General features: G+C 32.6%; 48 protein-coding genes (2 of these 48 cut by a window edge). 22 read left to right on the top strand and 26 right to left on the bottom strand.

Features of this window, described 5'->3' with window-relative positions; genetic code table 11:
* The 11 genes from secDF to ACHRV0_RS15380 all read right to left on the bottom strand — a co-directional run.
* Positions 1–1,826, bottom strand: partial view of a protein translocase subunit SecDF gene (secDF, locus tag ACHRV0_RS15430; RefSeq protein WP_129024225.1) — the 5' portion only. It extends 1,150 nt beyond the left edge of the window; 1,826 of the gene's 2,976 nt are visible here — the first part of the coding sequence; it begins with the start codon at positions 1,824–1,826; its stop codon lies off the left edge, out of view.
* A gap of 228 nt (positions 1,827–2,054) precedes the next feature.
* Positions 2,055–2,990 (bottom strand): malate dehydrogenase, encoded by a 936-nt coding sequence (gene mdh / locus ACHRV0_RS15425; protein ID WP_089055237.1) that lies wholly within the window; start codon positions 2,988–2,990, stop codon positions 2,055–2,057.
* A gap of 109 nt (positions 2,991–3,099) precedes the next feature.
* Complete coding sequence (gene gyrB / locus ACHRV0_RS15420; RefSeq protein WP_129024226.1) at positions 3,100–5,040, bottom strand: DNA topoisomerase (ATP-hydrolyzing) subunit B; 1,941 nt, start codon at positions 5,038–5,040, stop codon at positions 3,100–3,102.
* 348 nt (positions 5,041–5,388) lie between these two features.
* The gene (locus ACHRV0_RS15415; RefSeq protein ID WP_395441480.1) at positions 5,389–8,121 is read right to left on the bottom strand and encodes a M16 family metallopeptidase; all 2,733 of its coding nucleotides are present in this window, start codon (positions 8,119–8,121) and stop codon (positions 5,389–5,391) included.
* Positions 8,122–8,361: 240 nt separating this feature from the next.
* Entirely contained in the window at positions 8,362–9,978 is a 1,617-nt protein-coding gene (gene asnB / locus ACHRV0_RS15410; protein ID WP_395441479.1) for an asparagine synthase B, read from the bottom strand.
* A gap of 313 nt (positions 9,979–10,291) precedes the next feature.
* Positions 10,292–11,968, bottom strand: a complete 1,677-nt coding sequence (gene asnB, locus ACHRV0_RS15405; RefSeq protein WP_129024229.1) for an asparagine synthase B — start codon at positions 11,966–11,968, stop codon at positions 10,292–10,294.
* Positions 11,969–12,597: 629 nt separating this feature from the next.
* Positions 12,598–13,047 carry a hypothetical protein gene (locus ACHRV0_RS15400; protein WP_395441478.1) on the bottom strand — a complete coding sequence of 150 codons (450 nt, stop codon included), beginning with the start codon at positions 13,045–13,047 and terminating at the stop codon, positions 12,598–12,600.
* A gap of 65 nt (positions 13,048–13,112) precedes the next feature.
* Entirely contained in the window at positions 13,113–13,643 is a 531-nt protein-coding gene (locus ACHRV0_RS15395; protein ID WP_395441477.1) for a GNAT family N-acetyltransferase, read from the bottom strand.
* 166 nt (positions 13,644–13,809) lie between these two features.
* Entirely contained in the window at positions 13,810–15,561 is a 1,752-nt protein-coding gene (locus ACHRV0_RS15390) for a TonB-dependent receptor (protein WP_395441476.1), read from the bottom strand.
* Positions 15,562–15,697: 136 nt separating this feature from the next.
* Positions 15,698–16,561 (bottom strand): PhzF family phenazine biosynthesis protein, encoded by an 864-nt coding sequence (locus ACHRV0_RS15385; RefSeq protein WP_395441475.1) that lies wholly within the window; start codon positions 16,559–16,561, stop codon positions 15,698–15,700.
* An 89-nt stretch (positions 16,562–16,650) separates the two neighbouring features.
* Positions 16,651–19,665: a tetratricopeptide repeat protein gene (locus ACHRV0_RS15380; protein ID WP_395441474.1), complete on the bottom strand. Its 3,015-nt coding sequence runs from the start codon at positions 19,663–19,665 to the stop codon at positions 16,651–16,653.
* Between the two features lie 342 nt (positions 19,666–20,007).
* On the opposite strand from ACHRV0_RS15380, the gene ACHRV0_RS15375 reads away from it, so the two are divergent.
* On the top strand, positions 20,008–20,691 hold the full coding sequence (locus ACHRV0_RS15375; protein WP_089059079.1) for a cell division ATP-binding protein FtsE: 684 nt from the start codon (positions 20,008–20,010) through the stop codon (positions 20,689–20,691).
* Positions 20,692–21,570, top strand: a complete 879-nt coding sequence (locus ACHRV0_RS15370; protein ID WP_395441473.1) for a glycosyltransferase family 2 protein — start codon at positions 20,692–20,694, stop codon at positions 21,568–21,570.
* Positions 21,571–21,578: 8 nt separating this feature from the next.
* Here ACHRV0_RS15370 and ACHRV0_RS15365 read toward each other — a convergent pair whose 3' ends face one another.
* Genes ACHRV0_RS15365 through ACHRV0_RS15355 form a run of 3 tightly spaced genes read right to left on the bottom strand, consistent with a single transcriptional unit; the run spans position 21,579 to position 24,167 of the window.
* Positions 21,579–22,664, bottom strand: a complete 1,086-nt coding sequence (locus ACHRV0_RS15365) for a glycosyltransferase family 4 protein (RefSeq protein ID WP_395441472.1) — start codon at positions 22,662–22,664, stop codon at positions 21,579–21,581.
* Positions 22,661–23,065: a sugar 3,4-ketoisomerase gene (locus ACHRV0_RS15360; RefSeq protein ID WP_395441471.1), complete on the bottom strand. Its 405-nt coding sequence runs from the start codon at positions 23,063–23,065 to the stop codon at positions 22,661–22,663. The genes ACHRV0_RS15365 and ACHRV0_RS15360 overlap by 4 nt, the downstream gene beginning before the upstream one ends.
* Before the next feature lie 4 nt (positions 23,066–23,069).
* Positions 23,070–24,167, bottom strand: a complete 1,098-nt coding sequence (locus ACHRV0_RS15355) for a glycosyltransferase (protein WP_395441470.1) — start codon at positions 24,165–24,167, stop codon at positions 23,070–23,072.
* A 45-nt stretch (positions 24,168–24,212) separates the two neighbouring features.
* Here ACHRV0_RS15355 and ACHRV0_RS15350 point away from each other — a divergent pair, with 45 nt between their 5' ends.
* On the top strand, positions 24,213–25,115 hold the full coding sequence (locus ACHRV0_RS15350; protein ID WP_395441469.1) for a glycosyltransferase family 2 protein: 903 nt from the start codon (positions 24,213–24,215) through the stop codon (positions 25,113–25,115).
* 125 nt (positions 25,116–25,240) lie between these two features.
* Here the strand turns inward: ACHRV0_RS15350 and ACHRV0_RS15345 are convergent, their stop codons facing one another.
* The 7 genes from ACHRV0_RS15345 to ACHRV0_RS15315 all read right to left on the bottom strand — a co-directional run bounded on the left by ACHRV0_RS15345 (position 25,241) and on the right by ACHRV0_RS15315 (position 32,377).
* A complete protein-coding gene (locus ACHRV0_RS15345; RefSeq protein ID WP_395441468.1) occupies positions 25,241–25,987 on the bottom strand; it encodes an acyltransferase in 747 nt (248 codons plus the stop codon).
* On the bottom strand, positions 25,968–27,476 hold the full coding sequence (locus tag ACHRV0_RS15340) for an O-antigen translocase (protein ID WP_395441467.1): 1,509 nt from the start codon (positions 27,474–27,476) through the stop codon (positions 25,968–25,970). Before ACHRV0_RS15340 ends, ACHRV0_RS15345 begins: the two co-directional genes overlap by 20 nt.
* Before the next feature lie 3 nt (positions 27,477–27,479).
* Positions 27,480–28,634, bottom strand: a complete 1,155-nt coding sequence (locus ACHRV0_RS15335; protein WP_395441466.1) for a DegT/DnrJ/EryC1/StrS family aminotransferase — start codon at positions 28,632–28,634, stop codon at positions 27,480–27,482.
* A gap of 123 nt (positions 28,635–28,757) precedes the next feature.
* Complete coding sequence (locus ACHRV0_RS15330) at positions 28,758–29,708, bottom strand: FemAB family protein (RefSeq protein ID WP_395441465.1); 951 nt, start codon at positions 29,706–29,708, stop codon at positions 28,758–28,760.
* A gap of 152 nt (positions 29,709–29,860) precedes the next feature.
* Entirely contained in the window at positions 29,861–30,463 is a 603-nt protein-coding gene (locus ACHRV0_RS15325; protein ID WP_089055448.1) for a trimeric intracellular cation channel family protein, read from the bottom strand.
* 72 nt (positions 30,464–30,535) lie between these two features.
* Positions 30,536–31,399, bottom strand: coding sequence for a hypothetical protein (locus ACHRV0_RS15320; RefSeq protein WP_395441464.1), 864 nt, complete (start codon positions 31,397–31,399; stop codon positions 30,536–30,538).
* A gap of 234 nt (positions 31,400–31,633) precedes the next feature.
* Positions 31,634–32,377 (bottom strand): RDD family protein, encoded by a 744-nt coding sequence (locus ACHRV0_RS15315; RefSeq protein ID WP_129024245.1) that lies wholly within the window; start codon positions 32,375–32,377, stop codon positions 31,634–31,636.
* Positions 32,378–32,397: 20 nt separating this feature from the next.
* Between ACHRV0_RS15315 and ACHRV0_RS15310 the strand changes: the two genes are divergently transcribed.
* From ACHRV0_RS15310 to ACHRV0_RS15235, 16 genes are all read left to right on the top strand, one after another.
* Positions 32,398–33,378 (top strand): stage II sporulation protein M, encoded by a 981-nt coding sequence (locus tag ACHRV0_RS15310; RefSeq protein WP_395441463.1) that lies wholly within the window; start codon positions 32,398–32,400, stop codon positions 33,376–33,378.
* A gap of 12 nt (positions 33,379–33,390) precedes the next feature.
* On the top strand, positions 33,391–34,158 hold the full coding sequence (locus ACHRV0_RS15305) for a DUF4129 domain-containing protein (protein WP_129024247.1): 768 nt from the start codon (positions 33,391–33,393) through the stop codon (positions 34,156–34,158).
* Complete coding sequence (locus tag ACHRV0_RS15300; protein WP_395441462.1) at positions 34,158–35,363, top strand: DUF4350 domain-containing protein; 1,206 nt, start codon at positions 34,158–34,160, stop codon at positions 35,361–35,363. The genes ACHRV0_RS15305 and ACHRV0_RS15300 overlap by 1 nt, the downstream gene beginning before the upstream one ends.
* A 36-nt stretch (positions 35,364–35,399) precedes the next feature.
* Positions 35,400–36,413 (top strand): AAA family ATPase, encoded by a 1,014-nt coding sequence (locus ACHRV0_RS15295; RefSeq protein ID WP_395441461.1) that lies wholly within the window; start codon positions 35,400–35,402, stop codon positions 36,411–36,413.
* Positions 36,414–36,510: 97 nt separating this feature from the next.
* Positions 36,511–37,842, top strand: coding sequence for a DUF58 domain-containing protein (locus tag ACHRV0_RS15290; RefSeq protein ID WP_395441460.1), 1,332 nt, complete (start codon positions 36,511–36,513; stop codon positions 37,840–37,842).
* A 36-nt stretch (positions 37,843–37,878) separates the two neighbouring features.
* Positions 37,879–38,292: a hypothetical protein gene (locus ACHRV0_RS15285; RefSeq protein WP_395441459.1), complete on the top strand. Its 414-nt coding sequence runs from the start codon at positions 37,879–37,881 to the stop codon at positions 38,290–38,292.
* A 62-nt stretch (positions 38,293–38,354) separates the two neighbouring features.
* Positions 38,355–39,440 carry a phosphoglyceromutase gene (locus ACHRV0_RS15280; protein WP_395441458.1) on the top strand — a complete coding sequence of 362 codons (1,086 nt, stop codon included), beginning with the start codon at positions 38,355–38,357 and terminating at the stop codon, positions 39,438–39,440.
* A 196-nt stretch (positions 39,441–39,636) separates the two neighbouring features.
* Entirely contained in the window at positions 39,637–40,428 is a 792-nt protein-coding gene (locus ACHRV0_RS15275; RefSeq protein WP_129024252.1) for an RNA methyltransferase, read from the top strand.
* A gap of 15 nt (positions 40,429–40,443) precedes the next feature.
* Positions 40,444–41,982 carry a serine hydrolase gene (locus tag ACHRV0_RS15270; protein ID WP_395441457.1) on the top strand — a complete coding sequence of 513 codons (1,539 nt, stop codon included), beginning with the start codon at positions 40,444–40,446 and terminating at the stop codon, positions 41,980–41,982.
* A gap of 169 nt (positions 41,983–42,151) precedes the next feature.
* The gene (locus ACHRV0_RS15265) at positions 42,152–44,374 is read left to right on the top strand and encodes a bifunctional (p)ppGpp synthetase/guanosine-3',5'-bis(diphosphate) 3'-pyrophosphohydrolase (protein ID WP_129024253.1); all 2,223 of its coding nucleotides are present in this window, start codon (positions 42,152–42,154) and stop codon (positions 44,372–44,374) included.
* Between the two features lie 88 nt (positions 44,375–44,462).
* Positions 44,463–44,921, top strand: a complete 459-nt coding sequence (locus ACHRV0_RS15260) for a Fur family transcriptional regulator (RefSeq protein ID WP_026981862.1) — start codon at positions 44,463–44,465, stop codon at positions 44,919–44,921.
* 96 nt (positions 44,922–45,017) lie between these two features.
* Positions 45,018–46,289: an adenylosuccinate synthase gene (locus ACHRV0_RS15255; protein ID WP_089055436.1), complete on the top strand. Its 1,272-nt coding sequence runs from the start codon at positions 45,018–45,020 to the stop codon at positions 46,287–46,289.
* Positions 46,290–46,344: 55 nt separating this feature from the next.
* Positions 46,345–46,926, top strand: coding sequence for an NUDIX domain-containing protein (locus tag ACHRV0_RS15250; RefSeq protein WP_395441456.1), 582 nt, complete (start codon positions 46,345–46,347; stop codon positions 46,924–46,926).
* Between the two features lie 164 nt (positions 46,927–47,090).
* Positions 47,091–47,648, top strand: a complete 558-nt coding sequence (locus ACHRV0_RS15245) for a hypothetical protein (RefSeq protein ID WP_395441455.1) — start codon at positions 47,091–47,093, stop codon at positions 47,646–47,648.
* Between the two features lie 51 nt (positions 47,649–47,699).
* Positions 47,700–48,197 (top strand): hypothetical protein, encoded by a 498-nt coding sequence (locus ACHRV0_RS15240; protein WP_129054331.1) that lies wholly within the window; start codon positions 47,700–47,702, stop codon positions 48,195–48,197.
* A gap of 111 nt (positions 48,198–48,308) precedes the next feature.
* Entirely contained in the window at positions 48,309–49,193 is an 885-nt protein-coding gene (locus ACHRV0_RS15235) for a L,D-transpeptidase (RefSeq protein WP_395441454.1), read from the top strand.
* Between the two features lie 64 nt (positions 49,194–49,257).
* Here the strand turns inward: ACHRV0_RS15235 and guaB are convergent, their stop codons facing one another.
* From guaB to ACHRV0_RS15215, 4 genes are all read right to left on the bottom strand, one after another.
* Entirely contained in the window at positions 49,258–50,730 is a 1,473-nt protein-coding gene (gene guaB / locus ACHRV0_RS15230) for an IMP dehydrogenase (RefSeq protein ID WP_089057606.1), read from the bottom strand.
* A 183-nt stretch (positions 50,731–50,913) separates the two neighbouring features.
* The gene (locus tag ACHRV0_RS15225) at positions 50,914–52,311 is read right to left on the bottom strand and encodes a DUF5723 family protein (RefSeq protein WP_395441453.1); all 1,398 of its coding nucleotides are present in this window, start codon (positions 52,309–52,311) and stop codon (positions 50,914–50,916) included.
* Positions 52,308–52,859, bottom strand: coding sequence for a hypothetical protein (locus ACHRV0_RS15220; RefSeq protein ID WP_129024828.1), 552 nt, complete (start codon positions 52,857–52,859; stop codon positions 52,308–52,310). The genes ACHRV0_RS15225 and ACHRV0_RS15220 overlap by 4 nt, the downstream gene beginning before the upstream one ends.
* Before the next feature lie 78 nt (positions 52,860–52,937).
* A complete protein-coding gene (locus ACHRV0_RS15215) occupies positions 52,938–53,804 on the bottom strand; it encodes a hydroxymethylglutaryl-CoA lyase (RefSeq protein WP_395441452.1) in 867 nt (288 codons plus the stop codon).
* A 264-nt stretch (positions 53,805–54,068) separates the two neighbouring features.
* Here ACHRV0_RS15215 and ACHRV0_RS15210 point away from each other — a divergent pair, with 264 nt between their 5' ends.
* A complete protein-coding gene (locus ACHRV0_RS15210; protein WP_395441451.1) occupies positions 54,069–54,683 on the top strand; it encodes a SatD family protein in 615 nt (204 codons plus the stop codon).
* Entirely contained in the window at positions 54,680–55,387 is a 708-nt protein-coding gene (locus ACHRV0_RS15205) for a DUF3307 domain-containing protein (RefSeq protein ID WP_395441450.1), read from the top strand. Before ACHRV0_RS15210 ends, ACHRV0_RS15205 begins: the two co-directional genes overlap by 4 nt.
* Here the strand turns inward: ACHRV0_RS15205 and ACHRV0_RS15200 are convergent.
* Positions 55,382–56,416, bottom strand: a complete 1,035-nt coding sequence (locus tag ACHRV0_RS15200) for a quinone-dependent dihydroorotate dehydrogenase (RefSeq protein WP_395441449.1) — start codon at positions 56,414–56,416, stop codon at positions 55,382–55,384. The genes ACHRV0_RS15205 and ACHRV0_RS15200 overlap by 6 nt on opposite strands.
* A 377-nt stretch (positions 56,417–56,793) precedes the next feature.
* Between ACHRV0_RS15200 and ACHRV0_RS15195 the strand changes: the two genes are divergently transcribed.
* A protein-coding gene (locus tag ACHRV0_RS15195; RefSeq protein ID WP_395441448.1) for an arylsulfatase crosses the window boundary here: on the top strand, positions 56,794–57,671 show its start. The gene runs 1,561 nt beyond the window's last position; only the first 878 of its 2,439 coding nucleotides appear in the window; it begins with the start codon at positions 56,794–56,796; the stop codon falls past the right edge of the window.

Genomic DNA, 57,671 nt, shown 5'->3' with positions numbered 1-57,671 from the left:
AAGATTGCTCCAGTTAAAACGTGTGTAACGTTTGCATCGATAATAGAACGCATTGCACCGTGCCATCCGTAAGAAGCAAGTACAGCTTCAGACAATGATTTACCATCACGTAATTCCTCTTTTGCTCTTTCGTATATAATAATGTTAGCATCTACCGCAGTACCCAATGTTAATACGATACCTGCAATACCTGGTAATGTAAGTACAAAACCAAAACTTGCCATAATTCCGAATAAGAATAATAAGTTTAATAATAAAGCAAGATTTGCATACCAACCAGCTTTACCATAATAGAATACCATCCAAACACAAACTAATAAAAATCCTAATACAGCCGAAATTGTTCCAGCATCAATTGCCGCTTGACCTAAAGATGGTCCAACTACAGTAGATTGTACAATGTCTGCAGATGCAGGTAATTTACCAGCATTTAATACGTTTGCTAAATCTTTAGTTTCAGCAACATCAAAAGAACCTGTAATTTCAGATCTTCCACCAGCAATTGGTCCACTTGTAACACCTGGCGCAGAATAAACGATGTTATCTAAAACAATAGCAATATAACCTTTTTGAGAAAAAGCTCTTCCTGTTAATTCTTCCCAAACTTTAGCCCCTTGGCTGTTCATTTGCATAGAAACAGCTGGTTTACCCATTTGGTCAAAAGTATCTTTTGCATCAGTTACAACACCACCGCTCATTGCAGGAACGTTATCTCTGTTTCCTTTTAAAGCGTATAATTCTACCGCCTCAACATCTTTTGCTTTCGCATCTTTTATAGTCGTTGGTTTGCTCCATACAAATTTTGCATTGTGTTGGTCAGCAGCCAATAAAATTCTAATTTCTGGTCTTTTAAAATAACCATTGATAGCAGCAGTATCTTTAGTAGCAAAATATCCTAAAACTGGACCGCCACCTTGAACAATCATTTTATCAAATAAAGGATTGTTTCCTTTTTTAGTATCAAGTGAATCTTTAGAATTATCTGTTAATAAAGCATTCAATGAATCTTTAGCTACAGCTTTAGTTTCTACTTTCTTAACTTCAGTCTTTTTTAAAGCTTCGTTTGCAGCAACTAAGAAGTTACCAACTTCTTCGATTTTGTAAGTTTCCCAAAACTCTAATTGAGCTTTTCCACCTAATAATTTTTTAATTCTATCAACATCTTTAGCACCTGGAAGCTCTACTAAGATTCTTCCTGTTTCTCCTAATTTTTGAATGTTTGGTTGTGTTACACCAAATTTGTCGATACGCTCTCTTAATACTTTGTAAGCACTTTCAACAGATTCATCAACTTTTCTTTTGATTACTTTTTGAACTTGAGCATCTGTCATTTGAAAATCAACACCACCATCACCTTGTAAACTTCTGTTTGCAAAAATATCAGGTGAAGCTAACTTTACAGTTCCGTTTGAATTTGCTTCAAAAGCTTCAAAAAATTTATTTAAATAGGTCTTATTTCCTTCTACATTTGCACTTGCATCTGCTAAAGATTTATTAAATACTGGATTTTTAGAGTTGTTTGCTAATCCTTTTAAAACATCTTTAATAGAAATTTGAAGAATTACGTTGATTCCTCCTTCTAAGTCAAGACCTTTGTTAAGTTGTTTGTTTTTTACTTCATTATAAGTAAAATCTGTAAACCCAAGATTGAAAACTTTTTCTTTACCAATAGAATCTAAATATTTTAGCTCTTTATCAGGATTATCTCCTGCAAAAGCTTTAGCTTCACTTTTGACATTATTTGCCACAAAAGTGAATGATAGTTGGTAAATACTTACCAATGCAAATAGAATTGCGAAAAATTTAATAAGTCCTTTATTCTGCATTATTACTAAAAATTAATTATGTTTTATTGTTTGTTTTTGGTTCTAAATTCCCTAAAAATAAGCCCTGACATGAGATTTTAAAACTAAAAAATCGAGATCACGAATTACAACATTTTTTTTAAACCGAGCAAATATATAATTCTCGAAATGATTAAGCAATTTATTTATTAATTAATCTCAAAAAAAAGACTGCAAAAGTGCAGCCTTTTCCTTTTTTTATCAAATTCTTTATACTAAAATCGACTTTAAAGCGTCATTCATGCTGCGAACCGCATCTGCACTTTTAGCAAACAAAGCTTTCTCTTGATCGTTTAATTTAATATCTACGATCTCTTCAACTCCATTTTTACCAATTATACACGGAACTCCGATACAAATGTCGTTTTGCCCATACTCGCCTTCTACAAAGACAGAACAAGCAATCATTTTTTTCTGGTCGTTTAAAATACTGTCTACTAAATACGCTACAGAAGCTCCTGGTGCATACCAAGCTGATGTTCCTAAAAGCCCTGTAAGAGTTGCTCCTCCAACCATTGTATCGGCAGCAACTTTTTGCAATACTTCTTCTGAAAGAAATTGCGAAACCGGAATTCCGTTATAAGATGCTAAACGCGTTAATGGAATCATAGTAGTATCACCGTGTCCGCCAATTACCATAGCAGAAACATCATTTGCAGGTTTATCTAAAGCAAGAGAAAGATAAGTTCTAAAACGAGAGCTGTCTAATGCTCCTCCCATACCTATAATTCTGTTTTTTGGTAAACCTGTTGCTTTTAAAGCTAAGTATGTCATAGTATCCATAGGATTTGAAACTACAACTATTATGGTATTTGGAGAATGTTTTAGTACATTTTCCGCAACTGTTTTTACAATTCCGGCATTTATACCTATTAACTCTTCTCTAGTCATTCCTGGTTTTCTTGGAATTCCTGACGTAATTACCACTACATCACTTCCTGCAGTTTTAGAATAGTCATTGGTTACACCTGATACTTTGGTATTAAAACCAGTATTAGTGGCGCATTGCATAATATCCAAAGCTTTACCCTCAGCAAAACCTTCTTTAATATCCAACAATACTACTTCACTTGCAATTCCTCTATACGAGATAACATCTGCACATGTAGCTCCAACATTTCCTGCTCCTACAATAGTAACTTTCATATTTTTTACTTTATCGGTTATTAATCTGTTTATTTATAAATCAACAATTCGTTTAATCGTTTAAGTAAATTTAAACAATTAAACGAATTGAAGGTTCTATTCTGTTTTATTATGCATCAATATTTGCGTAAACTGCATTTTTCTCGATAAATTCTCTACGCGGCGGTACTTCATCACCCATTAACATTGAGAAAACTCTATCAGCTTCAGCTAAGCTATCAATGGTTACTTGACGCAGTGTTCTAAAGTTTGGATCCATAGTTGTTTCCCATAACTGCTCTGCGTTCATCTCTCCAAGACCTTTATAACGTTGGATAGCTGCACTTCCTCCCATTCTTTCATTCGCCTGATCACGCTGAACATCATTCCAAGCATATTCTTTCTTTTGTCCTTTTTTAACTAAGTATAAAGGTGGTGCTGCAATATATACGTGTCCTTCTTCAATAAGCTCTTTCATGAAACGGAAGAAGAATGTTAATATTAAGGTAGAAATGTGACTACCATCGACATCGGCATCACACATGATGATTACTTTGTGGTATCTTAGTTTTTCAAGATTTAATGCTTTACTGTCTTCTGCAGTACCAACTGTAACTCCTAAAGCTGTAAAGATATTACGAATCTCTTCATTTTCAAATACTTTATGATGCATCGCTTTCTCCACATTCAAGATTTTACCACGTAATGGTAAAATCGCTTGAAAGTTACGATCACGACCTTGTTTTGCTGTTCCACCAGCCGAATCTCCCTCGACTAGATAAACCTCACATCTTGCTGGATCTTGTTCTGAACAGTCAGATAATTTTCCTGGCAATCCGCCGCCGCCCATTACAGTTTTACGCTGTACCATTTCACGCGCTTTTTTTGCTGCGTGACGTGCCTGAGCTGCTAAAATTACTTTTTGGATAATTACTTTTGCATCATTTGGATTTTCTTCCAAATAATTTTCTAACATTTCTCCAACTGCCTGCGAAACCGGAGAAACTACTTCTCTATTTCCAAGTTTTGTTTTGGTCTGTCCTTCAAATTGAGGCTCAGCAACTTTTACCGAAATAATAGCTGTTAATCCTTCACGGAAGTCATCTCCCGCAATTTCGAATTTCAATTTATCCAACATTCCAGAAGCATCTGCATATTTTTTAAGGGTTCTTGTTAAACCACTTCTAAAACCTTGCAGGTGAGTTCCTCCTTCGTGTGTATTGATATTATTTACGTAAGAAAAAATATTCTCTGTATAACTTGTATTATAAATCAAAGCAACCTCAACAGGAATTTCACCTTTGTCGTGATCCATGCTGATTACGTGAGAAATAATTGGCTCACGATTACCATCTAAATAACGAATGTATTCTTTAAGACCTTCTGTTGAATGGAATACTTCACTTTTAAACTCGCCTTTTTCGTCAACTTCTCTTTTGTCTGTAAACGTAATTGTGATTCCTTTATTTAAGAAAGAAAGCTCACGCATACGAGCTGACAAAGTATCATAAGAGAACTCTGTAGTTTGTGTAAAAATGGTATTATCAGGGTAGAAAGTCTGACGTGTACCTCTTTTTTCAGTTTCTCCTATTTGTTTAACTGGATATAAAGATTTTCCTCTTTCGTATTCTTGTTCGTAAATTTTACCTTCTCTAAAAACTGTCGATTTCATATGAACCGAAAGTGCGTTTACTACAGAAACCCCAACACCGTGAAGACCTCCAGAAACCTTATAAGAATCTTTATCAAATTTACCTCCGGCACCAATTTTAGTCATTACAACCTCTAGTGCAGAAACTCCTTCTTTTTTATGCAAATCAACAGGAATACCACGTCCGTTATCTTCAACTGTTACAGAGCCATCTTCGTTTATTGCAACACTAATCGCATCACAATGTCCTCCCATCGCCTCATCAATTGAGTTATCGACAACTTCATAAACCAAATGGTGCAGCCCTCGAACCCCTACATCTCCAATATACATCGATGGACGCATTCTTACGTGCTCCATTCCTTCTAATGCCTGAATACTATCTGCTGAATAATTGTTCTTCTTGATTTCTTCGCTCATATAATTTATTCTAAAAAATGTATTTATTGTCTAACACGCAAATATATAAAAACGCGGACTATATACCCATAAAATTCCGACTTAAAGCACTTAAGTTATCAACACAATTGTTTAAAAAATCAAAAAATAACTTCTAAATTCCAAAATTTAGCCGCTAAAAAAAATAAAACCAAAAAAATCGTCAATTTTTTCAAATTCCAATCCCAAAGCTTAGGGACAAATTCCAAATACCAAAACTAAAAACAACATAAAAGCAAAATCCGAAATAACAATTTAATGTTATTTCGGATTTTATAATTCATCCAAATTGGAATTTGAATTTTATAAAGCTGAGGATTTTATCCTTTATTATTTTTTGTTAAAATCTCCCGCATAAATTGAAGTCATTTTATCCAAGCTTATATACTTTTTCAAAACTGCATTAATTTCTTCAATTTTCAATGCTTTTACTTTACTTTCAAGCGTATCATAATCCTCAAGTGGTGTTCCGTATTGAAGATATGCATTTGTTAAAGCAATCAAAGTGCCATCATTTCCTAATCTGGTTTTTCGTTCGTTAAGCCAGCTTGTTAAGTTTGATTTTAATTCTTCAGCCGTAAAACCATCTTTTAATGCTTTTGAGATTTCTTCTTTAGCCGCAGTTTCAACTGCATTTTTTTTCGTTGGATTTAAAAAAGCATAATACAGCCAATATGCCGCATCATTTGTAGTTGGAATATTTATAAACGATCCCGCTCCATAACTAATTCCTTCTTTCTCTCTTAATCGCATTGGAATTCTAGCTGTTAAAAAACCGCCGCTTCCTAACATTTCATTTGCCATAACAAATGCCGGATAATCAGGACTTTTTAAATTCATTTTAAAACTTATTTTTCCTATTGCAACAGCATTTTCTTTATCAGGCGTAATAAATTCTTTGTCTAATTTTTTCGTTTCAAAAAAGGTAGGCTGTGCCATCACGTATTTTGATTTAGAATTCCATTTTCCAAATGTATTTTCTAAAATTTCTGCTGTAGTTTTTGCATCCAAATCTCCAACTACACTTCCAAATCCATTGTTTCCTCCTAGAATATTGTTATAAAAATCAACAATTTCTGATTGTTTTATCTTTTTATAAGCATCAATTTGTTCCTGAACTGTTGACGTATAAAAAATACTTTCTTTAGAATATTCTTCCGTTTGTTTCGAAACTTGTACAAAAGCAACAGCCTGAGGATCATTTAAACTAGATTCTAAATAAGTATTGTATTCATTAATTGTTTTGGTTAACTCGTTTTGAGGAAAAGTTGAATTCACCAACAAATCACCCAAAATTTCCATAACTTCTTTGAAGCTTTCTTTGTATGTATTAACGTTTACTGACAAATTCTGCCCAGAATAACTAAAATTCAAACTAGACTTTAACTGATCTAATCGATCACTTATTTGTTCTTTTGTTTTGGTTTTAGTCCCTGTTTTTAGCAATTGAGCAAGGATCGCTCCTGTATCTGTTTTTCCTGCCAAGTCTTTTTCATTACTTACAGGAAACTTGAAACTAGCTTGAACTTTTCCGCCTTTTATTTCTTTTTTAATAAGACCATATTTTGCTCCATTGCTTAATTTTCCTTCAACAAAATTTTGTTTTAAGTTTTTTATAGAAGCTTCAAAAGCTGCCGTTTCTTTCTCTAACGCTTTTCCTTTGTAGTCTTTAGTAAAAGCGGCTAACTGCTCATCTGTATACTCTGAAGGTTTAACTCTTTGCTCGTCTTTTGATGGAATAAATATCCCGATTGTTCTGTTATTGCTTCTAAAATATCTTTCTGCAACTCTTTGAATATCTTCTTTTGTAAGATTTTCGATTGCATCTCTGTACAAAAAGCCCAATCTATAATCACCTGCACCAATAATTTCGGTAAGATTTATGGCAAATGAAATGGTATTATTTTTTACACCTTCAATTTGCTTAATAAGCTTTGCTTTAGCTCTGCTCACATCTTCGTCTGTATATTTCGTAGAAGCTATTTTGTCTAACTCTGTTCTTACCAGATCTCTTGTTGTTACCACATCTTTATCATTAGGAACCGCAACTCCAAAATACATAAAACTAGCATCTCTAGTTGTTGGCTGCCAGAAATATATACTAGACACTTTTTGAGTTTCTACTAACGCTTTATACAAATATCCTGAAGGATCTGCAGTCAAAATCTCACCTAAAGCATCAATCGCTGCATAATCTTTATCGACATAAGCTGCTGTGTGATACAAGGCTCCAACATTTTTGCTATCACCAGCTCTTTTAAGTTCTACATACTTTTCACCATCTTGCGCTGGTTCAATCGTATAAGTTTTATTTAGAACTCTTTTAGGTTTGGCAATTGCTCCAAAATATTGTCCGATATATTGCAGTGCCTTTTTCTCGTCAAATTTACCCGCTATAATCAGAGTTGCATTGTCCGGCTGATAATATTTCTCATAAAAAACTCTAAGCGTATTCGCTTTTACTCTTTCTATATCTTCTTTACTCCCAATAGTACTATTCCCGTAATTATGCCAAAGGTAGGCTGTAGATAAAATTCTTTCTTGCAAAACACCGTCAGGATTGTTTTCCCCGATTTCAAATTCGTTTCGAACTACCGAAAACTCTTTGTCTAAATCAGTTTGCAAAATAGTAGCATTTATCATTCTGTCCGCTTCCATCTCAACACTCCATTTTAAGTTTTCATCAGTTGATGGAAAAACTTCATAATAATTAGTACGATCTAACCAAGTAGTTCCGTTTGCACTTCCACCTTTATCAGAAAGCATTTTCTTAATATCACCTAGATTTTTTGTGCTTTTAAAAAGCATGTGCTCTAATAAATGCGCCATTCCTTTTTCGCCGTAACCTTCATGTCTAGATCCTACGTTATAGACAATATTTACAACCATATTGCTTTGTGAGGCATCTGGAATCAGCAGCACTTTTAGTCCATTATTCAAAGAATATTCCTTTACACCTTCAACATTTTTAATGTATTTTGGCGTTTCAATCTTTTGTGCATTAACAGGACTCATGGAGGCAAATGCACAATACAACGCTCCACTTAGTAATAGTTTTCTCATAGGTAATAGTTAGTGATTAAAAAAGCAGTAATTTTTTTGGTACTCAAATATAGTATTTTTCCTAACCAAGGCAAATTGAAATTAACTTAGTTTTAGCATTTTATGTTTTAGCTAAACTTCTAACTGTCCACGCAATAAAACTCAATAATTCTAAACAAAAAAATCCGAAACTCACCTTTAAAATGTGGTTTCGGATCTTGTACTTTATATTTTTAATCAACTTAAAACAGACTTCTAACTTTAGATTGCCAATCCTGATTTTACAGTTTCAACATCATCAGAAATGTGCGCTGCATTTGCTCTTCCACTTGGATCAAGATTGTCCTGCCATTTCGGAATCCATTTTCTAACGGTTTGTCCGGCACTAACCTGTGGATAGTATTTATGGAATATTGATCTGTAATAATAAGCTTCTTTTGTTGTTGGTGTATTGTATGGAAACTCAGCAGCTGCGCCAGCCAATTGTTCATCTGAAACTTGAGACGAACAATATTCTATAAGTTCATCAACCCAGCGATACCCAACTCCATCAGAAAATTGTTCTTTCTGTCTCCATAAAACGCTCTCTGGTAAATATGGATCTTCTGGTGTATCAAAAGCTTTACGTAAAATGTATTTTTCAATTCCGTCGTACATTTTAGGTTGTTTTTCTTCGGTTTTAATTCGAATTGCAGCATCTAAAAAATGAGAATCGAGAAATGGAATTCTTGCTTCTATTCCGTTTGCCATTGTAGTTTTATCTGCACGAAGTAAATCTGCTGTAAACAACTTTTGAACTCTTTCGATTGTTTCGTCTTGAAATTCATCTGCCGAAGGCGCATTTCTAAAATACAAATGACCTCCAAAAATTTCATCTGCACCTTCTCCTGAAAATATTATTTTTATTCCTTTTTCGCTGATAACTTTCGACAATAAGTACATTGGAACTCCTGAACGCACTGAAATAATATCATATGTTTCAATGTGATATATTACTTTTTCTAATGCTTCTACTCCTTCTGCAACAGTAAAATGAATCTCATGATGATCTGTTCCTAAAAATTCAGCAGCTTTTCGAGCCTTTTTATTATCTGGTGAATCAGCATCTAAACCAATAGAAAATGTTGGCAGTTTTTTGCCTTTTTCTTTAAAGAAACGTGAGGCAATCGAGGATATTAAAGAAGAATCTAAACCTCCTGATAATATAGCACCAACCTGCACATTACCCATCAAACGTTTACGAACGGATTCTACTAATGTATTACGAATCAAATCTAAATCAAGAGACTTATTAGCCTTTGCTCGATCTTCATATTCTGGATTATAATATTTTACAAAACCTTTCTTTGCTGTATAATAGTGTCCCGGAGGAAATGTTGAAAATGATTTACATTGGTCTGCGATCGATTTCATTTCTGAAGCAAAATAAATTCTTCCTCTTTCATCTAAACCATAATACAAAGGTTTAACACCAATTGGATCACGTCCGGCAATATAATTATCACCGTCGATAATCACAAAAGCAAAATCACCGTCTAACTTATTACAAAAATCATATCCAAATTCTTCATACAAATGCACGATAACTTCAGAATCTGAATTTGTTCTGAATGTATGCTCTTTTAAAACTGTATTTTTTAATTCCTGATAATTGTAAATTTCACCATCATGAACCATCCAGGCCTTTTTAGTTCCTTGAATAGGCTGTTTCCCTGATTGCAAATCTATAATGGATAAACTTTCATGACAAAGTATACTGCCATTTTCCATAATCTGTAAATCACTCTCATCGGGACCACGATATGACATTCTTTTAGAAAGCTCTTTTACAAGCTGCGGGTCTTTTCCTTTGCCAATAACGGCTAATAATCCAGACATACTATTCTATTTTTTTATTACATTCCTTTCAATGAAAATTCAAATTGAATCCAACATTAAAAAATCATTAAAATTTCTATTAAAAGCAAAGCTAAATATTAATTCTTTCTTTTCTAATTTTTTAGTATTAAAAAATGCGTCGATTTTATTTTATTTTGATAAATATCAAATATAAAACGAAAGCTAAATCAATTTTCCCTTTTTCACCCCTAAAAAACTAAAAATCAAACAATTTAACATTCTTAGACAAGAAAAACGTCCTCGGTTAGAGAACGTCTTTCATCAAAATATACTAATTCTAAAATAAACTTTTTTATGCTTTAGCATAAGCATCATCATGAACGCTTGCAACTGCTCTTCCAGAAGGATCGTTCATGTTTTTAAATGCTTCATCCCATTCTAAAGCGATTTTTGTACTACAAGCTACACTTGCTTCTTGAGGTACACATAATGCTGCTGCGTCACTTGGAAAGTGCTCTGCAAAAATAGAACGATAGTAGTACTCTTCTTTTGACGTTGGCGTTTGCAATGGGAATTTGTATTTAGCATTTGCCAATTGCTCATCCGAAACTTCTCTGCCTACCACTTCTTTCAAAGTATCAATCCAGCTGTATCCTACTCCATCCGAAAATTGCTCTTTTTGTCTCCATGCAACACTTTCTGGAAGCATATCTTCAAAAGCTTTACGAACCACCCATTTTTCCATCGGATGTTCTTTGTTGATCATTTTATCTTGCGGGTTGATGCGCATTGCAACATCCATAAATTCTTTATCTAAGAAAGGAACACGTCCTTCAATTCCCCATGCAGCTAAACTTTTGTTAGCACGCAAACAATCGTACATATGAAGTTTTCCTAATTTACGAACGTTTTCTTCGTGAAATTCTCTTGCGTTTGGTGCTTTGTGGAAATATAAATATCCTCCAAATAACTCATCTGCACCTTCACCAGACAATACCATTTTAATTCCCATTGATTTGATAACTCTCGCCATTAACCACATCGGAGTTGAAGCTCTTACTGTAGTAACATCATAAGTTTCAAGGTTGTAAATTACATCACGAACAGCATCCAAACCTTCTTGAATGGTGAATTTAATTTCGTGGTGAATCGTTCCAATATGATCTGCTACTTTTCTCGCTGCTGCTAGATCAGGCGAACCTTCTAAACCAACTGAGAAAGAGTGCAATTGCGGATACCAAGCATCTGTAGTATCATCTGACTCAATACGTTTTTGCGCAAATTTTTTGGCTACAGCCGAAGTAATAGAAGAATCTAAACCTCCTGAAAGTAAAACTCCGTAAGGAACATCACTCATTAATTGTCTATGAACCGCAGCTTCTAACGCTTTTTTGATTTCTGGAATACTAGTCTCGTTATCTTTTACTGCATCATATTCTGTCCAGTCTCTTTTGTACCATTGTACAAATTCGCCGTCTTTACTTGTCATATAATGTCCTGGAGGGAATAACTCAATTTTTGTACAGTATCCTTCTAAAGCTTTTAATTCTGAAGCTACATAAAAAGTTCCGTGCTGATCCCAACCGATATACAAAGGAATAATTCCCATATGGTCACGAGCAATAAAATACTCATCTTTATCGACATCATAAATAGCAAATCCAAAGATTCCGTTCATTTCATCAACAAAATGAGGTCCTTTTTCTTTGTAAAGAGCCAAGATCACTTCGCAGTCACTTTCAGTTTGAAAGTTATATCTTCCTTCAAATTGTTTACGCAAATCTCTGTGGTTGTAAATTTCACCATTTGCAGCCAAAACCAATTTTTTATCTTCTGTAAATAAAGGTTGTTTTCCTGAAGCTGGATCTACAATAGCCAAACGCTCATGTGAAAGAATTGCTTTATCATTGCTGTAAATTCCGCTCCAGTCCGGTCCGCGGTGACGAATGATTTTAGACATTTCTAATACTTGAGGTCTTAAAGTCTCGGCTTTTTGTTTTAGATCAAAGGCACATACAATTCCACACATAATCTTATATTTTTATTTTTAAATTTTAATTTGATAAGGCAAAGATGCGATATCAGTTACAATTGAAAAACACAAATATCAAATTCAGTTACAATTTAAAACCATAAAACAAATTTTACATATAAAATGTAAAATTTTAACATCAAAAAAAGGGCTAAACTTATAATTTTTAATTTCAAGCCTAATTAAAGCACAAAACACAAGGTTTTAAAGCAATATTTGAATTAAACTCCGAGATATTCAAATATTAATAAAAAATTCTCAGGAAGATTAGAAAAAGCTATTCGCAAATTATTCTATAGTTAGTATTGTCATTTCGACTGAAAGGAGAAATCACACTAGAAACTCCGCAAAGAAAAGCACCAATCTTTGTCGATCTGCATGTGCGATTTCTCCTTTCAGTCGAAATGACATACTTTGTGATTAAGGCATCGCTTTAAAAAAAAAGATTATTCCTAAAACTATAAACGTAATTATAGTAGTCCAATTTTTGAACGTCTTAAAATTAACTTCAGATTTATATCGTTTATTTTTTTCTAGAATATCTTTTTTCCACAGTTTATGAAGTTTATAAAAAGCAAAAGATGCTCCAAAGAGCGAAAAGCTGCATATTAAATAAGGATAATCCATTAGCTAATTTCTTGAATGAGATACTTTGTACCGTTAATCTCAAACTCAAAACCTACTTTATTTCCCATTAAATGATTTCCCAACGGAGATTGTGGAGAAAGTGCAATAACATTAATACCGTCAATTGTAATTTTAGGAAGCGCAACACTCAAATACAAATAGATTCCGTTTGCTTTTACCAGACTTCCTAAAATAATATTCTCGGTAGTTTTTGATGGATCAATCTTATCTAAAATGGCTTTCTGCGCAATTGCTTCTTTCAATTTATTGGTCAATTTTTCCTGTTCAATATGCATCATCGACAAAGCCGTTTCGTGCTTATCGCCTGCAGATCCTTTTGCATCGTTTTTAGAATCTTCTGTCAATCCCGAAATCATGTCTTTAAAAACATCAATTCGATCCTGAACCATTTGTAGATAATGATTGTATATTTTTTGTTTGAATTCCATTCTTTAAAGGTACTGAGGTTCTGAGAAGCAAAGGTGCAAAGGTTTTTTCTCTTTGTCTATTTTTTTTATTCAAAAAAAGTACTTGGATAAACCACATTTCCGCTGACACCTGATAATCCATTTTCAGTCAAAGAAATTACCATACAGTTTTCAGCAGGAACATCAAAAGGCATTTTGATATTGTATTTTTCACAAAGCTCATATCCAAATCTCGGGTAATAGTCTTGATGCCCCAATAAAATAACCGATTTATATCCTAACTTTTTTGCCGTTTCATGACCGAATAAAATAAGTTTTGAGCCAATTCCTTTTCCTTGAAATTCTGGCAAAACCGAAACTGGAGCCAATGCCAAAGACTCAAATGATTGAGATTCATTTTTAATCTCCAATTTTGTAAATAAAATATGCCCGACGATTTTGTTCTCAACTTCGGCAACAATAGATAACTCAGGAATGAAAGCTTCCGATTTTCGCAGTCTTTCAACCAAAAACTGTTCTTTGTGATCGCTGTATTCTTCCTTTTCAAAAGCCTTTTCAATCAGCTGAAAAACACTTTTATAATCGTTTTCATTTTCTTGTCTCAGTTTGATTTCCATCTTTTATAAAGTTACAAAGGTTCTAAGTTACAAAGATGCAAAGGTTTTATACAGTCTCAAAAAAAGTTAGCCGCGAATTCACGAATTTTTTAATTAATTCGTGAATTCGCGGCTTAAAATTTATGCTAAGAACTTTGTGTCTTTGCGCCTTCGTAGCAAATAGCTTTTAAAAATCGAATTTATAATTTCCTCCAGCTAGAACCTGGAATCCTTGTACTGGATAATTCAACCATCTTTCATAAGCTTGATTTCCTATATTATTCAGTTTTAAGAAGAAAGTCAAACGTTCGCTGTATTTGTATCCTAAATGTGCATTGGCATCAAAATAACTTTTTAATGTAATTGGAGTTCCCAGAGCTGCCACATTCAAATTAGTCTGCATGTCTTTACGTTCGCCCACATAAAAAACATTTAAACCAGCATACCATTGTTTTGTAATATTAACATCTAGATTTGAACTCAATTTCATAGAAGGCAGATTCCATGCTTCTAAACCATCTGTTTTATAACTATTAAAAGTACCATTAATTCCAAAAGAAACATTTTGAGAAAAATCAGCTTTTAATTCTCCGTAGAAACGCAAAGTTCTAACATCATCATAAATCACCCCAAACGAGTTTCCAAAAGCATAATTCTGATTCGAAAAATCTTCTGTATAATCATTGCTTTTAAACAATGCTTTGTCTTTTTCATTCAAATAAGAAGCTGTTAAATTATAATTGATATTATTTGCCAGTTTCCCTTTTAATCCTGCAAAAACATTATATTGAGTACTGCTTGGCTTCATATTTAAAGTTGGAGACAAAAATGGATTTTGAGTAACAAAATCAGCATAAGAGTTTTGATTCAAACTTCCGTTTACTCCTGTATAAAAAATCATTAAATCGCCTACCAATTTGTATGAAGCATTTACTTTTGGGTAAACATAAAACTTATTACCGCTGTTTTCAGAATCTAAACCATAAAATAATCCAGCACCTAACTCAAGCGTCCATTCGTTTTCATGAATCACAAAACTAGGTTCAACTCCAAAATTTGTTAAACTATATTTTAATGGCTCAACATTATTATACGCATAATTATGATCGAACGAACCACTAACATGATCTATAATAATATTGGTATTGATTGCCTGATCCATAACATCAACTTTAAAAGTCGGCTTCACATAAAAACGATTCTCAGAAGAAGAAAAACTATCTGAAAAATGCGTAAATCTTGCATCTATTTTATTGAAAATACTTTCGCTAAACTCTACATTTCCTCCTAATGAAATAGTGTTATAAGAATGATTTGGATTAATTCCTCTTATCAAATCTTCTTGTGTTGCAGGCGGCAGCGTCATTCCAAAATCAGAAGGAAGACCGTACCAGTTATAAATTTGGTTTTGATACCCCAAATCAACTCCCCATGATACATCACGATTAATTACACCATAACCTACATTCAATGCCGTATCATAAAACTCATCGTTCAGATTAACATCTTTAATTCCACCTTGCGAAGAATGATGACGAAACATTCCTGCTAAATAATCATTATTTCCTAAATCCTGTGTTACAAACAACTCTGCGTTTAATGTTCCGTAATTTCCAACACCTAAAGTTGCGTAATTATTAAACAATCTTTCCTTTTTAGATTTTTCAACGCCTTCAGCTTTTCCTTTTGATGGTGTAAAAGTCGACGCCACGGGAACTGATAAAATGCTATATTTTATAGTTTCTTTAGGCTGATTTCCAGCGTCGTCCAGCGAAGGAGTTTCTTTTACTTTAAAAGCGTCTGAGATTGTCGGCGAATAAGGTTTTACCACATTTACAGTTTCAGTTCCGATGTTTTCATTTTTCTTTTGCGAAAACGAAAGCTGACCAACAAGCAACACAAGTAAAACGATGATTTTATTTCGGCAATTAATTTTCATATTTATTTTATTTTGTGAAATGTTTTCTGCAAAATATAAACTGTTAAAAACAATCCTATATAGATTCGCATTTTTACATTTTACCATTCACATTTCACAATTATCTAATTTTCTAATTCTCTCAATTTTCTAATTATTAAGCTTCCCACTCGCCTTTTGCAACAAACTGCGCTTTTCCGCCTATATTAATATCAAACTCATTCTCTTTTAATTCTCCTTTAAAATAAATTTCTGAGGGACGGTTAATATAATCTCCTTGATAATTAACTATTTCAAGTTCTGGCTTGTGATATTTTAATAAAAATGCTTGTAAACAAGTGCTCGCGCTTCCTGTTGCTGCATCTTCAACTAATTGGTTATGCTCAATACACAACATTCTGCTAAACAATTTTGATCCTTCTAAATAATAGAAATACAAGGCTCTATGTGGAGTTTTGCAATTCTTCTTCAACCATTCATCGGTTTTATCTTTATCTAAAACCAGATTTTCTAATGCTCTTTTGCTGCTTAATCCAACCATCACAAAAGCGCTTCCGGTTGTAACTTCCTGAATTGGAAATTGATTTTCAAAATCGTGGTTTTTCAAATTACTGAATACCGAAAAATCTTCTTTCGAAAAAATGTCCCAAAATTTTGGCTGTGCTGCTTTTAACCAAATCAAACCTTCAGATTGTTGAATTGAAATAGGTCCAATTGGCACATTTAGTTTTATACTCTCTGGCGAATTATCAAATACTTTATTCATCAAAACCCATGAAGTTCCAATTATTGGATGTCCTGCAAATTGCATTTCATGAGCAGGTGTAAATATTTTTATCTCTGCTTTATTATTTTCTTTATCCAGTTTGGTTACAAATGTGCTTTCTGCAAAATTTATTTCTCTTGCAATCTGCTGCATTTGATCCTTACTTAAATTTTCACCCTCTAAAAAAACCGCCAGCTGATTTCCAGCATATTTTTTATCAGCAAAAACATCAACTATATAAAAAGGTAAACTCATTTCTTTTTCTTTCTTTACTTAACGAATCTAGAGGAAAGAGACAAGACTTTTATAGAATCTTGCATCTTGCATCTTTTTCTACAACTTTCTTATTTATTAATAGACGAATTGGTTTTAGATTCTTCCAATTTAATCGCACTCAACTCTTTTTTAGCCTCTTCAACAACATCTGGAAAATCAGTAAAATTGTTAATTACGTTATCCAAAATATAAGTTGCCTGATAGCTGTCTTTTAATCCGTAGAAATTTTTAGCCATTAAAACCAAACCTTTCGCTCCATAATATTTGTAAGCCGAATAATTCTTCGCTAATTTTTGTACAGACACATTTGAAGCATCAAATTTGCCTTCTTTTGTTTTAAAATAAGCATCATAATACAAAGCCTCTGCTGCTAATTCTCCTTTTGAAGTTGCCGAAAGTTTTGCATAAGCCGCTTTCGCTTTTTCTTCGTCACCAGTCTGCATTGCTGCACGCGCAACTATAATTTGTGCATCCGCTTTTACGTTTGCATCCGTTTTTGCATTCTGTAATACTTTATCAGCATAAACAACTGAATTATTATAATCCTTTTTGTCATAATAACATTTCATCAAATTAGCCTGTGCAAAGCTTTTGTTTTGAGGAAAATCAGCTTCATTCTCTAAACGAACTAAAACCGGAATCGATTTGTCGCAATCTTTCGCTTTTAAGTAAATTTGAGCCAATCTGCTTAATGATTGTTCTGTAAATTCACTTCTTGGCTGATCAATAACATATTGATAATTTGTTGTAGCTTTTGTTTCAGAACCCTCTGCATAAGTTAACTGCGCTAAATAAAAGTTAGCTTCAAGTGCGTGCAATCCTGATGGAAATTTACTCACATAACCTGCAAAACCAGTAATTGCAGCTTTATTGTTACTTTGGCTGTATTGTTTAAAAGCGGCATCGTAAGTATCATTATCCAACTCAGCATCTGTAACCGAAACGAAATCGAGCGTTCTAACCCAAGTTGCATATTCGTCTACTTTTCCTGAATCTACATAGATTAATCTCGCAGTCGAAACAGCTTCAAGCGCTTCTGGTGTTTTTGGAAATTCAGCAGCTACTTTTTTGAATTTTGTTAAAGCTTGTTCGTCACGATCTGAATTGTAATAAATCAAACCTTGCTTTAAAATCGATTTTGAAGTAAACGAACCATTTTTATATTCTGAAATCAACTGATCGAAAGTTTTAATCGCTAGATCATTCTTTTTATCAGCCACATACGTATTTCCTAATTCATACAAAGCATCATCACGATACTCTGATTTTTTATACATTTTAAGAAAGTTATTCAACTCAGCAATTTTCTGATCGTTTTTAGACATAAAACCGTAAGAAAGTGCTTTTTGAAATTGAGCATAATCAGCATCAACTCCTTTAGCATCAATTGCTTTTCCGTAAGCTTCATTTGCCTGCGCATATTTTGAAGTCACAAAACGAGAATCTCCTAAACGCAAATATGAATCGTTTAAACGACCTTTATCTTCTTTTGAATTATCAATTTGAGCTTGAAATGAATTGGCAGCTTGATCGTATTCTTTCAGTTTAAAATAAGTATAACCAATATTATAATTGATGTTTTTATATTCAGCAGTAGATTTCGCCGCAGCAAGTCCTGCAAACTGCTTGTAAGTCAATAATGCATTTTGAAAATCATCCGTAACATACTCTGTTTCTGCTTTCCAGAAAGTAGCACGTGCTGTAAATTCGGGTGTTTTTTGTTCGCTGATTGCGTTTTTAAACATTTTTGCAGCCTCAGCATAATTCGATTCATTAAACAATTCTACACCTCTATAAAAAAGCACTTTTTGATATGCTGCTTTATTTTCTGCTGTTCTGTTTTTTTCTAATAAAGTCAAAGCTTCCTTGTAGTTTTTAGTCGAAATATAAGAATCAACTAAAAGTTTCTCTACTTCTGCTCTGCTGGAATTATTTGGATATTTTTTCAAGAAATCAAGTAAAACACCAGGAACCGTTTGATAAGCGTTTCCAATATCATAACTTACTTTAGCGTAATTTAATGCGGCATCTTCCTGAATCTGCGCATTAAAATCCATTTCCGAAGCATTTTTAAACGCATTAAGCGCTTCTTGTTTTTTACCCGTATTCAAATAACTCAACCCTAAATGATAGTAAGCATTTTGGGCCACAAAATCTTTTCCTTCAATAATTTTATTGAATTGCGAAATTGCTTTTTCGTAGTTTTTCTGCTCATAGTACGCATAACCTAACTGATAAAAATCGGTATTATTCCACTTTCCTTTTTTACCTGCATATTGCTCTAAAAACGGAATGGCTTTATCGTATTGTTTTAAATTGAAATAACTTTCGCCAATAATTTTATTCAATTCAGACTTTTCCATTTCATTTGATTTCGCCATTGCTTTTTGACCCAAATCGATTGCTTTTTGGAAATTTCCAAGTTTAAAATTCATATCAGCCTGATAATATGAAAGCTTTTCTTTGTATTTTTCTTCGCCCGAAACTTCATCAAAATATTTGGTTGCTTCTTTGTAATCGTCGCCTTCATAAGCCATAAATCCTAAATAGTATTTAGCCTGAGAACCAAACACAGGAGAATTCACCACTTTATTAAAATAAGTTGTCGCTTCTTTTTTCTTTTTAGCAGTAAAATAACTGTATCCTTTTTGGAAATTAAATTTATCTGAGTCAGATTTACTCATGTAACTTTCATCTACTTTATCAAACCATTGCAACGCTTTTGGATAATTTCCTTGTTCGAAGAAATATTGCGCAACTTCAATATAAGCCTGATTTTGCTTTGTACTTGTTGGATAATCGTCAACAAACTTCGCCATTAACTCATCGGCATTAACCTGATTTGTTCTAATAGCGCAATTAGCAATGTAATAGGCGCAATCAGATTTTACTTCTTCTGTTGCAGCATGATTTTTTACATACTCAAAAATATGTTGTGCCGAAGCATATTGTTTGTCATTATACAAAGCCAGTGCTTTGTCAAAATCCTTTAAATCGTAAGTATAAATAGCTGATTTTTGTGCTGAAATCGTGGTCGAGATAAGGATAATTTGGAATAAAAAGAACCAGGAAAGTTTACGCATTTTAGTTTTATTTAGTATTCAAATTTATCATTTTATACCGTTTATAACGAAACGTTTCAGACTTTTATTATGAACAAAAAATTAAGATCTACAGTTTAAAAGCATAATTCAAACCATATAAGTCTTATAAGTAATTATAAGTCAAGAGTTTTATAATCTTTTTCCAATGCCGAGAAATCATATAAGCTGCCGTAGTAAAAATCTCAAACAAACATCTTTAAAATGGACTTATATGACTTATATGGTTTAAAATCAGATTTCGTTTTTTTATAAGAAATGATTGAAATTTATTTTGAATCCAACCGTTATCTTATTACTTTTACCAATCAAATCAATTTTATTATGTCACAAACCGTACTATCTCTTAAAGAAGTCACTATATATCAAGAAGGAAGAAAAATTTTATCTCACATTAATTTAGATGTTCAGCATGGTGAATTTATTTACATCATTGGTAAAACTGGTTCTGGAAAAAGTAGTTTCTTAAAAACTTTATATGCAGATTTACCGCTTACGGAAGGTGAAGGTCACATAGTTGATTTTGATTTGGCTACTTTAAAAGAAAATGATATTCCGTATTTAAGACGTAAAATTGGAATTGTTTTTCAAGATTTCAAATTGCTTCCAGACCGTTCTGTAAAAGACAATATGCTTTTTGTTTTAAGAGCAACTGGCTGGGTTGACAAAGAAGGAATGGAACGCAAAATTGATGAAGTTCTGGATAAAGTAGGCATGAAAGAATATCTTAACAAAATGCCTCATCAACTTTCTGGAGGAGAGCAGCAGCGTGTTGCGATCGCTAGAGCTTTACTTAACGATCCTGAATTTATTTTAGCTGATGAACCAACAGGAAATCTTGATCCTCAAACGAGTTCAGAAGTTTTAGAAGTACTAAAAACGATTAATGCCAATGGTAAAACTATTATCATGGCAACTCACGATTATGCATTATTGATGAAATTTCCATCTAAAACATTAAAATGTGAAGATGAAAGAATCTTCGAAGTAGTGCAAAGAAACGTGTAAATGCTTTCGATTTTAATTCCGGTTTACAATCAAAATGTTTTATCGCTCGTTAACGAACTCGTAAAGCAATGCAGTTTATGTGGAATTAATTTTGAAATAATTGCTCAAGATGACGCCTCAAATTCTTTATTAAACAAGGAAAATGAGTCTATAAATTCTTTGCAGAATTCCTCTTTTATTTCTTTAGAAAAAAACATTGGATTAAGTTCTAATCGAAATTTACTTGTTTCAAAAGCTAAATACGAGAATCTTCTTTTTATCGATGGAGATTCTCTTATTATCAATTCCCGTTTTATACAAAATTATCTAGATAATATTTCTTTTGACATCGTTTACGGCGGCAGAATTCATCCGCTGAAAGTCGAATTTAAAGAACAAAAATTAAGATGGAAATATGGACGATTGATTGAAGATAAAACGGTTTCTCAAAGAAATTCTTTTGTTTTCAAAACCTTGATGTTCAACAATACTTTGATCAAAAAAGGTTGTTTTAACACCATACAATTTGATGCTGATTTAACAAAATATGGGCACGAAGACACTCTTTTTGCTTTTCAAGTCAGTAAGTCAAACTTTAGTGTAAAACATATCGATAACGCTATTGAACATGGAGAAATTGACAGCAGCAATACTTACCTTTCTAAAGTAAAAAACAGTCTAGAAAACCTAATTATTCTAGATCAAAAAAAACAAATTGACGCTCGTTTTGTAAAAATATTGTACACGCATAATCTGCTCAAAAAATACAAATTGAAATTTGCTGTAGGATTGTTTTACAGCGTTTTTAATCGAATAATTTACAAACAATTAAACTCTAACAATCCTTCTTTAACGCTGTTGAATGTATTCAAAATAAGTTATATCTGCAGCTTAAAATAAAGTTACAACTACAAACTTTCCAGCAATTTTTTCCATTTTTCCATTACCGCATCGATCTCGTAAAGCTGCATCGATTCTTTTGCATTTGAACCTAGTTGTTTTCGTAAATTTTCATTCTCAATCAAAACTGAAATTTTCTCTGCAAACAATGCTATATTTCCGTCAGGAACCAAAAATCCATTTGTTTCATTATTAATAATAGATCTTGGACCCGCTGGACCATCGAAAGCGATACAAGGCAAACCAAAAGACATTGCTTCGACCAAAGTCATGGAAAAAGCTTCAAATCGAGAAGTTATGACGTAAATAGATGCTTCTCTATATATACGTTCAATATTTTTTTGAAAGGGGAAAAAATTAACTACAGAACTTAATCCTAAACGAACAACCTCTTTCTTCAACGAATCGATTTCATTGGTATAAATATCCAAAACCCAGTCAGAATGCTTTTCATTTACTTTTGCCCAAATGGGTAATAATTGGTCTAAACCTTTTTCGTATGAATTTCTGGCAATGGCGATTACTTTTTTGTTTTGTAAAGAAGCTGTTTCTTCCGTTTTAACCCAAGACGAATTTGGAATTACAACTGCATTTTTCACATTCCATTCGTTTAAATTCTCATTTGATAAAACAACAACCTGTGTAAACTTTTGTGCACCAAAATCTTTAAAATGATATTTTATTCTTGAAACTAACTTCGATAAAAAATTTGATTTCAGTTGTTTCTCTTCAATAAATTTAGAACTGTGACATTCTAGAATTATTGGACGTTTTGTACTAATTAAAAAAGGAAAAGCAAATGCTTTTAAACCGTTATCAGCGACTAAAATAACATCGGGATTTATTTTTTTTACTTTTTGATTGATTTGTTTTTGATAGAATTTTAAGAACCTAAAAGCATTTCTTTTTAATTCAATAGAATGAAATACAACTTTAGAATTGAAGTCATAAAAAGGCAATTCAGTGTTTTCGTTTTGAGATAAAATATGCACTTCATAATTAAAATGTTCGATAAAATAATTGGCTTTAATGGATAAAACTCTTGCAACGCCATCGGCATTTTTTATTGTGGGAACAATATAAAGCAGTCTCATTTTTTAGACTTCAAAAAAGTTTCATAATCCCTGATATAATCCATTTCCTCAAAAACATCCGAAGCTAAAACAAGACAAACTGAACCTGAAGAAAAATTTTCTAATTCACGCCAAATGCCATTTGGTAAATGCAATCCAACATTTGGTTTATTCAGCAAATAGCTTTTTTTCTCAATTCCATCATTTACAATCACTTCAAAACTGCCGCTCAAAGCAATTAAAACCTCGTGTTGGTCAATATGCGAATGTCCTCCGCGAAAAGCTGTGCTTGGAACATCAAAAAGATAATAAACCCGCTTGAATTCAAAAGGTAAAATTCCGTTTTGAATAAAAGCCAAATTCCCGCTTAAGTCTTCTACTACAGGAATTTTAACCAATGTTACATCTTGAATTGTGGTCATAATTTTAGTTCAAATTCATTAAATTCAACCATTGTTCACCTATTTTTTCTAATAAAAAAGGGCTGACGCTTTTAGTTGCATTTTGTTTACAACGCAGATATAAATTTTCATCTGAAACAAACAAATTGATGGCGCTGGTTAATTTTTCCCAATTTTGATTTTCTACTAAAATACCATTTTCAAAAGAAGAAATCATATTTCTGGGACCAAAATCACAATCGAACGAAACAACTGGAGTTCCGCACGCCAAAGCTTCTAAAATTACATTTGGGAAACCTTCATTTTTACTACTTAAAACCAAGAATTTTGCTTTGCTGAGATATTTAAATGGATTGTTCTGAAAACCTAAAAGATGAACAAATTCCTCAATATCATTCTCAAAAGCTGTTTTTCTAAGTTTTATACCATTTCCCTTTCCTACTATTATCAAATGAATTTGCTTTTGCGGTAAATCCGATTTTGCATAACTTGAAATTAATTTATCAAATTGTTTAATTTCATTTTCATATTGCCCAACTGCAACAATAAAATCAAATCTAATTTTGATATCCTCTTTTTGTTTTTCTAAAATTTCTTCTAAACAAACTGGATTATGAATCGTCACCACATTTTTTAATTGATGTTTGGTTTCAATCAACGTTTTCATTTCTTCAGTAATGGCAACATTCGCAAAACAATGATTGTACATTAATCGTGTCAGCCAAGAATTATTAGGCATATAATGATCGATTAAAAAGCTGTGAACTGTAAAAATAGTCTTTGTATTGTAAATAAATCGAGCCAAAATAAGCTCTTGAATAACCTTAGTCCGAAAGCGAAAATCAATAATAAAATCAAATTGATTCTGATTCAAATAATCTCGTAAAGCCTTTAATCTTCTAGCTTTATTAAAAAAACCATTGCTTTTATTTTTGAGTAAACCCAGGTTTACCAATTTCCCAGAATAGGGATAACTTACTTCGTCTAAAACAATAATTAAATCAACTTCAAAACCTTTACTTTCAAAAAAAACAGACAAATTTGCCATTACTTTTTCACTTCCGCCTCCGCTTAAGCGATAACCAATCAGCGCAATTTTCTTTTTTTTGTGAGACAATATCATTCGTGATTTCTTATTTTCGTATCAAATATAACTTTTTAAAACAACATGCCGGATAAATCATTAGTGACTATAATTTGCTTGTGTTATAACCACGAAAGGTTTATTGTCGAGAGCTTAATGTCGGCTGTTAATCAAGATTATCCATACGTTGAATTAATTATTGTTGATGATTTCAGCACCGATAATTCAAGAAAAGTCATTAAGAATTGGCTGACCAATTATCCTGATATTTTATTTATTGAAAATAAAACGAATCTAGGAAGTACCAAATCGTTTAATAAAGCGCTTCGACATGCACAAGGCAGTTTTATAATTGATTTAGCCTGCGACGATATTTTAGCACAAAATTGCGTTTCGCTGCAAATAGAAGCATTTCAAAAAAGTCAATACAAAAACCTTGGCGTTGTTTACGGTAATACGGAACTAATTACTGAAAATGGAGAATTTGACTCTTATTACTTTCCTGTTGATTCGGCAAAAAAAACAATCGAAACTAGAGCAACCGGCGATATTTATTTAAGTGTTATTTCTGGTGGTAATAGTATTTGCTCTGTTTCATCAATGGTCAAAAAATCTGTTTTTGATGATTTACAAGGTTATGACAAAAATCTAGCTTATGAAGATTTAGATCTTTGGATTCGTGCTTCTCGTAAATATGATTTTGATTTTATTGATGCCATTTTGATCCAAAAACGAATTGTCTCAACTTCTCAAGGAACTCATTTTTTTCTTAAAAACAACGAAAGATCTAGAAAAATAAATCATTCTACATATCTGATTATTCAGAAAGCAATTGCTTTAAACAGAACAAAAGAAGAACACAAAGCCATTTTAAAACGAATGCATTATGAAATGATTTTGGCGTTTAAAACTTCGAATTTTAAATTGTTGTTTCGATATATTTTATTGGAAATAAAACAGCGTATCCGAATTACAATAGAACGCTGATTTTACGGATTTACTTTGTAAAGACGCGGATAAAAACGGATTTTTTTAAATGCATTAATCAAAAAAAAATCGTTTTAATCCGCGTCTTCGTTTTAGCGAATTCGTGTCATCTGTGTCCATTTTTTTTAGATTGTCAAAAAATTATCTAATTGCTGTTTTTCTCCCTGCCAATCTCTTGATATATTAGTTCGGATTAATTTAGCCGGAACACCGCCAATTAAAATATTTTCGCCTAAAGCCGTATAGTCTTTTGTACATAAACTATTTGATGCAACAGTACAAAAATCAGGTGTTTGAGTTCCTTTAAGAATCGAAACTCTGTTGCTCATAAAATTATAATTTCCGATACGAATTGGAGCCGATTTTTTAAACTTCTCCCCTGTTTGAGTATCAATTAAATCATGAAAATTAGTATCAATAATCTGCGATTCAGAACCAAATCTGGCATAATCTCCTAAAACAACTTTTTCGGTACAAATTAGTTTTGAACTTGAAGCCATTGAAGCCATATTGCCAAGCTCACAAACGGCATTTTCACCAACAAATAGAAAGTAATCTTTTCCAAATTGAAACTTTCCTTTAAAGATTAAAGTTCCATAAACAGTAATTTCAGCAATTCCTTTGTGAACAGAATTCAATTCATAAGGCTGACCAAAACCTATCATCCCTTTTTGAATTTTTCCATCAAGCTGAATCTTGCCTTTTATCGAAGTAAACTTTACAGGTCCGTAAAAGAAAACAGGAAGTTTTTTTGCTGTTTTAAAAGGGAATTTCTTGAAATTAAAATACAGCGTTTTGATCCAGTTTACTTTGCAGTAAAACTTGGTTTTATTGTAAAAAGAATGGCATTTTTTATAACTGCTCTGAATCATTTCTGTCTTTTTTTCGCTTCACAAATGAAGTAAATATTTCGCTTAAATTTATCTTTTTATTGATTTGAAACCAACTAAACCAAAAGGAAAGCAAAATCATAATGGATAATAAAGTGTATTTTAAAACCTCTATTTCAATATATCTAACTAAAAATGCTGTAATGCATATTACAAAACAAACAAGGTAAACAGAGTAGAAATCTTTCTCAAAATAAAAATCATAACGCTTTTTAGTGATTATTTTTAATCCGATAAAATGGAATAAAAAATAAAAGCAGAAACTAAAACCAAGACCTTCTAAACCATAAAAATAATAGCCTGAAATATTCATCAATAACGACAGTACATTGAATCCAATAGCAGTTTTTACAAACATTTTCGAATCGCCTTTGGCAACTAAAATAAATCCCATTGCCCATGAAACAGCACGAAACAACATTCCTAAAATCCCAATACAAATCATAGGAATTACAGCTTCAAATTTTGTGGTATAAATAAGCTGCACAATTACCGAACTAAAACTCAAAAACAAAACAATAATTGGCGTTATCAATAGGATTGAAATAAAAGCTTGTTGCTGCACGCTTGTTCTAACTTTAGCATTATCCGTATTTATAGAAGCTAATTTTGGGAAATAATCGGTGCTCATCACTGTAAAAATAATTCCAACATAAGAATTCAATAATGTAAATCCCGCATTGTAAAAACCTACTTGTTCTAATCCACCCGTTTTACCAATATAAATCTGAACTAAATAGGTTGACAAAAATGTTAAAACACTGCTTATAGTCAGCATAAAACCAAGTTTTACAATCCCTTTTCCTTCGGCGATAACTGCAGTTTTAGGAATTCTTTCTTTCTCTGTATTTATTTTATTGGAATAATAAAAGGTAAAAATTAAAGCAAATAATGACGCAATGAAGATCGTAGGAACTATGGCATTAATTCTTAAAAAATAATACAACGGGATAGAAAATAGCAATCCAAATAAATTACCATATAGATTGGCTTTGGCTAAAAATCGGAATTGACGTAAGCCTTGCAAAACAGCCAATTGTCCTGAAGATAATTGTTTAAATAGAACGGTTACAGAAAGTAATGCAAACGAATAGGTTTGACTTGAATCGCCAAAAGTAATGACACTTAAGGCTTTTGAAAAAATTAAAGCGAGCAGCATTCCAGCGATTCCAGTTACAAAAACAATCTTTTTTACAATTTGAATTGTTCTTGAAACGGTATTTATATCATTATTTTTATAATTTTCGGAAATGCTTTTTACCGCGCTGGTTTCAATTCCTAAACCCGAAATACTATTTAAAACACTTAAAGTCGAGCTTAATAAAGCTACAATTCCCATTCCTGCGGGACCAATAAAAACAGCAATTAATTTGGTTCGAATTACAGAAATTAAAATCAAAAAAAACTGTACTCCTCCAAAAACCGAAGTCGTTTTTAAAATATCCTGATATGATTTTTTACTATCAGACACTTATTAATATTGATTAAGTATTTCAATAATAAAATCAACCTCTTCATCTGTTAAAACTGGACTTATTGGTAAACTCAAAACTTCGTTGTGAATTTTTTCTGTAATAGGAAAAGATAGATTATTCCATTCTAAAAATGCATTTTGCTTGTGCGGCGGCACTGGATAATGAATTACGGTTTGAATATTATTATCTGTTAAATAACGTTGTAAATCAGTTCTGTTTTCAGTTCTAACAACAAATAAATGAAACACGTGATTATTAGAATTATCCCAATAAGGCAATATGATTTTATTGTTTTTAATTTCAGTCAAATATCGTCTTGCAATTGCTCGTCGTTTATTATTATCCGCATCTAAATTGGGTAATTTTAGATTTAAAAATCCAGCCTGCAGTTCATCTAATCTAGAATTTACGCCGATATAATCGTTATAATATTTTTGCTGCGAACCATAATTTCGAAGTGCAAAAAGCACTTCTGCCAATTCTGAATCGTTTGTCGTAATCGCGCCGCCATCACCCAAACAACCAAGGTTTTTTCCCGGATAAAAGCTGTGGGCTGCGCTTGATTTTAGATTTTTGAGCGCTGATTTTTGATTGCCCATTTTATCTTCCTTTATGTTTGGAATTTGGAATTTGGAATTATTAGAATTTTCAACCGCTCCATGCGATTGTGCGGCATCTTCTATTACTAAAAGATTATTTTGAACAGCAATTTCATTTATTTTCTCCATTTCGGCCAATTGTCCGTAGAGATGAACAGCTAAAACGACTTTTGTTTTTGATGTAATTTTCTCCTGAATCAAATAAGGATTTAAATTGTAGGTTTCTAATTTTGGTTCGACTAAAACGGGAACTAAATCGGCCTGCAAAATGGCTAAAATACTGGCTATATAAGTGTTTGCGGGAACAATAACTTCATCGCCTTTTTGCAGGTTGCCAAGCTGTATATAACCTTTAAAGATTAAAACTAAAGCATCAAAACCATTCCCTACTCCAATACAGTATTTTGTTTGGCAATATTCGGCGAAAGCCTTTTCAAAAATTTCAACTTCTTTTCCTAAAATGTACCAGCCATTGTCTAAAACCAATTTCAGTTTTTCCTGAAAAGCAGTTTCATAAGGCTCGTTAATTTTTTTTAGATCTAGAAATGGTATCATATTTTGTATCAGCCACAGATTAAAAAGATTCACATTGATAATTCTAAAAATCTATTTGAATTAAATTGTGATCTCAAAAATAAGTATTTCGCTTATCAAAATACATATAGCGTCTAATAGAAATTATTTTATCTCGATTTTATAAAAATCCTGATTGTAAACCGTGCAGCCTAACTCTTCTTTTTGTTTAAGTAATCCAGCGTGGTAACCTGAATCATTGTCATCATTTACAATTCCCATATCAAAAAAGTGTTTTCCTTTTCGTTTGTATTTATGAATCAAATTGATGAATAAAAAGTCGAGTGCTCTTACTTCTTCTCCTTTTTTTGAGGTGGCACCGTATTGTGATTTTATAATGTTCTTGGTTTCAAAAATGGTAATTCCAGCAATAATTTCATCATTTTGGTATACCGAAAACTGCTTTATATTTTGAGGAAACCTGTTTCTTAACAAAGTAATTTCTTCTTTTGAATGAACTGGTTTTACATTAAACTTCTCTGATAATCTTGGTTCTAGAACTCCATTCCAAAAAGGTTGAAAATCTTCTTCTTCAATGATGTCTAAATCAAGATTTTCAATTCGTCTAAAATGCTTTAATTTGCTTTTAGAAATTTTTAAAGGCAGATTTAAATTTACGGCCAAATTCATTTCTTTCCGTTCTAAAACGGCACCTCTTTTAAACAAAAAGAAGTCTATTTCTTGATTTCCGCCTGAAAGATAAAAACTCGGAATTGGCTTGTAATAAAAGGTTTCAATGCTATTTTCATTCAAAAAAAACAAAACAGCATCTAAAATTGATACTGCTTTTTCTCCGTTTAATTTGGCTGAAAAAACCAAACCTCCGTATGTAAGTCCTTGGTGTGAATAAACGGAATTTGATCGTTTGTTTGCAGGCAGAATAGCTCGTAATTTGTTCTCTTCAAAAATTAAAAGAGAAAAATCTTCAAAACGATCTGCGTGATATTCCATAAAATCACGATGAAACAAAAACGTAGCATTTTTGGCCTGATCGACAAAATCATTCCAAATGTCATAATCGCTTTTCGTGTATTTTTTTACTATAAGATTTTTCATTTTTTCTTTTGCCGCGAATTTCACGAATATTCACTAATTATTTTTCAATTATACTCAATGGTACCAAAATTATAACTTTTTTATAAGCATACTGCTTATATTCCTAAAGTATAATTTGTGGAAATTAGTGTAATTCGTGGCAGAAATAAATCTTATTTATGATCAAATGCTTGTAAATGCCATTTGTATTTTACTGCAAGTAAACGTACGGAAATAATAACTACAGAAGTTACTAAATACAGCGCATCGTCTGCCAGATTCCATTTTCTTAAAACAAAAAACACAACTCCTCCAAAAATACAGATCGTTGCATAAATTTCTCTTCTAAAAACTGTTGGAATTTCATTGCATAAAATATCTCGAAGTACACCGCCAAAACAAGCTGTCATTGTACCAAGCGCTACGCAAATTACAGGATGCAGACCAACCATGATTCCTTTTTCAAGGCCTATCAAAGTAAAAACACCTAAACCAATTGTATCAAACAAAAACAGAGAGGTTCTAAGTTTATCAAACTTTTTTCTAAAAAGTATAGCTAGAAAAAAACCTAAAATAATCACATATACATATTGCAGATTGAGCATCCAGCCCACAGGAGTTCTGCCTATTAAAACATCGCGCAGGGTTCCGCCCCCAACGGCGGTTACAAAAGCAATAATAAAAACGCCAAACGGATCAAGCCTTTTATGCATTGCCGTTAAAGCGCCAGACATTGCAAATGCCATCGTACCGATAATATCTAATAAATGAAACATTCTTTTTTAAAGTTGCAAAGGTTTAAAGATGCAGAGATACAAAGATTAAACCATTTGCAACTCTATAATCTGCTATTTTTTTACGTAAATCGGACTTCTTTTTAGCAAATACTGCACAGAATCGATCCAGCTGTCTTTTACCGCCAAGAATGGTTTACGTGTTTGCGAATATATTTTTGATGCATTTTTATACATATCAAAATATACAGTGTAATAGTAATACTCTTGCGTATTGGCTGTTGTAGTCGAAATATCGCTGGTTTTTACTTTCTTGTTATTGTCACTTACTTTCGCATTTCCGCTATTATAAGTAGTTGCTGTTGTACCAGAACCAATAGTATATGACACCTTAGCCGCTACAATATTATCTACGCCTAGAATTTTTTCAAGATCTTCAATTGGTGTTTCATCAATGTTTTTATAATCAATACCAGCTTTACGAAGCAGACTGTTAGTCGTTCTCAAATCCTGAACGGTTAAAGGAAAAATATTTGATGATTTATCCAACAGTTTATTGTAAAGATCGTTTTGTGCAAATTTGGCCATATCTTCAGAACTTTCTTGTGTATCTGAATTTAAATAAGGAACTGGAAGTACGGCTATTGTATTTTGTTTCATTTCAGAAGAAACAACTGCTGTTGATCTTGCTGACGAAGAACTGCTTGCTGAAGAACTGCTTGCTGGAGTTACATCAAATGTTTGAGAACGCCCACTGGCAAAATCAATACGAGCAATTAGTCCCGTATCAAGCGAAATTTGCATTGTTTCTCCTGGCAGAGAGTATTCAACTGCTTTATCAGACATTTTACTAATTGTACATTCAATTACCTGATAGTCTCTTTTTATGATTTTATCTAATTTTTTTGTGTTCTGAGCAAAGGCTGAAATTGATACCAAAAACAGTATTGCAACAACATATAAGCTTTTAATTTTCATGATTTTATATTTAAATCTTCCTACTCTTTGGCTTTTCGGTTACGCCATTTTAAAGAAACTTAGTGCTAAGTTCTTTAACAAATTTAAGAAATCATCTAACCCGTTTTGAGCTTAAAAGCATTTTTTTTCTGCGATTTGCGAAGTATGTTAAAAAATTATGCTAAAAATTTGAAAACTATTATTTTTCTAAATAAACTCTGCAGTATCGCACGACTAATTACAAAAAAAGTAACATTACATGTTTTGAGTGTAAAAATTGTAATCTTTTAACACTATTCTAATGAAATCAACATTGTTTCCGGATTGATTCTTAATTCCTGTTACACTTTCAATCTTAGCGACTAATTTGTAAATCACTTCATGATCGTTTTTTGCCTCGGCTTTTTGATAGGTTTCTTTGATAATTCTCATATCATTATCTGACAATTTAATAACCAAAGGATAGGTTGGCACATAAGCTTCTCCAATTTCCTCAAGAATAGTGTGACTTATATTGATTTTGTTTTTTAGTGTAATTACTGCCGTTCCTGCAGCCATATCGCCTAAACGCTGTGCTTTTTTGCTCGAAACAACTGCAATTAAACCTACAAGTCCGTAAAATGATGAAAAATCAATTATTCTAAAAAACCATCTCATTAAATAATCACCAAATCCTGCTTGGTAACCATCTATTTTAACCACTTTTATTTTGACTAATTTTTTTCCGAAAGACTGACCTTCAAAAATACTTTCTAAAGTAATAGAGTAAATAATTAAAGGAAAATAAAGCATTAAAAATATGGCACCTCGAGACCAAGTATCTAATTTATCCATCAACGGACCAAGATCAAGCCAATAAAAAACAAGCAGCGAAACAACAATTATGTATGATAATTTAATGCCTAAATCTATAAAATAAGCACCCATTCGCTCGCCTACCGTGGCGGCGATAAAATTTATTCGAACATTTTGTGTCGTATTAATAGATAATTCTGACATATTTTATATTTTAGCCTTCAATGAGAGAAGTTGCATTTATAAAACAAAATAAAGAAAAATGGCTGGAATTTGAGCTAGCTATTTTCGGCAAAGCTAAGAAAAATCCTGACGAATTAGCTAATTTGTACGTTCAATTAATGAATGACTTGTCGTATGCGCAAACTTATTACCCTAAAAGTAAGACGGTTGTATACTTAAATCATCTTGCTTCGCAGATTTACCAAAAAATTTACAAAACGAAACGAACTGAAAAAAATAGAATCGTCGAATTTTTTAAAACCGAAGTTCCGCTGCTTTTATTTGAATACAAAAGATATTTGATGTACGCCTTTGTTTTATTTTTTGTGACTGTCGCAATTGGAGTAGTTTCTGCACGATATGATTCCAATTTTGTTCGTTTGATTTTGGGCGATGATTATGTAAATATGTCTCTGGATAACATCAAAAAAGGAAATCCAATGGCGGTTTACGGATCTGGATCAAACTGGGGAAGTTTTATCGGCATTACGATGAATAATCTTTATGTTGGTGCAAAATGTTATATGTTTGGAATTACAGGCGGTATTGGTACATTTTACATCTTTCTTCAAAATGCAATAATGCTGGGATCTTTTCAGTATTTTTTCTACGATCAAGGCGTATTCTGGAAAAGCGTCCGTGGTATTTGGATTCACGGTTCAATGGAAATTTTTGCAATAGTTATAGAATCGGCAGCAGGATTTATTTTGGGAGCTTCTATCCTATTTCCTAAAACTTTTTCGAGAATGAATTCGTTTAAAATTGGTTTCAAAAACAGCTTTAAAATATTCTTGAGCACTTTCCCTTTTACTATCGGTGCAGGTTTTTTAGAAGGTTTTATAACCCGATATTCTATTGATATGCCTAATTGGTTAAGCAGTTTTATCATCCTGTTTACGTTAGCAATAATTTCATTTTATTACCTGATTTATCCTTTTATAGTTCATAAAAAAGTACAAAAACTATCTGCCAAATCGAATTAATCTACACCAATAATGAATAAATTTTTATTTATTTTATCTTTTCTTTTTTTCTGCGGCATCTCGCATGCTCAGGATTCTTTGGTGACAGAAGAACCTCCAAAAATTAATTCAGTAAAATATACCGAAGCTGATATTCAAATTGATTCGAGTACTGTAGAAGCAAAAACATTTTCTAAAAATTTCAAAAAGAAATATACCGATCAAGATTTTATCTACGAGCAAAAAGCACCAGAAAAAAGCTATTGGGACCGTTTTAAAGATTGGCTTGCCAGTATTTTACGAAATATTTTCTCTTTCAGTACAACGGAAGCGTCATTAAAATTCACCGTTCTTTTTCTAAGAATCATTGCTATTCTGGTCATTGTTTTAGTGATTTATTTAATTGTAAAAGCCATTATCAATAAAGAAGGTCAATGGATTTTTGGCAAGAACTCACAGAAAAGAACAGTTCATTATTCTGATATTGAAAAAAATATTCATCTTCTTGATTTTGAAAAACTGATAAAAGAAAGTCTTGCTTCGGGAGAAAAACGCACCGCTGTTCGATACTATTATCTTTGGCTTTTAAAAACGATGGCAGAGCATAATTATATTGAATGGGATATTGAAAAAACCAATTCAGATTATTTATACGAACTTCAAAAACCAGCTCACAAAGAAGAGTTTACCTATTTATCTTATCTCTATAATTATATTTGGTACGGCGAATTTGAAATTAACGATACAACCTTCAACAAGGCTGAAAATCGATTTAAGAATGCTTTAAAAACCTTTAGCTGATGAGTAAAAATATCAAAATTTACATTGGAATTCTGGTTTTTATCTTGATCTTAATTTTAGTTTCAGATTACAATAAACCAAAACCTGTTGATTGGAGACCAACCTATTCTGTCAATGACAAAATCCCTTTTGGGTTGTATGTTTTTGACAAAGAAATTGGTGGTATTCTTAAAAATCAAAAAATTGAAAAAATTGCTAATGTCACGCCGTATGAATTTTTAGATTCAAAATACGATGAAGATACTTTGGTGCAAACTTATACTGCAAAAGGAACTTTTCTAAATATTTCGGCACAAAACACTATTGATGATCAATCGATTAAAGAAATCATGTATTTTGTCTCGCATGGAAACAATGCTTTTTTAAGCATGACCAATTTTCCAAAACCTTTATTAGACAGTCTTAAAATAGATTATAATTCTGGTTTTCTTCAAACTGAAAATAATTCTGTTTGGATGGCAAATAAAAAACTGAGTTCAAAAATCTATAAATCATCAGGCAATATTGTTGATTATTTTACTAAAATTGACACTTTAAACACTACTGTTTTAGGTTATCAAGGAAACCCAAAAGAGAAAAAAAACATCAACTTTATAAAAGTTGCTTACAAAAGCGGTTATTTCTATCTGCACATGAATCCCGTGGCTTTTACCAATTATAATTTGCTAAAAGAAGATCGATATCGATATACTGAAAATGTATTATCATATATTCCAAAAGGCAATATTTACTGGTATACCAAAGGACAAAACAATGAAAATATTTCAGAATCACCGCTTCGTTATATTCTAAGTCAGCCCGCATTAAAATGGGCTTGGTATTTATTTTTAATCGGAATGCTGATTTTTATGATATTCAATGCAAAACGAAAACAGCGTATTGTTCCTATTTTGCAGCCATTAGCAAATTCAACTATTGATTTTACTAAAACAATAGGCAATTTGTACTATCAAGAAGGAGATCACACCAATATTATTGATAAAAAAATCATTTATTTCTTAGAAAAAATTAGAACTGAATATTTAATCGATACCACAAAGCTTGATGATGATTTTGTAAAAAAACTGCATCATAAAACGGGAAAGAACGAAACGGACATTCAAGAACTTATATTTTTAATCAACGAACATCGAAATGGTTATCATGCCAGTATTGAACAAGATTTAATTAGAATTAATACTGCAATTGAAAAGATTTTAAACTAATATTTTATACCAATTAAATAAAAAACATACACAATCATGGACGATATTAATACTCAAGAAACTGAAATCACCAATGAAAATGTGAATTTTGAAGCCAGAATAAATCTAGCTCCGCTTTTAGAACACGTAAATGCGATTAAAAAAGAACTAGAAACTGTAATTGTTGGCCAGCATAAAATGGTCGATCAGCTTCTAGTTGCCATTTTATCAAACGGTCACGTTTTATTAGAAGGTGTTCCTGGAGTTGCGAAAACAATTACCGCGAAACTACTTTCAAAAACATTAAACATTGGCTTTAGCCGAATTCAGTTTACGCCGGATTTAATGCCTTCGGATATTCTGGGAACTTCAATTTTTAATTTGAAAAGCTCAGAATTTGAATTTAAAAAAGGCCCGATTTTTTCTAATTTAATTTTGATTGACGAGATTAATCGTGCCCCAGCAAAAACGCAAGCCGCTCTTTTTGAAGTTATGGAAGAACGCCAGATTACAATTGATGGTTCAGCCTATCAATTAGAAACTCCGTTTTTAGTAATTGCAACCCAAAATCCAATTGAGCAAGAAGGAACATACCGTTTACCTGAAGCACAATTAGACCGTTTCTTGTTTAAAATCACGATTGATTATCCAAAATTAAACGAAGAAATTTTAATTATCCAGAGAGAACATTTATTGCAGGATCATGGCAAATTAGAAGCTATTAAAACTATTCTTTCATCATCTGAAATAAATAATTATCAAGCTTTAGTAAAACAGATTAGAGTAGAACAAAACTTATTAGAATACATTGCCAGAATCGTAGTTAACACTCGCGAAAATGCCTTTTTGTATTTAGGAGCTTCACCTCGTGCGTCTATTGCGATTTTGAATGCTTCGAAAGGATTTGCTGCTATTCGAGGACGTGATTTTGTTACGCCCGAAGATATTAAAGAAGCCGCAATTCCTGTTTTACAGCATCGTGTAATTGTATCTCCAGAACGTGAAATGGAAGGAATTACAAGCTCTGAAATTATCAAACAAATTATCGAAACAGTCGAGATTCCGAGATAAAATGTTAATGGTGAATTGTAAATTTCAATTCTGTCCTGCCGAGAGAAGTCGAAGCAAACTTGAAACCTGAAACTTTAAACCTGAAACTAAAAAAACAGTGAATTTTATAAAAAGTCTATACCTGAATAATTTCTTTTTCTATGTGCTTTTGGGCATTATAGGATTGTTTGTCTGTGCTTTTATTTTTCCAAATTTATACAATGCTGTATGGTTTGTATTTTTGATTCTATTCACTTTCTTAGCCCTTGATATTCTAATATTATATCTCACAAAAACTGGAATTGAAGCAGAAAGAATTACACCAGAAAAGCTTTCAAATGGAGATTTAAATCCTATCAATATTCAAATAAAAAACTATTATACCTTTCTTATTTTAGTTAAGATAATTGATGAAATTCCATTTCAATTTCAAGTGCGCGATTTTAAAATCGTAAAAAAAATCAAAGCTTCAGATCAAAAAGAAATTGGCTATGATTTACGCCCAACAGAACGCGGTGAATATTATTTCGGCTATTTGAATATTTATGTTTCATCTCCTTTACGATTAATTTCCCGCCGATTTTCGTTTGCCAAAGATCAAATGGTTCCAACATATCCATCGTATATTCAATTGAGAAAATACGATTTGTTGGCGTTCTCCAATAATTTATACCAATACGGAATCAAAAAAATACGCCGAATTGGTCACACAATGGAGTTTGAGCAAATTAAAGAATATGTTCAAGGCGACGATCTTAGAACCATAAACTGGAAAGCCACTGCAAAGAAAAATACTTTGATGGTGAACCAATTTCAAGACGAAAAATCACAATCAGTTTACATGGCAATTGATAAAGGGCGCGTGATGCAAATACCTTTTAATGGATTAAGTTTATTAGATTATGCGATAAATTCGACTTTAGTTTTATCCAATGTAATTCTGAAAAAACAAGATAAAGCTGGTCTTTTCGCTTTCTCTAAAAAAGTAGAAAACAGAGTTTTTGCTGAAAGAAGAGGCTCTCAAATGCAAAAGATACTCGAAACTTTATACAACATTAAAACTGATTTTTTTGAAAGTGATTACAGCAGATTGTATGTCGATATTAAGAAAAATATCAACCAAAGAAGCTTAATTATCCTGTACACCAATTTTGAAACTATGGATGGTTTAAATCGCCAATTACCTTATTTAAAAGGAATTGCAAAAAGTCATTTATTGGTAGTTGTCTTTTTTCAGAATACAGAATTAAACGATATCATCAACAAAAAAACGGACACTATTCAAGAAGTTTACGATAAAGTTATTGCCGAAAAATTCATGTTCGAAAAACGCCTTATTGCAAACGAATTAAAGAAATACGGAATCCATTCCGTTTTAACACAGCCTGAGAATCTGACTTTAGACGCCATTAATAAATATTTAGAAATTAAGGCGCGAGGAATTTTGTAGTAAATGATCAGGTAAATTGATTCAATAAATAGGCAGATGGAAAAAAAATACATTCCTTTTTTATCATTTTTATTACTTTTCCTTGTTGCAACTCCATTTGAATCAGGGCTCACAATTCAAAACCCAGGATGGAACACTGTTATTCCGTCAACATCTTATTTAGAAATAATTGTATGGAGCATACTTTTAGTAATCCTTATAACTTATTGGATAATACTTCGAAAAGGAAAAATAATTTCTTCTAAAATTTTTGCAGTACATTTTATCCTTTGCCTTCCTTTTGTATTTTATGCAAGATTTAATATGTTTATCCGCATGACAACTGCCGAAAATTCAAAAGCTATTCTTGAATTCATCACATTACTTGACATTGTAGCTTATGCTTCGCTTTTTCTTTTTTTATTAAGTCAAATAATCTTTATTGTTTACATTATAAAAAACAAAAGATAATACAAATGTTTATTTTTAAAATCGTGAATATTTCGACCTTTACAATTCAAAAAAACTATACTATGAAAAAACTATTTTTAACCGCATTTGTTTTAATAAGCCTTTTAAGCAGCGCACAAAAAACAGAAAACATTATTGTAATCACCACAGACGGCTTTAGATGGCAGGAAGTTTTTAAAGGACTAGATCCTGCAATTGCCAATGATAAAAAATTCAATCAAGGTGACAGCACTTATATTTATAAAAACTACGCTGGTACTGATTATGCTTCATCTCGTAAAAAAATAATGCCTTTTTTCTGGTCAGAAATTGTTTCAAAAGGACAAATTTATGGCAATCGTGATCTTGGCAACAAAGTCGATGTTGCAAATCCGTATTGGTTTAGTTATCCTGGATACAGCGAAATCATGACTGGAAATGTAGATCTTAAGGTAAATTCAAACAGTTATAAAGCCAATCCGAATGTAAATATTTTAGAGTATTTAAATCAGCAGCCAAAAATAAAAGGCAAAACTGCAGCTTTTGGAGCTTGGGATGCTTTTGATAGAATTTTAAACGAAGAACGAAGCGGTTTTCCAGTTATTTCAGCTTTTGATAATGTTGGAGGAAGTAAACCAACGGCAACTCAAAAATTATTGAACGATATGCGTAATAACTCGTACAAACCTTTTAATGAAGGTGAATGTCTTGATGTTTTTACACATTATCAAGCGATGAACGAGCTAAAAACCAACAAACCAAAAGTTCTTTATGTTGCTTATGGTGAAACAGATGAATGGGCACATCACGGACAATACAAATCGTATCTTGACGCTGCCAATCAGGTTGATAAATGGATTAAAGAAATCTGGGATTTTGTACAAAATGATCCACAATACAAAAATAAAACAACCATTTTTATAACAGTCGATCACGGACGAGGCGACAAAATAAAAACACAATGGACGGATCATGGTTCTGATATTGCCGGTGCATCACAAATTTGGTTTGCTGCAATGGGCCCAGAAATTGCTCCAAAAGGTGAAATCAAAACAGAATCTCAAATTTATCAAAAACAGTTTGCGCAAACTATTGCTAAAATTATGGGCTACACTTTTAGCGCAGATCATCCTGTAGATACTGAGGTTAAAGAAGTTTTTAAGAAATAATCTAGTTTTTTAGCCGCAAATTTCACGAATTTTCACGAATTAAATTTTTACTTGTCACTGGTAAAAAATTTGTGTAAATTCATGAAATTCGTGGCTATTCTTTTTTTTATCTCACTACTTTGCAACTTTTAACCTTTGCAACTTTTAAAAAAAACTCTGTACCTTTGAACCTTTGCAACTTTGAGCCTTTAAAAAAATGAAACAAATTACTTCAGTACAAAATCCGTTTATAAAATCGCTTGTTTTATTACAAGAAAAAGCAAAAGCCCGAAAGCAAACCGGAACATTTTTGATTGAAGGACAACGCGAAATTTCACTTGCTATAAAAGGCGGTTTTGAAATCGAAACGGTTTTATTTTTACCTGAATTAGTTACAGAAAATCAAATCCATGAACTAGTTTCTAAATCAGTTCAATTGATCGAAATCAATAAAGAAGTTTACCAAAAACTAGCGTATCGAGATACAACTGAAGGTATTTTGGCAGTAGCCAAAACCAAATCTTTAAAACTGTCTGATTTAAAATTATCAGACAACCCTTTAATTTTAGTAGCCGAATCTCCAGAAAAACCAGGAAACATTGGCGCACTATTACGTACCGCAGATGCAGCAAACTTAGACGCCGTATTAATTGCAAATCCAAAAAGCGATTTGTACAATCCAAATATAGTACGTTCCAGCGTTGGCTGTTTGTTTACCAATCAAATTGCAACAGGAACCACAGAAGAAATCATTACTTTTTTGAAAGAAAAAAAGATCGATTTTTACTGCGCTACATTACAAAATTCAACTTCTTATCATACCCAAAATTTCACAACTCCAACCGCTTTAGTTGTTGGTACAGAAGCCACGGGATTAACGCAGGACTGGCGTGATGCAGCAACACAAAATATCATTATCCCGATGCAAGGCGAAATAGACAGTATGAATGTTTCTGTCGCTGCCGCGATTTTAATTTTTGAAGCCAAACGCCAAAGAGGATTTAACTAAAAAAAACTTTCTATCATGAATTACAAATTATCACTTTTAGCATTATTATTTAGCTTTTCTGTTTCAGCACAAATAACCAATCAAGAAGTAGATGACTTGGTAAATCGTACCATAAAAACTTTTGATGTTCCGGGAATTGCAGTTGCAATTGTAAAAGACGGAAAAGTAGTTTTATCCAAAGGATATGGCGTAAAATCAGTTCTAACACAACAAAAAGTAGATGCAAATACGTTGTTTGGAATTGCTTCAAACAGTAAAGCTTTTACATCTGCGGCATTAGCAATGCTGGTTGACGAAGGTAAAATAAAATGGGATGATAAAGTAATCTCCTATCTTCCAGATTTTAAAATGTATGATGATTTTGTAACTCGTGAATTTACAATCCGTGATTTATTAACTCACAGAAGCGGACTTGGTCTTGGCGCAGGCGATTTGATGATTTGGCCTGACGGAAGCGATTTTAAAGCTCAAGATATTATTCATAATTTACGTTATTTAAAACCCGTTTCGAGTTTTAGAACAAAGTACGATTACGACAATTTAATGTATATAATTGCGGGCGAAATTGTACACGTGGTAAGCAAACAAACTTGGGCTGATTTTGTTGAAGAACGAATCATGAAACCATTAGAAATGAACAATAGTGTGGCATCGGTAAAACGCTTAAAAGATACCACAAACGTAATTACGCCACACGTACCGATTGATGGAAAATTGAAAACGATAAAACGTTACGAAAATCAGCTTTTCGATGGTGCTGCGGGAATTTATTCTAGTGTAAACGACATGAGTAAATGGGCAATTCTGCAAATCAATAACGGAAAATACGGCGACAATAAACAGTTATTTTCTGAAAAAGAACATGACGAAATGTGGCAGTTGCAAACTATAATCCCTACCAAAACGAGACCTCCTTACAACACTCATTTTAACGGATATGGTTTAGGCTGGTTTTTAAGCGATGTAAAAGGATACAAACAAGTTTCACACACAGGCGGATTAGAAGGTAATGTTACACAAACTACTTTAATTCCAGAATTAGGATTAGGAATTATTGTTTTAACCAATCAACAGTCTGGAGCAGCATTCAGCGCCATTACAAATACAATTAAAGACAGTTATTTAGGCATAAAATCTGATGATTATGTTACGGTTTACAGCAACCGAATGAAAGCCAGTGAAGAATCTGCAGATAAAGTTACGGACGAAGTTTGGGCTGTTGTGGCAAAAAATAAAAAAGACAAACTAAAGGTTGATTTTTCAAAAATCATTGGTACTTACAAAGACAACTGGTTTGGCGAAATAACGATTACAGAGAAAAAAGGAAAGTTGTATTTTGCTTCAAAACGTTCGCCGCAGCTTGCTGGTGAAGTCTTTTTCTATAAAGATGGTAATTATGTTGTAAAATGGAATAATGCCTTTTTTCATGCAGATGCTCATTTGCTTTTTAAATACGATGAAAGTGGAAATGTGGTTAATTTAAAAATGCTTCCAATTTCTGATCTGACTGATTTTAGTTATGATTTTCAAGATTTAGATTTTTCTAAAAAGTAGTTTCAAGTTTCAGGTTTCAGGTTTCTCATTGAAAACTTAAGGTATAAACAATCAGCAAAAACTTGAAACTTTAAACTTGAAACAAAATAATTTCATTCCAAAATCAACACCCTATTCCCTTGTGTATATTCTTTTTTTTTCCTATTTTTAGTACTTGAACCATGCCGTTATGATAGAAATAGATACAGAAAAAGAAAACAAAGCGATTGCGCAGGAGTACAAAGAATTACTACGAATTAGTTATCAGACTTTATCACCTACTGATAAAAAACTGATTAGAAAGGCTTTTGATGTTGCTGTAGATGCTCACAAAGAGCAAAGACGCAAATCTGGAGAAGCGTATATCTTTCATCCTATTGCAGTTGCAAAAATTGTTGCCTCAGAAATTGGTCTGGGAGCAACTTCTATTGCCGCGGCTTTATTACACGATGTGGTCGAAGATACGCCAATGACTGTAGAAGATATTGAGCGATTATTCAATCCAAAAGTAGCACAGTTAGTTGAAGGCTTAACAAAAATTTCATTAGTCCAAAAAGATCTAAATGCGTCGATGCAGGCAGAGAATTTTAGAAAAATGATCTTAACGCTGAATGATGATGTACGTGTTATTTTGATTAAACTCGCGGATCGTTTACATAATATGCAGACAATGGATTCGATGGCGGAATACAAACAGACCAAAATCGCCTCTGAAACGCTTTATATTTATGCTCCTCTCGCCCACCGTTTAGGACTTTATAATATTAAAACTAAATTGGAAGATTTAGGTTTAAAATATACAGAACCTGCCGTTTACAATGATATTGTAAGCAAAATTAGAGAAACTAAGGAAGAACAAGATGCTTACATCAAAGATATTTCGGATGTTTTGAAGAAATCTCTTGATGCAGAGAATGTTGATTACATTATAAAAGGTCGTCCAAAATCCATTTATTCGATCCGTCGAAAAATGCGTGCTCAAAATGTAAGTTTTGATGAAGTTTACGACAAGTTTGCCTTGCGAATTGTTTATAAATCTGATCCGCATGACGAAAAATTTATTGCTTGGAAAATCTACTCGATTGTAACAGATCATTACAGACCAAGCCCTAGTCGTTTACGCGACTGGATTTCATCACCAAAATCAACTGGTTACGAAGCACTTCACATTACCGTTATGGGACCAAAAGGCCGCTGGGTTGAAGTTCAAGTTCGAAGCGAGCGTATGGATGAAATTGCCGAAAAAGGATATGCAGCGCATTACAAATACAAAAATGGCGCAACTGAGGAAAGCGGTTTAGATACTTGGCTGAATTTACTTCGCGAAGCGCTAGAAAATCAAGAAACCAATGCGGTCGATTTTGTTGAGGATTTTAAAATGAATTTATATTCTAAAGAAATCTTCGTGTTTACTCCAAAAGGAGAAATCAAATCACTGCCAAAAGGTGCAACATCTCTTGATTTTGCATTCAGTATTCACTCTGAAATTGGAATTAAAACTAGAGGTACTCGTGTAAACGGTCGTTTAGTTCCTTTAAATCATGAACTTAAAAGCGGCGACCAAGTTGAAGTTATAACTTCTGCAAACCAAAAACCAACGGTAAACTGGCTCGAGTATGTAACAACTTCGAGAGCAAAAAATAAAATTAAAAACGTTCTAAACGAGAACACCAAAAAAATTGCCGAAGAAGGAAAAGAATTACTTACCAGAAAACTAAAACATTTAAAAATTACGCTTAACGAGCAAAGTACAAATGAGTTAGTTAACTTTTTTAAATTAAAAACAAGCTTAGATTTATTTTATCGCGTTGGAATTGGCGCAATAGAAAATCAACAGTTAAAGGATTATGCTGCTCAAAAAAGCAATACGTTTATCAATTTCTTTAAGAATAAAATTAAAAGAAATAAAGACACGACCGCTTCAGAGGATATACACAAACCTGTTATCAGCAGTAATTATGATATGTTGGTTTTTGGTACTGAACATGATAAATTAGATTATAAACTATCTCAATGCTGTAACCCTATTCCAGGCGATGATGTATTTGGTTTTGTAACGATCAACGAAGGTATCAAAGTCCACAAAAAAGATTGTCCGAACGCTATTGGAATGCAGTCTAATTACGCTTACCGAATTATGAGCGCCAAATGGATCGATTCTTCTCAAGAAGAATTTAAGGCGATTATTAATATTACCGGAATGGATGTTTTAGGACTTACCAATCAATTGACTCGTGTAATTTCAAACAATATGAGCGTTAATATTCAAAGTATTTCATTGAGTACTGATGCGGGAATTTTTCACGGACAGATCGCGGTTATTGTTCAAAACAATACTATTCTGAAAAAAATGATCAATGCAATTAAGAAAATTGACGGTGTTGACAAGGTTACGAGAGAGTACAGAACCTAACTTTTTAGGGAAACTATAAGAATTTTGTAACGAAACTTTAAACCCGAAACTTTTATTCATTAAAAATAAAAAATTATCTTTGCCGGATATGACACTCATTTCAACTGACAACACTAAGAATCAAGAAATTGTAAAAAATGTTTTTACAATGTATCTTGAACAAAAAGGGCATCGCAAAACTCCTGAGCGTTATGCTATACTTCAGGAAATCTACGATAGCGAGGAGCATTTTGATATAGAAAATCTATACATCAAAATGAAAAATAAAAACTATCGTGTGAGCAGAGCTACGTTATACAACACGATTGAACTGCTGCTGGACTGCGCTTTGGTTAGAAAACATCAATTTGGACAAAATCAGGCTTATTACGAAAAATCGTATTTCGACAAACAGCACGATCATATTATCATGACTGATTCTGGCGAAGTAATTGAATTTTGCGACCCAAGAATTCAAACCATCAAAAAAACAATCGAAGAAATATTTGATATCGAAATTACGAATCATTCACTTTATTTCTACGGAAACAAAAAGCAAAAACAATAATCCCGAACAGGCATTATTAAAAAAATAAAAAAAAAGAAAATTAACTACATTAATCAGTAGGACAACTTAGCTTGTCTCAACGCAAATTAAAACAGAATGACCGTAGATTTATTACTAGGATTACAATGGGGAGATGAAGGTAAAGGAAAAATTGTTGACGTTCTTACCTCAAATTATGATATTATCGCACGTTTTCAAGGAGGACCAAACGCAGGACATACACTAGAATTTGACGGAATTAAACACGTACTTAGAACCATTCCTTCAGGAATTTTTCATAAAAACTCAGTAAACATCATCGGAAATGGAGTTGTAATTGACCCAGTAGTTTTTCAAAAAGAAATTGAAGGTTTAGAGAAATTTAAACTTGACATCAAAAGCAAATTAATCATTTCTAGAAAAGCACATTTAATTTTACCAACACACCGTTTACTTGATGCCGCTTCTGAAGCTTCAAAAGGAAAAGCTAAAATTGGTTCTACTCTTAAAGGAATTGGACCAACTTACATGGACAAAACAGGTAGAAACGGTTTACGCGTTGGTGATATTGAATTAGAAGATTTTAAAGATCGTTACAGAGCTTTGGCTGACAAGCACGAAGCAATGATTGCTTTTTATGATGTTAACATTCAATACAACTTAGCAGAACTTGAAAAAGAATTTTTCGAAGCTATCGAAGAATTGAAAAAATTAGATTTTATTGATAGTGAAGAATACATGCACCAAGCTCAAAAAGCTGGTAAATCTATTCTATGCGAAGGCGCTCAAGGTTCATTATTAGATGTTGATTTTGGAACATATCCGTTTGTAACTTCATCTAACACTACTGCTGCTGGAGCTTGTACTGGTTTAGGAATTGCTCCTAACAAAATCAAAGAAGTTTACGGAATTTTTAAAGCTTATGTAACACGTGTTGGAAGCGGACCTTTCCCAACTGAACTTTTTGACGAAGTTGGTGCTACTATGGCAAAAGTGGGTAACGAATTTGGATCTGTAACAGGAAGACAAAGACGTTGCGGATGGTTAGATCTTGTAGCTTTAAAATATGCCGTTCAAGTTAACGGAGTTACTCAGTTAATGATGATGAAAGGTGATGTACTTTCTGGTTTTGAAACTTTAAAAGTGTGTACAGAATACAACTATAAAGGACAAAACATTGCTCATTTTCCTTACAACATTGAGCCAGAAAACGTTACTCCAGTTTACAAAGAATTTAAAGGCTGGAAAGCTGATTTAACAGGTTTAACAACTTACGATCAATTGCCAATTGAGCTAAAAGAATATATTGAGTTTATTGAGAAAGAAATCGAAGTGCCAATCAAAATTGTATCGGTTGGACCAGACAGAAAGCAAACAATAACAAAATAATACATTTAAACGCTCTGATAATCAGGGCGTTTTTTTATACACATTTATTCGCCATATGAAAAATCCAGAAATTAAAATCACAGAAACATCCTTACTCTCAGACAATTGGTACATTTTAAATAAAGTAAATTTTACTTATCAAAAAGAAAACGAAAAAATTCAGACGCATGTACGCGAAGTTTATGACCGCGGAAATGGAGCTGGAATATTATTATACAATACCACAAAAAAAACTGTTATTTTAACGCGTCAATTTCGTTTGCCAACTTTTTTAAATGGTAACAAAACAGGAATGATGATTGAAGTTTGCGCAGGACTTTTAGACCAAGATAATCCTGAAGAATGCATCATTCGTGAAACAGAGGAAGAAACAGGTTATCGCATAACAAAAGTTCAAAAAGTTGTAGAAACCTATATGTCTCCAGGTGCCGTAACCGAAATTCTATATTTGTTTATAGGTGAATATGATGAAAGCATGAAAGTCAGTGATGGCGGCGGATTGGATTCTGAACAAGAAAACATTGAGGTTCTTGAGTATACTTTTGATGAAGCTTATGCTATGATCGAATCTGGAGAAATTGTTGATGCCAAAACTATTATTTTATTGCAGCATGCTAAAATAAAAGGTTTGATTTAAAGTTTTTATTTTCAACTCAGAACTAGAAATACAAAAAAAGGCAAATCAAATTTTTAGAAAGGGAATTATGCACTAATAAGAAATCAAGTAAACTTTAAAAGATTTTCCACAAAATAAGAATACATATTTTGAATATATTCCGAAATTAATCGAAGAGAAACTATATGAATATCTGGAATGAATTTGCAAACGAAATTGAAGGAACATTCAAGGAAGGTTATTCTTGGCGTTCTGATTCAACAGAAATTAAATATAAACACTGGAAAATTACATTTGACAATTATACATTGTGGTCTGGAAAATTCAGAGCAATAATGACTAGAATTATTGTTCCGATTACTTTACATGATAATTTTAATTTTGAAGTTTACAACGAAGGATTCATCCGAAAAGTAGAAAAACTATTTGGAGCACAAGATATAGAAATTGGTTATCCAGATTTTGACAAAACTTTTACAATCAAAAGTAATAACGACACTAAAACAAAAGCATTACTACGAAACAAAGAAATTAGAGATCTTATTTCATCACAAAAAGAAGTAAACATACAAATTTGCAATCAAAAAGGCATATGGGAGGAAAAACTTCCAAAAAATGAATTTGAACTATCTTACTATTGCGACGGTAAAGTTCTAGATTTAAACATCTTAAAGAGCCTACTAGAACTTTTTAAACTTCTTTTGGACGAAATGCTCCAAATTACTGCTATAACGGTAAAATAAAAGGTTTGATTTAAAGTTTTTTTAGTATTTTAGATTTGAAAAACAATAAAAATGTCTAAATACAAAACAATCTTTATTTTACTTTTTTCATTTTTTCAACTATTCTCACAAAACAAAATAGATTCGTCTGAACTTAAAAAAACTGATTCTTTGCAAATTTTTCCAAAAAACAATTTAATGAGTGAATTAATTGGAAACTGGAGAATGATTGATGACACACCGTCATGGGTTATGAGAGAAGACGATGCTATTGTTGGGCAAATGATAACAATTACTACAGAAGAAATCCAATTTTTCGACTTAACCAAACATGCTAAAAGTTGGAAAAAAGTCAATACTGAAAAAATAACATATTTTAACCAATTAGGCAATCAATCCTCATATTCAGAATTAGTTTATGCAAATAATCAAATTTGGCTATTTTACATTGATAAAAAATCAGGATATTTAAAACTAACACACACAGGAGATAAACTATCCGATTCTGATACAGGAAGAACTGAATTTCTTTGCTCAGTGCTTACAAAAAAATATTTTAAGCTACTTTGATTTTCTCAGATAAAAAAACAGGTAGATGAAAATCAAACAAACATTTCTAAAAATTATGTAACCCTTTTATTCCATTCTATTTTTAACTTTATTTTCATAAAAGTTCATCTTATGAAAAAGTTATATTATACAGCGAATTTATCGTTCTTCTTAATGTTAGTTTTATTAGGAGCGTGCAAGAAAAACGACAAAGCAAACCTAACCGAAAATACTAAGCCTAAAAAAACGATTGAATACAAGAAACCAAAATCATCTGTTTCCTTTCAAATTGAAAAAACAAAAGACTGGTTAAAAATCAATGAAGCTGACAGCAGCAAACTTGATATTGTTTACGCTTTAAACAGAACAGACAAAGCAAACTTCAAAAAACTTGACTCTGTTGTTATTCCAAACGATTTTAGTGGGGATTTGGTTTATTATATGCCATTCCCTCTGCATGTTTCTGCTTTGGAAGGGGTCTCTAAAATCATTCTTTTCTCTTATCCTGCACAAACTTTTGGCGCTTATGAAAACGGTGAATTAGTTTATACCGGACCAACAAATATGGGAAGAAAAAAAGATCCGACTCCAACAGGATTATTCTTCACGAATTGGAAAGCCGAAAAAACAACAAGTACTTTTAATGACGAATGGGATTTAAAATGGAATTTCAATATCGAGAATAAACTAGGTGTTGGTTTTCATGAATACGAACTTCCCGGTTATCCAGCATCACATTCTTGCTTAAGATTATTAGAAAAGGATGCTAAATATCTCTACAAATTTGCTGATGAATGGATTTTGAAAGACAAGGAAAATGTAAAAGTAAAAGGAACTCCTGTTATAGTTTTTGGAAGTTATGATTTTGACAGTCCAAAGCCTTGGTTGCAATTATCATCTAATCCTAAAACTCTAAATATATCTGAATCTGAAATTGAAAATGAAGTAAAACCATATATCCCACAGATCTTAGAGAATCAAAAATTGAGAGAAGCAGAACATAATACTTCACTATAAAACTAAAAAAAAGGCGTAAGAATTAAATCTTACGCCTTTTGCTTTATATAATTAAAACTAAAAATTATCTAGAATAATTTGGAGCTTCTTTTGTAATTGTTACGTTATGCGGGTGACTTTCAGTAATTCCGCTTGAAGTAATTCTAACAAAACGTCCTGATTCTTGCAAAGTAGGAATATCTTTTGAACCACAGTATCCCATTCCTGCACGAAGACCTCCAATAAATTGAAGCATACTTTCGTTTAATTCTCCTTTGTAAGGAACACGTCCAACAATTCCTTCTGGAACTAACTTTTTAACATCGTCTTCAACATCTTGAAAATAACGATCTTTTGAACCAGTTTGCATTGCTTCAACAGATCCCATTCCGCGGTAAGATTTGAATTTTCTTCCTTCAAAAATAATAGTTTCACCTGGAGACTCTTTTGTTCCTGCTAATAATGAACCCAACATTACACAGTCAGCACCTGCAGCGATTGCTTTAGGAATATCTCCTGTATAACGAATTCCACCATCAGCAATAACCGGAACTCCAGTTCCTTTAATAGCTGCAGCAACTTCTAAAACTGCTGAAAATTGAGGAAAACCAACACCTGCAACGATACGTGTAGTACAGATTGAACCTGGTCCAATTCCAACTTTTACACCATCAGCACCATTTTCTACTAAATATTTAGCCGCTTCCGGTGTTGCAATGTTTCCAACAATTACATCTATTTGAGGGAATTTTGATTTTACTTCTTTTAAAGTATTTACCACACCTTCTGTATGTCCGTGTGCAGTATCTATAATGATTGCGTCTACACCTGCATTTACTAAAGCTTCAGCTCTTTGAACTGCATCTCCAGTAACTCCAATTGCAGCAGCAACTCTTAAACGACCAAATGAATCTTTATTTGCGATTGGTTTTTGAGTCAGTTTTGTAATATCTCTGAAAGTAATCAAACCAACTAATTCATTATTAGCGTTTACAACTGGCAATTTTTCAATTTTATGCCCTTGTAAAACAACTTCTGCCTGCTCTAACGAAGTTCCTTCGGCAACAGTCACTAAATTTTTACTTGTCATTACCTCAGCGATTGGTCTTGCACCATTTTTCTCGAAACGTAAATCACGATTGGTAACAATTCCTTTCAAAATTCTATTTTCATCAACGATTGGAATACCGCCAATTCCAAATTCTTTCATAGCATTTTTTGCGTCTGCAATAGTTGAAGTTGTTGGTAATGTTACCGGATCGATAATCATCCCAGCTTCTGCACGCTTTACTTTTCTAACCTCTGCAGCTTGCTGCTCGATAGTCATGTTTTTATGTAAAACACTAATTCCTCCTTCTTGTGCCATAGCGATTGCCATTGCACTTTCGGTAACAGTATCCATAGCAGCAGATACGATTGGAACGTTTAATGTTATGTTTCTTGAGAATTTCGATTTGATGCTCACTTCGCGGGGAAGCACATTCGAGTAGTTAGGTACTAATAATACATCGTCGTAAGTTAAACCTTCGCCGATAATCTTGGAGTTGTGTGCTATCATGTTGCAATTTCTAGTTGAATTGCGTGCAAATATAGTGAATAAATTGGAAACTTGAATACTAACTTATTCATAAATTTACTTTTACAGGAAAATACTCCTGATTTAAATTCCAATTTCTGAAATTCCAAATCCCAACAAAAACGAAGTTAAGACCTTAATTTCTTGGGGTTTTATTTTTGATTTTTAATTCTTTGAATCTTGAAAAATAAAATTAAAACCGAATTGAAATGCAATACTATTTGCCTTTGAAACATCTCTATATTCAAAAACATTATCTACAAGAAGATACATATTAAGTTTTCCAAGAGTTCCAGAAACACCTAAACCGATGTTCGTATAAGAATATGGATCAACTGTATAAGTTGCTTTTACATCCAATTTCTCCGTAATATTGCGTTTATAAAAAGCGGTTAATGCTACGTAAGGATCTTTTGGCATCGTCATAGCAAATAATTGTGCACCAACTGCATTAAGATATTTTCGTTCGCTTGAACCTTTGCAATTACAATCTTCGTCTGGTCTTGTTTCTCCGAAAGAATATTGAATTGAAGAATTAAATTTAACAGGACGCCAAGTTGTATATTTATTATATAGTTTTTCTTCTGGAATAGCTTCTTCAAAATCATCTATAATATTACTTGGTTCATTAGTTGCATCAAAACTAGGATTTACTCCATCGTACTTATAGCTTCCTTTATAAGTTCTTGTTTCAACATCTTTTGATTGTCTAATAAAACCTACATCAAGCACACTTGCCGTAAACTGAAGATTATCTTCGATATTATAAGTAAGTCCGGCATCAAATCCTAAACCAAGACTTCCATTAAAAAATGTATTGTGCGCAATATCCTTAGGAATACTGCCATCGTACTCGTCTTTTGTAAATTTTGCTATTCCGGCAGTTTTAAGCTCTAAATTCGATTCAATTATTTGGGTATACATATTTGTTCCCGTGCCTTGCGCTGTATAAATGTATCCTGAATTTTTGGTTGAAGTTGCATTAGCACCGCTCGAATAAATTTTAGCACGTCCGCCTAAAACGAGTTTTTTGTTTAATTTTTTATGAAAACCAACATGAAAAACAGAAAGTACTTCGGCACGAACATTTATATCGGCTAAATTAAAAGATTTACCCATATAATTCTGATTTCCATCAACAGCCAAAATTGCAGCATCTTTTGGAAAATACATTAAAAAATCAAATTCCTGATAAGCTCCAAATGAAATATAAGACTTACTTTCCTGCCCCCCTACTCTAAATCCGCCAGAGAATATTTCAAGCTGTTGATTAACCTGTGTTTTATCATTTGCCGATGATTTATTGATAACATTTCGGACTTTATCATTAAAATCTACCCCGTTGTTAGCAAACAAATCATAAGCAGAAAAACTGCTTGAACCAACATTTCCTGAAACTCCTGACAGAACTGGAATCCCAAAATAGAATTTATAAGACACATCGGCACCTGGATTAACGAGTGAAGACTGCGGAATCGATGTAAAGTTGTATAATACTTGTTTGTTCTGAGCGAAAGATGAAAATTGAAAAATCAAGATTACAATTAAAAGTGTTTTTTTCATTGTATTTTCATATAAACAATTGCACCTGATTTTAGTTTTAAGTTACCTGAAATGGTTCCTGTTCCTGATCCTGGAACTACCCGCACAACAAAGGCAATTTTTACAGACTTTTTCAGCCTGACTAATCGCTCTCCTTCAAAAACCTCAGTTGGATATTTTATAATATTTGAACCTCCTGTATAGGTTGGAACATTTAAAGGAATAGTTTCTAAGGGCGCATTATTAGCATCAAGCAGAATCAAATCAACCTCAAAACCTCTATTAATTGTATTTTCGATTTCAAAATTAAACTCGGCTTTCATCAAATTTTCATTGAAGAACTTGTTTTTAAAAACATCAAAATCTTCTACAGCCGGAGGTATCGGAAATCCAGAACCATTGTCTACAATTTGATCCGCAGCAATAGTAAAATAAGCCAAATTGGCAACAAAAGTTGGCTGAAGCACTAGATCATCGACCTGATCAAAATCTAAATCACTCGAACAGGAGAGAAATAAAATCGACGAAAACAAAACTATAGAGATTCGATTTATGAAATTTGATTTCATGTGTGTTTTATATAGGATAAATAAAAACGTCTTTCTTTAATTAGATATTGCTTAATTGCTAAATTATTGTAATCTTTTTCAATGGAATTTTCCAAACAATTTTGATGCCTCGTTATAGGCACTTTCAAAACTTAAAGAATTAAGTCCAGTTGTTTTTTTATTGGCAGTAAAATAAGAGATTAGTTTTTCGGTTGGCATATTTCCTGTAAGTTTATCTGTTGCCATCGGACAACCGCCAAATCCTTGAATTGCTCCATCAAAACGCGCACATCCAGCTTTTGCAGCAGCATCAATTTTTTCAAACCAACTATCAGGAGTTGTATGCAAATGTGCTCCAAACTCAATTTTCGGGTATTTCGGAATTAAGTTGGAAAAAAGATAGGTAATAACTTCTGGTGTCGAACTTCCAACGGTATCTGAAAGTGATAAAATTTTCACGCCCATTCCTGCCAATTTTTCTGTCCATTCAGCCACAATTTCAACATTCCACGGATCTCCATAAGGATTTCCAAAACCCATTGAAAGATAAGTAACAACCTCTTTCTTTTTTTTATCGGCAATTTCTAGAATTTCTTCAAGAGTTATCAAAGATTCTGCTATGGTTTTATGAGTATTACGCATTTGAAAATTCTCTGATATCGAAAATGGAAAACCTAAATACTGAATTGACTCATGTTCTGAAGCCAAAGCTGCTCCTTGTGTATTTGCAATTATCGACAAAAGCTTACTTGTAGTTTGAGATAAATCCAGTTGTGCTAAAACCTCAGCAGTATCCTGCATTTGCGGAATTGCTTTAGGCGATACAAAACTTCCAAAATCAATAGTATCAAACCCTACACGAAGTAAAGCCTGAATATAGGTCACTTTATTTTTTGTGGGAATAAATGCTTTAATACCTTGCATGGCATCTCGCGGACATTCGATAATCTTGATTTCTGTATTCAAAACTTACTCTTTTGTAAAGGCTAAGTTAGTTCCTTTTTTAAAGAAATAAAAATTAAGTCGTTTTGTATAATTCGTTTTTTTTAACCATGTAATCCTCATAACTATTAGTCACATTTATTTCTGTACTATTACCAAAAATAGTAATAGAAACAAATATTCCTAAAAATGGTAATAAATACAAACATTACTTATAAATGTAATATTTAAAAATATTACCTATATTTGTAATAGAAATTTTATCATTTTTTAATTATATTTGATGTTATGATTAGTGTAATTACAGGCGACATAATTGATTCAAGACAACAGCAATCAAAACATTGGGTCGAGGATTTAAAAAAAATCCTAGCTCAATTTGGCGATACACCAAATCAATGGGAAATTTACAGAGGTGATGAATTTCAAATTGAAGTTGAAAATCCCGAAGAGGCTTTATTAACTGCTATTTTAGTAAAAGCACGTTTAAGAGCTATAAAGCTAGATGCCCGAATGAGTATTGGTTTTGGCAGCAAAACACATAATGCAGCAAAAATATCCGAAAGTAACGGAACTGCCTTTATTCATTCCGGCGAACTTTTTGGAACTTTAAAAAAACAAAAGGTAACACTAGCTTTACGAACTGCCGATATTGATTTTAATGAAAAACTGAATCTAATGCTGCAGCTGGCTTTAACCTTTATGGACAACTGGCTGGTACAATCTGCTGAATTTACTGCCTTGGCAATAGAAAATCCAACTCTGTCTCAGGAAGAAATTGGTCAAAAATTAGGCATTAACCAAGCCGCTGTCAGCCGCAGACAAAAGCGAGCTCAATTTGATTTGGTTATGACTTTAGACCGCTATTTTAGAACGCAAATAAAACAACTTACAGCTCCATGATTTTATTTATAAAACTGTTTTTAGCTCATTTATTAGGAGATTTTATATGGCAGCCCAACAAATGGGTCGCTGATAAAGAAACGAAGAAACATAAAAGCTTTTATTTATATCTTCATGTTTTACTGCACGGAATTTTGGCAGCAATTCTAGTGGGAGAAATCAGTTTTATACCTTACGCAGCATTCATAGCCATTACCCACGGCTTTATAGATTTTATCAAACTTAATTTTCAAAAGAAGAAAACGAAACGTACTTGGTTTGTTGTCGACCAAATTGTACATATTTTGATTCTTATTGGCATCAGCCTTTTATACCAAAATAAAAATATGATTCATTTTTGGCTTGATGATAAATTTTGGATTTTAGTAACAGGGATTATATTTATAACTAAACCTACTTCTATTTTTATAAAAACCATCATCTCAATTTGGAGTCCTGAAAGTCAAAACAGTAATCAAGACAACTCACTTGCCAATGCAGGAAATTACATTGGCATATTAGAGCGTTTATTTATATTCTGCTTTATCCTCTTAGGACATTTTGAAGCAATTGGATTTTTGCTGGCTGCAAAATCTATTTTTAGGTTTGGAGATTTGAAAGAAGCCAAAGATCGAAAACTTACTGAATACGTTTTGATTGGCACTTTAATCAGTTTTGGAATTGCAATACTTGTTGGACAAGTTGTTCAAATGCTAATTTTATAACTGACTTAAAACTTTCTTGTTTATAGCTTTTATAAGCGCAGGACCTTCATAAATAAAACCTGTATACAATTGCACTAAACTTGCACCTGCATTTAGTTTTTCGATTGCATCATCTGCAGAATGAATTCCTCCTACTCCAATAATAGGAAATGCTTTATTGCTTTTTTCCGAAAGAAAACGAATTACTTCTGTAGAACGTTTTGTTAACGGTTTTCCAGACAAACCTCCTGTTTCAGATTGGTTTTGAGATTGTAAACCCTCTCTCGAAATAGTCGTATTTGTAGCAATTACACCCGCAATTTGAGTTGTTTTTACAATATCAATAATATCTAACAATTGCTCATCTGTAAGATCTGGAGCAATTTTCAAAAGAATTGGTTTTACTTTTTGAGTGCTTGTTTTTTGTTTCTCGATATTTCTATCTTGTAAAGTCTGCAATAAAGCCGTTAAAGGCTCTTTGTCTTGTAATGCTCTTAAATTTGGTGTGTTTGGAGAACTTACATTTACCACAAAATAATCAACATGATTAAACAAAGCATCAAAACAAATGATATAATCGTCAACTGCGTTTTCATTTGGTGTCACTTTATTTTTTCCGATATTTCCACCAATCAAAACTCCTGAATTCTTTTTCAAACGTTCTACGGCTTCAATAACTCCGCCATTATTAAAACCCATTCGGTTAATAATAGCTTGATCTTCTTTTAAACGGAACAAACGTTTTTTAGGATTTCCTTCTTGACCAACCGGCGTTACAGTTCCAATTTCGATAAAACCAAAACCAAAATCAGAAAGTTCCTTATACAACTTGGCATCTTTGTCAAATCCAGCTGCAAGTCCAACCGGATTCTTGAATTTAATTCCAAAAACTTCTCTTTCTAAACGAGCATCTTTTACTTCATAAATTCCTTTTATAATTGATGAAACACCAGGGATTTTTGAAATGAATTTTACAAATGAAAAAGTAAAGTAATGCACTTCTTCTGGATCAAACCAAAAAAGTATCGGACGGATTATCAATTTATACATAAGAGTTGTGTTGTTGTTATTTTGGCTGCAAATTTAAATATTATAGTTTAAAAAGGTACTTTTTTATAAAAAACAAATATTTTGAATTTTGTTCTATTCTTTAATACTCCAATTTTTTTTTTAGAAAAAACATTCAAAAACGTGTTTTTTAGGTTGCAAGTTATAAAATGAAACATGTCCCTCCCCTGAAAAAGAGCTCCTTGGGCTATAGATTGTTTAATTTTGAAGAATTGACACACAATATTTCTAATCTAAAATTATAAACCCTAAAAAAATCTCTTGACTTAGGAAAACAGAACTGCATTTCATTTTATATTAAATTTTTACATAGAAATTCATTATACCAATAATAAATTAATAATTAATACCAAATAACCATGAAAGCAAGCAATAACTCCATACTCAAAAAGAGTATATTACCACTTCTATTATTCCTCTCAATAGGCATAACCACAAAGCTGTCAGCACAAGCTGATCCGCAGCAAGTGACCAAGGAAACTTTTAAAGGAAAAATGGCACTTGATATTAGAGATTCAAAACCAGACTGGAAACCCTACACCAAAAAAGCAGCGCCAGAAGGTGCACCAAACGTATTGTTTATCTTATACGATGACACAGGACAGGCTGCTTGGTCACCTTATGGAGGAGCCATCAACATGCCAACTCTACAAAAATTAGCAGACAATGGTATTACGTATACCCAATGGCACACTACAGCCTTATGTTCGCCAACTCGTTCTACTTTATTAACGGGTCGTAACCACCACTTAAACGGTATGGCATCCATCACCGAAACTACAGATGGTTATCCTGGAGCAAACGGACAAATCCCAGCTCAGTGCGCTACTATTGGTCAAGTATTGCAACAAGCAGGATGGAGTACTTTCTGGATTGGAAAAAACCACAACGTACCAGAACAAGACGTTTCTTCTGGAGGCTCCAAAGCACAATGGCCAACCCAAATGGGCTTTGACCGCTATTACGGATTCATAGGAGGTGAAACCAACCAATGGTATCCTGATTTAATAGAAGACAACCATTTTATTGAGGCACCTTACACTCCTGAAGAAGGGTATCACTTATCTAAAGATTTAGCCGATAAAGCCATTGAATATATCAAAGACCAAAAAGCCACCAACCCTTCTAAACCATGGTATATGTGGTATTGCCCTGGAGCTAATCATGCACCACACCATGCACCAGAAGAGTACATTGCTAAATACAAAGGAAAATTTGATGCTGGTTACGATGCGTA

The organism is Flavobacterium sp. FlaQc-30, from assembly GCF_044005885.1.
In the GTDB taxonomy this organism is placed as follows: Bacteria; Bacteroidota; Bacteroidia; order Flavobacteriales; family Flavobacteriaceae; genus Flavobacterium.
Note: the sequence above shows the minus strand (reverse complement) of the source record. Positions and strands in the feature narration are given on the sequence as shown.

Bases quoted from the DNA above. Each gene is read 5' to 3' on its own strand.
- mdh (WP_089055237.1), bottom strand. From the start codon at position 2,990: ATGAAAGTTACTATTGTAGGAGCAGGAAATGTTGGAGCTACATGTGCA.
- gyrB (WP_129024226.1), bottom strand. From the start codon at position 5,040: ATGAGCGAAGAAATCAAGAAGAACAATTATTCAGCAGATAGTATTCAG.
- ACHRV0_RS15415 (WP_395441480.1), bottom strand. From the start codon at position 8,121: ATGAGAAAACTATTACTAAGTGGAGCGTTGTATTGTGCATTTGCCTCC.
- asnB (WP_395441479.1), bottom strand. From the start codon at position 9,978: ATGTCTGGATTATTAGCCGTTATTGGCAAAGGAAAAGACCCGCAGCTT.
- asnB (WP_129024229.1), bottom strand. From the start codon at position 11,968: ATGTGTGGAATTGTATGTGCCTTTGATCTAAAACAAAAAGCCGAGACT.
- ACHRV0_RS15400 (WP_395441478.1), bottom strand. From the start codon at position 13,047: ATGGAATTCAAACAAAAAATATACAATCATTATCTACAAATGGTTCAG.
- ACHRV0_RS15395 (WP_395441477.1), bottom strand. From the start codon at position 13,643: ATGGAAATCAAACTGAGACAAGAAAATGAAAACGATTATAAAAGTGTT.
- ACHRV0_RS15390 (WP_395441476.1), bottom strand. From the start codon at position 15,561: ATGAAAATTAATTGCCGAAATAAAATCATCGTTTTACTTGTGTTGCTT.
- ACHRV0_RS15385 (WP_395441475.1), bottom strand. From the start codon at position 16,561: ATGAGTTTACCTTTTTATATAGTTGATGTTTTTGCTGATAAAAAATAT.
- ACHRV0_RS15380 (WP_395441474.1), bottom strand. From the start codon at position 19,665: ATGCGTAAACTTTCCTGGTTCTTTTTATTCCAAATTATCCTTATCTCG.
- ACHRV0_RS15375 (WP_089059079.1), top strand. From the start codon at position 20,008: ATGTCACAAACCGTACTATCTCTTAAAGAAGTCACTATATATCAAGAA.
- ACHRV0_RS15370 (WP_395441473.1), top strand. From the start codon at position 20,692: ATGCTTTCGATTTTAATTCCGGTTTACAATCAAAATGTTTTATCGCTC.
- ACHRV0_RS15365 (WP_395441472.1), bottom strand. From the start codon at position 22,664: ATGAGACTGCTTTATATTGTTCCCACAATAAAAAATGCCGATGGCGTT.
- ACHRV0_RS15360 (WP_395441471.1), bottom strand. From the start codon at position 23,065: ATGACCACAATTCAAGATGTAACATTGGTTAAAATTCCTGTAGTAGAA.
- ACHRV0_RS15355 (WP_395441470.1), bottom strand. From the start codon at position 24,167: ATGATATTGTCTCACAAAAAAAAGAAAATTGCGCTGATTGGTTATCGC.
- ACHRV0_RS15350 (WP_395441469.1), top strand. From the start codon at position 24,213: ATGCCGGATAAATCATTAGTGACTATAATTTGCTTGTGTTATAACCAC.
- ACHRV0_RS15345 (WP_395441468.1), bottom strand. From the start codon at position 25,987: ATGATTCAGAGCAGTTATAAAAAATGCCATTCTTTTTACAATAAAACC.
- ACHRV0_RS15335 (WP_395441466.1), bottom strand. From the start codon at position 28,634: ATGATACCATTTCTAGATCTAAAAAAAATTAACGAGCCTTATGAAACT.
- ACHRV0_RS15330 (WP_395441465.1), bottom strand. From the start codon at position 29,708: ATGAAAAATCTTATAGTAAAAAAATACACGAAAAGCGATTATGACATT.
- ACHRV0_RS15325 (WP_089055448.1), bottom strand. From the start codon at position 30,463: ATGTTTCATTTATTAGATATTATCGGTACGATGGCATTTGCAATGTCT.
- ACHRV0_RS15320 (WP_395441464.1), bottom strand. From the start codon at position 31,399: ATGAAAATTAAAAGCTTATATGTTGTTGCAATACTGTTTTTGGTATCA.
- ACHRV0_RS15315 (WP_129024245.1), bottom strand. From the start codon at position 32,377: ATGTCAGAATTATCTATTAATACGACACAAAATGTTCGAATAAATTTT.
- ACHRV0_RS15310 (WP_395441463.1), top strand. From the start codon at position 32,398: ATGAGAGAAGTTGCATTTATAAAACAAAATAAAGAAAAATGGCTGGAA.
- ACHRV0_RS15305 (WP_129024247.1), top strand. From the start codon at position 33,391: ATGAATAAATTTTTATTTATTTTATCTTTTCTTTTTTTCTGCGGCATC.
- ACHRV0_RS15300 (WP_395441462.1), top strand. From the start codon at position 34,158: ATGAGTAAAAATATCAAAATTTACATTGGAATTCTGGTTTTTATCTTG.
- ACHRV0_RS15295 (WP_395441461.1), top strand. From the start codon at position 35,400: ATGGACGATATTAATACTCAAGAAACTGAAATCACCAATGAAAATGTG.
- ACHRV0_RS15285 (WP_395441459.1), top strand. From the start codon at position 37,879: ATGGAAAAAAAATACATTCCTTTTTTATCATTTTTATTACTTTTCCTT.
- ACHRV0_RS15280 (WP_395441458.1), top strand. From the start codon at position 38,355: ATGAAAAAACTATTTTTAACCGCATTTGTTTTAATAAGCCTTTTAAGC.
- ACHRV0_RS15275 (WP_129024252.1), top strand. From the start codon at position 39,637: ATGAAACAAATTACTTCAGTACAAAATCCGTTTATAAAATCGCTTGTT.
- ACHRV0_RS15270 (WP_395441457.1), top strand. From the start codon at position 40,444: ATGAATTACAAATTATCACTTTTAGCATTATTATTTAGCTTTTCTGTT.
- ACHRV0_RS15265 (WP_129024253.1), top strand. From the start codon at position 42,152: ATGATAGAAATAGATACAGAAAAAGAAAACAAAGCGATTGCGCAGGAG.
- ACHRV0_RS15260 (WP_026981862.1), top strand. From the start codon at position 44,463: ATGACACTCATTTCAACTGACAACACTAAGAATCAAGAAATTGTAAAA.
- ACHRV0_RS15255 (WP_089055436.1), top strand. From the start codon at position 45,018: ATGACCGTAGATTTATTACTAGGATTACAATGGGGAGATGAAGGTAAA.
- ACHRV0_RS15250 (WP_395441456.1), top strand. From the start codon at position 46,345: ATGAAAAATCCAGAAATTAAAATCACAGAAACATCCTTACTCTCAGAC.
- ACHRV0_RS15245 (WP_395441455.1), top strand. From the start codon at position 47,091: ATGAATATCTGGAATGAATTTGCAAACGAAATTGAAGGAACATTCAAG.
- ACHRV0_RS15240 (WP_129054331.1), top strand. From the start codon at position 47,700: ATGTCTAAATACAAAACAATCTTTATTTTACTTTTTTCATTTTTTCAA.
- ACHRV0_RS15235 (WP_395441454.1), top strand. From the start codon at position 48,309: ATGAAAAAGTTATATTATACAGCGAATTTATCGTTCTTCTTAATGTTA.
- guaB (WP_089057606.1), bottom strand. From the start codon at position 50,730: ATGATAGCACACAACTCCAAGATTATCGGCGAAGGTTTAACTTACGAC.
- ACHRV0_RS15225 (WP_395441453.1), bottom strand. From the start codon at position 52,311: ATGAAAAAAACACTTTTAATTGTAATCTTGATTTTTCAATTTTCATCT.
- ACHRV0_RS15220 (WP_129024828.1), bottom strand. From the start codon at position 52,859: ATGAAATCAAATTTCATAAATCGAATCTCTATAGTTTTGTTTTCGTCG.
- ACHRV0_RS15210 (WP_395441451.1), top strand. From the start codon at position 54,069: ATGATTAGTGTAATTACAGGCGACATAATTGATTCAAGACAACAGCAA.
- ACHRV0_RS15205 (WP_395441450.1), top strand. From the start codon at position 54,680: ATGATTTTATTTATAAAACTGTTTTTAGCTCATTTATTAGGAGATTTT.
- ACHRV0_RS15200 (WP_395441449.1), bottom strand. From the start codon at position 56,416: ATGTATAAATTGATAATCCGTCCGATACTTTTTTGGTTTGATCCAGAA.